This is a genomic window from Desulfamplus magnetovallimortis (genome assembly GCF_900170035.1).
Classification (GTDB): Bacteria; Desulfobacterota; Desulfobacteria; order Desulfobacterales; family Desulfobacteraceae; genus Desulfamplus; species Desulfamplus magnetovallimortis.
Window position 1 is genome coordinate 56,281 of the sequence record NZ_LT828547.1, and the last position, 57,671, is coordinate 113,951.

Annotated in this window: 46 protein-coding genes (1 of these 46 running past the window's edge); 19 read left to right on the top strand and 27 right to left on the bottom strand. The window is 41.0% G+C overall.

The window, feature by feature from the left end:
• Positions 1-193 precede the first annotated feature (193 nt).
• Complete coding sequence (locus MTBBW1_RS14305) at positions 194-1,144, bottom strand: ABC transporter substrate-binding protein (protein ID WP_186441320.1); 951 nt, start codon at positions 1,142-1,144, stop codon at positions 194-196.
• 1,083 nt (positions 1,145-2,227) lie between these two features.
• On the opposite strand from MTBBW1_RS14305, the gene MTBBW1_RS14315 reads away from it, so the two are divergent.
• Positions 2,228-2,884 carry a DUF1638 domain-containing protein gene (locus MTBBW1_RS14315; RefSeq protein WP_080804455.1) on the top strand — a complete coding sequence of 219 codons (657 nt, stop codon included), beginning with the start codon at positions 2,228-2,230 and terminating at the stop codon, positions 2,882-2,884.
• A 153-nt stretch (positions 2,885-3,037) separates the two neighbouring features.
• On the opposite strand, the gene MTBBW1_RS14320 is transcribed toward MTBBW1_RS14315, so the two are convergent.
• The gene (locus MTBBW1_RS14320; protein ID WP_080804456.1) at positions 3,038-4,399 is read right to left on the bottom strand and encodes a class II fumarate hydratase; all 1,362 of its coding nucleotides are present in this window, start codon (positions 4,397-4,399) and stop codon (positions 3,038-3,040) included.
• A gap of 285 nt (positions 4,400-4,684) precedes the next feature.
• Complete coding sequence (locus MTBBW1_RS14325) at positions 4,685-5,800, bottom strand: substrate-binding domain-containing protein (RefSeq protein WP_080804457.1); 1,116 nt, start codon at positions 5,798-5,800, stop codon at positions 4,685-4,687.
• 141 nt (positions 5,801-5,941) lie between these two features.
• Between MTBBW1_RS14325 and modA the strand changes: the two genes are divergently transcribed.
• From modA to modC, 3 genes are all read left to right on the top strand, one after another.
• Positions 5,942-6,745, top strand: a complete 804-nt coding sequence (gene modA / locus MTBBW1_RS14330) for a molybdate ABC transporter substrate-binding protein (RefSeq protein WP_080804458.1) — start codon at positions 5,942-5,944, stop codon at positions 6,743-6,745.
• Positions 6,746-6,927: 182 nt separating this feature from the next.
• Positions 6,928-7,632, top strand: a complete 705-nt coding sequence (gene modB, locus MTBBW1_RS14335; protein ID WP_080804459.1) for a molybdate ABC transporter permease subunit — start codon at positions 6,928-6,930, stop codon at positions 7,630-7,632.
• A 113-nt stretch (positions 7,633-7,745) separates the two neighbouring features.
• A complete protein-coding gene (gene modC / locus MTBBW1_RS14340) occupies positions 7,746-8,513 on the top strand; it encodes a molybdenum ABC transporter ATP-binding protein (RefSeq protein WP_080804588.1) in 768 nt (255 codons plus the stop codon).
• A gap of 258 nt (positions 8,514-8,771) precedes the next feature.
• On the opposite strand, the gene MTBBW1_RS14345 is transcribed toward modC, so the two are convergent.
• The gene (locus tag MTBBW1_RS14345) at positions 8,772-9,293 is read right to left on the bottom strand and encodes a DUF4143 domain-containing protein (protein WP_080804460.1); all 522 of its coding nucleotides are present in this window, start codon (positions 9,291-9,293) and stop codon (positions 8,772-8,774) included.
• A gap of 331 nt (positions 9,294-9,624) precedes the next feature.
• On the opposite strand from MTBBW1_RS14345, the gene MTBBW1_RS14355 reads away from it, so the two are divergent.
• Positions 9,625-9,966 carry a polysaccharide deacetylase family protein gene (locus MTBBW1_RS14355; RefSeq protein WP_139786777.1) on the top strand — a complete coding sequence of 114 codons (342 nt, stop codon included), beginning with the start codon at positions 9,625-9,627 and terminating at the stop codon, positions 9,964-9,966.
• Here the strand turns inward: MTBBW1_RS14355 and typA are convergent.
• From typA to MTBBW1_RS14395, 8 genes are all read right to left on the bottom strand, one after another.
• The gene (typA, locus tag MTBBW1_RS14360; protein ID WP_080804463.1) at positions 9,947-11,773 is read right to left on the bottom strand and encodes a translational GTPase TypA; all 1,827 of its coding nucleotides are present in this window, start codon (positions 11,771-11,773) and stop codon (positions 9,947-9,949) included. The genes MTBBW1_RS14355 and typA overlap by 20 nt on opposite strands.
• Positions 11,774-11,876: 103 nt before the next feature.
• A complete protein-coding gene (locus MTBBW1_RS14365) occupies positions 11,877-12,689 on the bottom strand; it encodes an ABC transporter ATP-binding protein (RefSeq protein WP_245809391.1) in 813 nt (270 codons plus the stop codon).
• A 14-nt stretch (positions 12,690-12,703) separates the two neighbouring features.
• Positions 12,704-13,591 (bottom strand): ABC transporter permease, encoded by an 888-nt coding sequence (locus MTBBW1_RS14370; RefSeq protein ID WP_080804464.1) that lies wholly within the window; start codon positions 13,589-13,591, stop codon positions 12,704-12,706.
• Positions 13,592-13,687: 96 nt separating this feature from the next.
• Positions 13,688-14,716, bottom strand: coding sequence for an ABC transporter substrate-binding protein (locus MTBBW1_RS14375; protein ID WP_245809392.1), 1,029 nt, complete (start codon positions 14,714-14,716; stop codon positions 13,688-13,690).
• Positions 14,717-15,018: 302 nt separating this feature from the next.
• A complete protein-coding gene (locus tag MTBBW1_RS14380; protein ID WP_080804465.1) occupies positions 15,019-15,522 on the bottom strand; it encodes a hypothetical protein in 504 nt (167 codons plus the stop codon).
• Between the two features lie 2 nt (positions 15,523-15,524).
• Complete coding sequence (locus tag MTBBW1_RS14385) at positions 15,525-16,145, bottom strand: anti-sigma factor family protein (protein ID WP_080804466.1); 621 nt, start codon at positions 16,143-16,145, stop codon at positions 15,525-15,527.
• A 22-nt stretch (positions 16,146-16,167) separates the two neighbouring features.
• Positions 16,168-16,749, bottom strand: a complete 582-nt coding sequence (locus tag MTBBW1_RS14390; protein WP_245809393.1) for an RNA polymerase sigma factor — start codon at positions 16,747-16,749, stop codon at positions 16,168-16,170.
• A 110-nt stretch (positions 16,750-16,859) separates the two neighbouring features.
• Positions 16,860-17,288 carry a hypothetical protein gene (locus MTBBW1_RS14395; protein WP_080804467.1) on the bottom strand — a complete coding sequence of 143 codons (429 nt, stop codon included), beginning with the start codon at positions 17,286-17,288 and terminating at the stop codon, positions 16,860-16,862.
• A gap of 1,134 nt (positions 17,289-18,422) precedes the next feature.
• On the opposite strand from MTBBW1_RS14395, the gene MTBBW1_RS14400 reads away from it, so the two are divergent.
• From MTBBW1_RS14400 to MTBBW1_RS14420, 5 genes are all read left to right on the top strand, one after another.
• Positions 18,423-20,069: an ABC transporter substrate-binding protein gene (locus tag MTBBW1_RS14400; protein WP_080804468.1), complete on the top strand. Its 1,647-nt coding sequence runs from the start codon at positions 18,423-18,425 to the stop codon at positions 20,067-20,069.
• A 266-nt stretch (positions 20,070-20,335) separates the two neighbouring features.
• A complete protein-coding gene (locus MTBBW1_RS14405; RefSeq protein WP_245809394.1) occupies positions 20,336-21,916 on the top strand; it encodes an ABC transporter permease subunit in 1,581 nt (526 codons plus the stop codon).
• A gap of 11 nt (positions 21,917-21,927) precedes the next feature.
• Positions 21,928-23,046 (top strand): ABC transporter permease, encoded by a 1,119-nt coding sequence (locus tag MTBBW1_RS14410; RefSeq protein WP_245809395.1) that lies wholly within the window; start codon positions 21,928-21,930, stop codon positions 23,044-23,046.
• Between the two features lie 27 nt (positions 23,047-23,073).
• A complete protein-coding gene (locus MTBBW1_RS14415) occupies positions 23,074-25,287 on the top strand; it encodes a dipeptide ABC transporter ATP-binding protein (RefSeq protein WP_245809396.1) in 2,214 nt (737 codons plus the stop codon).
• 90 nt (positions 25,288-25,377) lie between these two features.
• Positions 25,378-25,641 carry a hypothetical protein gene (locus tag MTBBW1_RS14420; protein WP_080804469.1) on the top strand — a complete coding sequence of 88 codons (264 nt, stop codon included), beginning with the start codon at positions 25,378-25,380 and terminating at the stop codon, positions 25,639-25,641.
• A gap of 262 nt (positions 25,642-25,903) precedes the next feature.
• Here the strand turns inward: MTBBW1_RS14420 and nqrE are convergent, their stop codons facing one another.
• The 8 genes from nqrE to MTBBW1_RS14460 all read right to left on the bottom strand — a co-directional run bounded on the left by nqrE (position 25,904) and on the right by MTBBW1_RS14460 (position 39,220).
• Positions 25,904-26,512: an NADH:ubiquinone reductase (Na(+)-transporting) subunit E gene (gene nqrE, locus MTBBW1_RS14425; protein WP_080804470.1), complete on the bottom strand. Its 609-nt coding sequence runs from the start codon at positions 26,510-26,512 to the stop codon at positions 25,904-25,906.
• A gap of 258 nt (positions 26,513-26,770) precedes the next feature.
• Entirely contained in the window at positions 26,771-31,813 is a 5,043-nt protein-coding gene (locus MTBBW1_RS14430; protein WP_080804471.1) for a diguanylate cyclase domain-containing protein, read from the bottom strand.
• 136 nt (positions 31,814-31,949) lie between these two features.
• On the bottom strand, positions 31,950-32,591 hold the full coding sequence (locus MTBBW1_RS14435) for an NADH:ubiquinone reductase (Na(+)-transporting) subunit D (RefSeq protein WP_080804472.1): 642 nt from the start codon (positions 32,589-32,591) through the stop codon (positions 31,950-31,952).
• A 12-nt stretch (positions 32,592-32,603) separates the two neighbouring features.
• Positions 32,604-33,419, bottom strand: coding sequence for an FMN-binding protein (locus MTBBW1_RS14440; protein WP_080804473.1), 816 nt, complete (start codon positions 33,417-33,419; stop codon positions 32,604-32,606).
• The gene (locus tag MTBBW1_RS14445) at positions 33,412-34,668 is read right to left on the bottom strand and encodes an NADH:ubiquinone reductase (Na(+)-transporting) subunit B (RefSeq protein ID WP_080804474.1); all 1,257 of its coding nucleotides are present in this window, start codon (positions 34,666-34,668) and stop codon (positions 33,412-33,414) included. The genes MTBBW1_RS14440 and MTBBW1_RS14445 overlap by 8 nt, the downstream gene beginning before the upstream one ends.
• 260 nt (positions 34,669-34,928) lie before the next feature.
• A complete protein-coding gene (locus MTBBW1_RS14450; protein ID WP_080804475.1) occupies positions 34,929-35,771 on the bottom strand; it encodes a hypothetical protein in 843 nt (280 codons plus the stop codon).
• A gap of 463 nt (positions 35,772-36,234) precedes the next feature.
• A complete protein-coding gene (locus MTBBW1_RS14455; RefSeq protein WP_080804476.1) occupies positions 36,235-37,392 on the bottom strand; it encodes an alcohol dehydrogenase family protein in 1,158 nt (385 codons plus the stop codon).
• A 265-nt stretch (positions 37,393-37,657) separates the two neighbouring features.
• The gene (locus tag MTBBW1_RS14460; RefSeq protein WP_080804477.1) at positions 37,658-39,220 is read right to left on the bottom strand and encodes a 4Fe-4S dicluster domain-containing protein; all 1,563 of its coding nucleotides are present in this window, start codon (positions 39,218-39,220) and stop codon (positions 37,658-37,660) included.
• A gap of 690 nt (positions 39,221-39,910) precedes the next feature.
• On the opposite strand from MTBBW1_RS14460, the gene MTBBW1_RS14470 reads away from it, so the two are divergent.
• A complete protein-coding gene (locus MTBBW1_RS14470) occupies positions 39,911-40,726 on the top strand; it encodes an MlaE family ABC transporter permease (RefSeq protein ID WP_080804479.1) in 816 nt (271 codons plus the stop codon).
• Positions 40,727-40,877: 151 nt separating this feature from the next.
• Here the strand turns inward: MTBBW1_RS14470 and MTBBW1_RS14475 are convergent, their stop codons facing one another.
• A complete protein-coding gene (locus MTBBW1_RS14475; RefSeq protein ID WP_080804480.1) occupies positions 40,878-41,270 on the bottom strand; it encodes a diacylglycerol kinase in 393 nt (130 codons plus the stop codon).
• A 206-nt stretch (positions 41,271-41,476) separates the two neighbouring features.
• Complete coding sequence (locus MTBBW1_RS14480; protein WP_080804481.1) at positions 41,477-42,766, bottom strand: TerD family protein; 1,290 nt, start codon at positions 42,764-42,766, stop codon at positions 41,477-41,479.
• Between the two features lie 343 nt (positions 42,767-43,109).
• Here MTBBW1_RS14480 and MTBBW1_RS14485 point away from each other — a divergent pair, with 343 nt between their 5' ends.
• From MTBBW1_RS14485 to MTBBW1_RS14495, 3 genes are all read left to right on the top strand, one after another.
• Complete coding sequence (locus MTBBW1_RS14485) at positions 43,110-44,432, top strand: ATP-binding cassette domain-containing protein (protein WP_080804482.1); 1,323 nt, start codon at positions 43,110-43,112, stop codon at positions 44,430-44,432.
• Positions 44,429-44,968 (top strand): outer membrane lipid asymmetry maintenance protein MlaD, encoded by a 540-nt coding sequence (gene mlaD / locus MTBBW1_RS14490; RefSeq protein WP_080804483.1) that lies wholly within the window; start codon positions 44,429-44,431, stop codon positions 44,966-44,968. Before MTBBW1_RS14485 ends, mlaD begins: the two co-directional genes overlap by 4 nt.
• 88 nt (positions 44,969-45,056) lie before the next feature.
• Positions 45,057-45,695 carry an MlaC/ttg2D family ABC transporter substrate-binding protein gene (locus MTBBW1_RS14495; protein ID WP_080804484.1) on the top strand — a complete coding sequence of 213 codons (639 nt, stop codon included), beginning with the start codon at positions 45,057-45,059 and terminating at the stop codon, positions 45,693-45,695.
• 305 nt (positions 45,696-46,000) lie between these two features.
• On the opposite strand, the gene MTBBW1_RS14500 is transcribed toward MTBBW1_RS14495, so the two are convergent.
• From MTBBW1_RS14500 to MTBBW1_RS14520, 5 genes are all read right to left on the bottom strand, one after another.
• Positions 46,001-46,903: a HAMP domain-containing protein gene (locus MTBBW1_RS14500; protein ID WP_222424066.1), complete on the bottom strand. Its 903-nt coding sequence runs from the start codon at positions 46,901-46,903 to the stop codon at positions 46,001-46,003.
• Between the two features lie 111 nt (positions 46,904-47,014).
• On the bottom strand, positions 47,015-47,743 hold the full coding sequence (locus MTBBW1_RS14505; protein ID WP_222424067.1) for a hypothetical protein: 729 nt from the start codon (positions 47,741-47,743) through the stop codon (positions 47,015-47,017).
• A gap of 141 nt (positions 47,744-47,884) precedes the next feature.
• Positions 47,885-48,019 carry a hypothetical protein gene (locus MTBBW1_RS29990; RefSeq protein ID WP_281255645.1) on the bottom strand — a complete coding sequence of 45 codons (135 nt, stop codon included), beginning with the start codon at positions 48,017-48,019 and terminating at the stop codon, positions 47,885-47,887.
• A 321-nt stretch (positions 48,020-48,340) separates the two neighbouring features.
• Positions 48,341-49,168 carry an HDOD domain-containing protein gene (locus tag MTBBW1_RS14515; protein WP_080804486.1) on the bottom strand — a complete coding sequence of 276 codons (828 nt, stop codon included), beginning with the start codon at positions 49,166-49,168 and terminating at the stop codon, positions 48,341-48,343.
• Between the two features lie 24 nt (positions 49,169-49,192).
• Positions 49,193-51,106: a GspE/PulE family protein gene (locus tag MTBBW1_RS14520; protein WP_080804487.1), complete on the bottom strand. Its 1,914-nt coding sequence runs from the start codon at positions 51,104-51,106 to the stop codon at positions 49,193-49,195.
• Between the two features lie 418 nt (positions 51,107-51,524).
• Here MTBBW1_RS14520 and MTBBW1_RS14525 point away from each other — a divergent pair, with 418 nt between their 5' ends.
• The 5 genes from MTBBW1_RS14525 to MTBBW1_RS14550 form a co-directional block, all read left to right on the top strand.
• Positions 51,525-52,145 carry an IMPACT family protein gene (locus MTBBW1_RS14525; RefSeq protein WP_245809397.1) on the top strand — a complete coding sequence of 207 codons (621 nt, stop codon included), beginning with the start codon at positions 51,525-51,527 and terminating at the stop codon, positions 52,143-52,145.
• A gap of 257 nt (positions 52,146-52,402) precedes the next feature.
• On the top strand, positions 52,403-53,185 hold the full coding sequence (gene nadE, locus MTBBW1_RS14530; protein WP_080804489.1) for an NAD(+) synthase: 783 nt from the start codon (positions 52,403-52,405) through the stop codon (positions 53,183-53,185).
• Positions 53,186-53,316: 131 nt separating this feature from the next.
• Positions 53,317-54,153 carry an N-formylglutamate amidohydrolase gene (locus tag MTBBW1_RS14535; RefSeq protein ID WP_080804490.1) on the top strand — a complete coding sequence of 279 codons (837 nt, stop codon included), beginning with the start codon at positions 53,317-53,319 and terminating at the stop codon, positions 54,151-54,153.
• A gap of 259 nt (positions 54,154-54,412) precedes the next feature.
• Entirely contained in the window at positions 54,413-56,857 is a 2,445-nt protein-coding gene (locus MTBBW1_RS14545; RefSeq protein WP_080804492.1) for an Hsp70 family protein, read from the top strand.
• An 8-nt stretch (positions 56,858-56,865) separates the two neighbouring features.
• Positions 56,866-57,671 carry the start of a hypothetical protein gene (locus MTBBW1_RS14550; RefSeq protein ID WP_080804493.1) on the top strand. The gene runs 1,450 nt beyond the window's last position, so only the first 806 of its 2,256 coding nucleotides appear in the window; the start codon lies at positions 56,866-56,868; the stop codon falls past the right edge of the window.

The window sequence follows — 57,671 nt, forward strand, 5'->3', positions numbered from 1 at the left end:
TTATGAAACCGGTCGAAAGGTCGCTGAGGGTTTCAAAGAAAATATGAAAATTGTATTTGATGAAGTCTTACCCGCTTGGAATTACAGGGTTATTCCAAGTGGGCAAGTTATTTAAACCCTGTTCCTTAGCATCCTTCATATCATCTAAAAGAAAGCTATGTTTTGCCATTAATGCTTCGGAACGGTTTCCTGTTTACTCTTCTGTTCTCACAAGTTCAGCGCCTCTGAGGATTTCCGGTCTTGGCTTAATACCCAGAGCTTTCATGACTGTGGCATTGATAATTCTTTTACCTTTGTAATTCTGAGTTATGGGAAGCAAGGAAAGGGGTGTTCCTTTGATTGCCTTTAAAAGCATTCGAGCTGAAGTTTCGCCCTGTTCCTGCCCGGTTCTGACAACTGTACACAATGCTCCATAATTGACGGTATAGCTTTCAGCACCAATCACAGGCTTGTTACCAAAAATATCCAACGCAATTTTGACTCCCTCCTTTTCTGAAACCGGTTTGCCGGATTCATCCAACACCCCTGCCAAAGCTGCCACGAGCAAAGCATCGCTGGTCTCCCGAAGTTCACAGGTCATTGAGACAATTTCTGCCACAGTCCTGGGCATCATGAACCCTGACAGGGTTACAGGATAGCTCCCTGCTTCCCTTTGAATCTGGCTGAAATGTGCCTGTCCTGTTGGGCTATCCTTGATAATGAAGCCAACGTTTTTGATTGAAGGTACAAGCTGCTGGGCAAAGGCAAAGGACTCTCCGAAATGTGGACGTTCCAGAATTCCGGAAACGTTGACAGCAGGGTATCCGTACTTTTCAGGCTCAGCATTAACACCGCAGAACATCACAGGTGTTGCCACTTTATCTTTAAGATAAGGCACCACAAACATGGACTGTGCATTGTCATCCACTGCAATAACGCCATCAGCCTGCAATTTTAGATAGACAGAATATGCCTCTTCTGCTTTTTTGGCACCTCCTGCCAGATCGCTTTTGGTATTCATGTAGAAATAGCGGATCTCACCTGACTGAGACAACACTGCATCAATTCCTTCCCTGACCTCACCGCACCAGGGGAACTCCTCCTCATAGCTCATAACCACCAGCACCTTGAACGGGGCGGCATGGAGTGTATGGGAAGATATCATACAAAACCAAAACACCCATACAGCATAAATGCACCATTTTTTCCTGAAAAACATTTATTTGCCTCCTTTGACCTGAATTGCTGCTGAACTTTATTGTTGCTGAACATCCAATATTGACGGCGGACTTCAATAATGAGTGATGAATTTCAATAATAGGTGATGAACTTCAATAATGGGTGATGGACTTCAATAATGGGTGATGGACTTAACAATGTGATGGTGAACTTGAAAACAGGTGTTAATCATGCACAGAGTTTATTGTTACTGACAAGAGAGTGGGTAGTTTGTTTCGGGAGTAATTATCAAGGATACCATACAGATAATATAACGGACAAGGAAAGAATTCTTATGGATAAAAAACAGGAAGCCTTCATGTTTGAGTTTACACTTAATGAAAAGGAGTAGATGCAGTTGTGACTAAAATTTCATGACAAAATTTAATGCTCACACCCAACACTGAAAATAACGGCCATGGCGACATTACTGCCACAATCGAAGAGATGAAAGTCGTTTTAAAACAGGCTGTTATAGAGACTTTTATATAAATTAAAAGTATTTGCACGGCAAAGAGATTCAATGGGAAGAGGTTGAACAAAAAAGTTTCGGGGCATCTGGCGGCATATTCCAGATGCCCCGAAAGGCAGTAAGATGGTTGGTCAATTTTACTACGGAGGTAAGTAAATATATTGGTTTTCATTATTCACTTGACTGATTGGAATTGCATATTTAATGCCAGACACCCACAGCAATAAAATTTATTTATTTTACCATGAAAACACGGCATCTTTCATTTGCCAGGTTACACTTTCCTGAACACAATACCCGTTTTTCTGGTAGTCTGTTCCGGAAAGTATAAAGTACTTTCTGCATGATAGGGGATGGCCAAAATTCGGCTATAAAACACATAATAACGTTACCATAACGCTATGGTTTCACTTAAGATCATTCAATCAATGTCAAAAAAAAGAGAGGCATGTAAAATGCACTACAAAAACAACAGATCATAATGACAATGATGGCAATCGCTCTTTGAGCGCTTTAAAAAATCCAAACACGATGAATTACAGCAAAGGATTAACAAACATGAACACAACAACATTTTCCAACATTGCAATTGTTTCATGCGGAACCATGAGCCTTGAAATCAACGCACTCAAATCAGAAGGTTTTCTTGATACTGAACATTTGTATTTTACACCACCGGGACTTCATCAGGATATTGTACAGCTTGAAAAGCACCTTGTGCAACAGATTGACAAGGCAAAAAAAACAACAGAAAAGGTTATCGTAGTCTATGGTGGAAAATTCTGTTATGTCAATGCAGATAATCCCACCCGTATGATGAAGGATATTATAAATGAGCAGGGTAGTAATGTGGCAAGAGTGGATGCAACACACTGCATGGGTATGCTTGCAAGTGATGAAGAGATGCACAATATTGCACAGGAGCTTGCAGGAGGAGAGCCTGTGTGGTGGATGACTCCTGGATGGGTAAAGTTCAGGCATCAGGTTTTTAAAGGGTGGGACAAGGGGCTTGCCAACGAGAATTTCCCCCGCCACACAGGTGGGGCAATTGTTCTTGATGGCGTTGGCTACATGGATCAATATATGGAAGAAGATCCCGAAGGATTTCTGGAATATTGCGACTGGATGGGAATACCCATGCAAGCATACAATATTAGCTTAGAAAGGTTCAAAGGACTACTAATAGAACAATTGAAAAAAATAAAAAAACAGTAGTGCTTCTTCAAGTTTAAATTGTCGGGTGATTTGTGAGAGAATTTAAAGGTTAACGTTTTTTCTACACGACAATCAAACCTTGCAAAAACATTAATGTTATTTCAGGGTTTGATTCTATTTTTTTGTAATCCACGGATGTGGCTCACATGGTTGTTACAACAGTTCATTCAAAATATCCAAAGATAGTATTTTCTCCTGTTCTGCCACTTCTCTGATCGTCTGCCCTGAGTTCCAGGCTTTGTAAGCAATTTCAGCAGCCCTGTCATAACCAATGTGGGGAATAAGCCCTGTAACAAGGGCAAGACTCTGCTCAATGAAAGAACGGCACTTCTCTTCATTGGCTGTTATTCCGGATATACATTTTTCTGCAAATACTTCTGATGCAGAAGCAAGCAGATCAATTGACTGCAACAGATTGTGAGCAATAAGGGGCAGCATGACATTAAGTTCAAAATTACCGCCCTGACCACCCAACGTCACCGCAGTATCATTGGCAATAACCTGTGCAGCCACCTGCAGAACCACTTCCGGAATAACTGGATTGACTTTGCCTGGCATTATGGATGAGCCTGGCTGAAGCGAGGGGATGGAGATTTCCCCAAGCCCACATCTTGGACCTGAAGAAAGCCAGCGGATATCATTGGCTATTTTGACAAGGCTTACTGCCACGCATTTGAGCATGGAACTTGCTTCTACAGCAGCATCCTGAGCGGCCTGTGCTTCAAAGTGATTTTCTGCTTCCCGAAAATATAAATTTGTATGTTGAGAAATAAGTTCAATCACCGAAACTGCAAATTCGGGATGTGCATTGAGGCCGCTTCCCACAGCAGTTCCTCCAAGTGCAAGTTCAGACAGATTACTTTCAACACCTTTCAACCGCTTTACACCAAGATGGATCTGACGGGCATAACCTGAAAATTCATCTCCAAGGGTCATTGGTACAGCATCCTGCAGATGTGTTCTGCCGATCTTTTTGATATTCCTGAATTGATGGGATTTTTTAGTCAGTTCCTGTTCAAGTTTTCCAAGTGCAGGAATCAGCTTTTCCTCCATGGCAATGAGTGCAGATATATGAATAGCAGTTGGTATAACGTCGTTGCTTGACTGACCTGCATTAACGTGATCGTTTGGATGCACAGGAGATTTTCCACCTTTCCGGCCGGTGAGAATTTCGTTGGCCCGGGAAGAGAGTACCTCGTTCATATTCATGTTGGTGGATGTACCAGAACCTGTCTGAAAAATATCCACCAAAAACTGATCATCATATTTTCCTGACATAACCTCGTCTGAAGCAGTAACAATTGCCCTGCTAATCTCCGGTGAAATTTTGTCAAGTTTCAGATTAACCACTGCTGCGCAGCGTTTCACAAGTGCCAGAGCATTTATAAAAACCGTAGGAAATCTAATACCGCTTATGGGAAAATTTTCCACAGCTCTACATGTTTGGGCACCATAGTATGCCCCAGACGGTACCTTAACCTCTCCCATGCTGTCCTTTTCAATCCTGAATTCCATTGGTTACCCTCCCTAAACTATTGGGTAGTGTCATAAAAGTGTTGATATTTTTTTGTGAAAGCCCTGCTGAATAAAGGTTTGTGAAGAGCTCATCAACATATTTGGGACACCACCAACTATTGTTCTTTCAAGGTTTGATTATAGGGTAAACGGTCATAGCCGGCATTCAGCCACCCCCGAATATGGAAATTTGTATCTATTTCCACGTTAAAAACACACCTATTCTTTCCATTGCCTGAAAAATCACCCAACAGTTTAAACCTGAAGAAGCACTATTATAGAGTTTTAAATCTTGCCAATGATTTTTCCTGTACATCTTGTCTCATATCCTGCAAGCATTGAAAGCTCTTCACGAAATGCCCTACTCTGCATGATATCAAGAAGAATCTTTACAGTTTGATGTTCAAGGAATGCCTCAGGGATGACCAGATCCGAGCGCACCTCCATTACAGGCACAAAATCAAGCCCGAATGACAAAGCGACAGCCCTCATCCCCAGAGCTGCATCTGCTGTCCTGAAAAGAACCCTTTGCGCTCCTTCAGAATGGCTGGCAACAAGATCCTCGTATCCCCTGACAGCCTTACCGGAAATTCCCTCACCCAACAGACAATCATCAAGAAGAACACGCAAGGCAGCTCCAGATTCTCGATTCACGATACTTATATTCCTATCTGCAAGGTCACAGATACCCCTTATTTTCAAAGGATTTCCAGGAGCTACCATAAGCCCCTCTTCAAATTGTGCAAACCCCACAAGCCGTGCTTTTGTTCCTCCAAGCATTTTCCTGGAAATATCAATGTTGGACTCTCCGGAAGATGTCTCGTGAAGGTGAACTCCTGCAATGTGCGTATATCCCTTTGAAAGCTTTTCCAGCGCCCGACAGGTTGATGCAAAGTGCCAGTTTATCTGTGCATCCCCTCTGGCCATTGATACATGGGCATTTAAAAGGGAAAATGCAGGATCGCAGCCCATAAGCACTATTCTTTTTTCAAGCCATGCCTCGTCATGCAGAAGTTTAACCCCTTTGCCACAGGAAGACAACAGGGCATCTGCCGGTTTTATGCCATGGCTGACAGGAATGTCATTTTCAAGGGGATAGGCAATAAGTTGTTCTTTTACCTTTGCAAGCAATACTCTTGTCCCACTTGCTGTTCTTTGATTATCAACAAATATGGCAGGCCTGTAGTGTTCCGACAATTTTTCTTTAAAAAGCTCTTCAACACTGCATCCAAGCACTCTGGCCATCTTAAGGGCAACACCTGTATTTGGCAGATATTTTCCGCTTTCAATATCATATATTGCCTGGCGTTTCAGACCGACCTCTTCTGCAAGCTCTGCCTGTGTTAATCCCTTTTCTGTACGCACCTGTTTAAGCAGACATATTATAGTGTCATCTTTCATGATATTCACATTTTTTATAATATTTACATTACATTCACATTATTATTACTGACATAACAATTTTATGTCGTTTTCAAAATACATATTGACGTTTATACCATGATTGTTGTAGTAGTTCTAACAAAAAAAGGAGAAATCAAAATGACGCATCATAATAACACTTTAAACAAAATTTATGCTCTGATGTTTTACATGGCACTTGTCCTGTTGACTTTTATATTGCCCTCTGCATATGCAGATGATGGACAGAGTAATAAAGTAAGGATTTTTTCAGCAGGTTCTACCATAAACGCTGTTACTGATATCTGCAATCTGTTCATTGAAAAAAAAATGGGAGAGATAACACCTTCCTTTGCGGCATCTTCAACCCTTGCCAAACAGATTGATCAGGGAGCGCCTGCTGACATATATCTTTCAGCCAATCCCAAATGGATGGATTTTCTGGAAAAAAATAATATGCTTGAACCAGGAACACGTTTTGATCTTCTGGGCAACCGTATTGTGCTGATAGCCCCCCTGAACAGTACCATGACGATTACCATTGATAAAGGCTTTGACCTTGCAGGGGTGCTGGGGGATGAGAAACTTGCAATGGGCGATCCTGACCATGTACCTGCCGGAATTTACGGGAAACAGGCTCTGGAATCCCTGGGGGTGTGGGATAGTGTGACTTTAAAAGTTGCCCGTTCAAAAGATGTGCGTGCAGCTCTTGCACTTGTGGAACGTGCAGAAGCTCCTCTTGGGATTGTCTATTCAACTGATGCAGCCATTTCCAAAAAAGTCAAGGTGGTAGGGGTTTTCCCTGAAGAGTCTCATCCGCCAATCATTTACCCTGTTGCTCTGGTGGCTGGCAATGCAACACCTTCTGCAAGGTCATTCATGGAATTTCTCAAAGGAGAAGATGCAAAGGCAATCTTTGAAAAATATGGGTTCAATGTCAGATAAAAAAGGTTTTCTGATTCTCTTGCCAAAATTGTACGAAAATTAGAAACAAAAATCTAAATATATACTGTTCCAGATAATTAAATTGGCAAGCAGCAATCCCTTGTGGTTGCCCTTCAGAATTGTGAATGCCAAAATATTTTTCTGGAAATCTATAGTATGGATGAGATTTACTTGGATTTAAAATGGATTTTTCAGGATTAACTCCGCTTGAACTTGAGGCACTGCGACTAAGCCTGTGGATATCATGCTGGGCAGTGGCAGGTAGCCTTGGACCTGGGATTCTTGTGGCCTGGATACTTGCCAGAAAAAATTTCCCTGGCAAGACCATTGTTGACGGCCTTGTTCATCTGCCCCTTGTACTGCCCCCCGTGGTTACAGGGTACATGCTTTTGCTCATTATGGGCAGGCGCGGCATGGTTGGAAGCTGGCTTTACGAACTAACAGGATTCACCTTTGCATTTAACTGGAAAGGTGCGGCACTTGCTTCTGCTGTCATGGCATTTCCTTTGCTTGTACGGGCTGTCCGCCTTTCCATTGAAGGGGTTGACCAAGGTCTTGAACAGGCTGCGCGCACTCTCGGTGCAGGGCCGGTTGATCTTTTTTTTACAGTAACTCTTCCTCTTGTCTTTCCAGGTATTTTAACAGGTGTCATACTTGCCTTTGCAAGAAGCCTCAGTGAATTTGGAGCAACAATAACCTTTGTTTCTAACATTCCTGGGGAAACAAGAACCCTTCCCATTGCCCTCTACTCCCTGACCCAGATGCCCGGAGGAGAAGCAGGAGCCATGCGCCTGTGCATTATCTCTGTGGTGGTTGCCCTTATTGCCATTACATCGTCGGAGATTCTGGCAAAACGTATGGAGAGAAAAATAAAAGGAGAAAGATGAAGGGGAGACAAATAAAGGAAGCGGCAGATGAAATCGAAGGCAGATGCAACAGCCCGAAGATGCGGCAGGCCGAAGATGCAGCAGGCCGCAAATGAAAAGAGAGGCAGATGCAAATGACAACCATCAGAGCTGAAAAAAAATGCGTGCCTGGATACGATCATGAAAATCTTCTGGATATTAAACTTGAAAAAGTTCAGGGAAATTTCAGTGTTGAAACAGCTTTTATATCGGGAGGTGCTGGAGTCACGGCTCTTTTTGGCCATTCAGGAGCTGGGAAAACCTCAATCATCAATATGATTGCCGGTCTCAGCCATCCTGATTCCGGCCACATCGTAGTCAATAACCATTGTGTTTTTGACGCTGAAAAGGGAATCAACATCCCTCCGGAAAAACGACGTTTTGGCTATGTCTTTCAGGACGGACGTCTTTTCCCCCATATGTCGGTTCATGCAAATCTCCTCTACGGCATGAAGCGGGTAAAGCCATGTTATCGCTATATTAAATTTGACCAGGTTGTGGAACTACTGGGAATAAACCATCTTCTGCAACGCCACCCGGCAACCCTGTCAGGCGGAGAAAAACAGAGGGTAGCCATTGGCAGATCCCTTTTAACAAGCCCTGTTTTAATGCTTATGGACGAACCCCTGGCCTCTCTGGATGCTGCGCGAAAAAATGAAGTGTTGCCCTTTATTTCCAGATTGGCCGGGGAATTTTCTGTCCCCATTCTTTATGTGACCCATTCCATTGACGAAATCCTTAACCTTGCTGATACAGTTGTTTTTCTATCGGAAGGAAAATCCCTGGCAGTAGGTGGTGTGGAAGAGGTCACTTCCCGAAAGGACTTTCAAAGTCTTGCCTGCTGTAGTTTTCTGACGGAGTAATGATCTTCCAAGGTTTATGTGTCTACAAGCTGTTATGGAATTAAACGGGCGTGATTGATTATATACTCAAAGTCGACACCTATGATCTTGTAAGCCTTGTCAACACTGTCTGAATCAGGATTCCCAAGATTAACAAGATAAGGCAGGATTATCTATCCTGAGCATCCTTTTCATCCTGGTTATCCTGATTCAGACAAATTCAATAACTGCTCAAAAAGCAATAAGGTGTCGATTTTGAGTTAGTAAGTTACTTAATAATCAGTCTAATGAAATATTTAGATTTGCAAGCCAGCTATGAGCAATCCTCACCTCCGCACCATTGGGATATGTCTTTTCCCTCCTTAACTCTTTTGTCACCTGCACCATCTTTACATGTTTAAAAAATTTACCAAATATGTCAAAATTTGAACTAAGATTTTCATCCTTCCATTTTACCTCCACCATCAACTTTGGTATGCCATTAGCAGTGACGCAAAAGTCCACCTCCTTTCTATCCTTATTTCTAAGATGGTACAGCTTTCCTGTTTCTCCAAAACAATCTTCCCTGAAATGAATCTCTTTCTGCAATGCACAGGCAACTGTATTTTCAAGTTTTATTCCGGCATCTCCTGTCACCTGCCCTGTATCATAAAAATAGAATTTGGGGGCTTTTGGGATGGCTCTTGCAATATTTTTATGGAAAGGCGAAACATTGAAAATCACATACATATTTTCAACTCGTGAGTTGTAAGTTCTGTTTTGTGATTTGAAACCAAAACAGAAATAATGTATAATGAGCATATTAATCCAACTTTTCCTGAAACACAATAAAAGGAGGTTAATATGCTTAGCTATCTGTATGAGGCATTAGAAGGTTTTCGTAAAGAATTTACCAGAGAGCGTACCTGGCTTTTGTTTGTAATGGTCATATTGGGCTTCATTGCCAGCAACGAAATGTCGGGAGTAACTTCTTTTTGTCGATTCTGGTTGCTGAATGATAGTGGGTATAACTCCTTTATTAATTTTTTTCGCTCTACTGCCTGGGACTTAGCATCTCTAATGAAACATTGGTTTGTTTTTGTAATGTCTCAGAAATGTACACTCATCTCTCAAGGATACATAGTAACCTTTGGTGACCATACATACGTACCACGAGAAGGACGCCGTATGCCTGGCTAAGCCTTCTGTGCCGGAAAAACTTGGAGATCTCTCTGTTAATGTGGATCTGCACACGCTCAAGGCCAGTGATGCCCCATCGGAGTGGGCCATGCTGATGAGTCAGATAAGGAAGGGTATTGAAGAGGGGTTGTGTGGCGTTATGATTCATCATCAGCGGATGAATGATAACGCCTTTGCATTTCTTGAGCTCTTTTTCCAGATGATCCTGAAGTACCGTTTTGAGATTTGTTCCATGTCTATGCTTTTAAATTCAACAGGATCAGATGACAGAGCTTTTACTTTGAAGGGCGGTTGATATATCTTTTCTGTTTTGAAAGTATCCGTTTTCTTACCCTTATGCTCATGGGAGTAACTTCAACCAGCTCATCGGCATTTACAAAATTGAGAGCTCTTTCAAGTGTAAGGGGTTTTATGGGGGAGCAGATGGTGCTTTCATCCTTTCCGGAAGCTCTCATGTTGGTAAGTTTTTTCTCCTTGCAGGGATTGACATCAAGATCATTGTCCTTGCTGTGTTCCCCTATGATCATTCCTTCATATACAGGGGTTCCTGGTGTGATCATAAGTCGCCCCCTTGGCTCCAGGTTGTAAAGGGCATATGGAACAGCTTTTCCTTTTCTGTCACTTATAAGAGAGCCTGTGCGCCTTGTGGGAAAATCTCCCCTGTATGGTTCATATCCTGCAAAAATCGAGTTCATGATTCCGGTTCCCTTGGTGTCTGTCAAAAATTCATCACGATAGCCTATAAGGGATCTTGAAGGGATTGAGAAGATCATGTTAACCCGTCCGCGTTTGTTGACAAGGTTGATAAGTCTTCCTTTTTTCATGGAAAGCTTCTCTGTGACAACCCCTGTAAAGGCTTCATCGCAGTCAACATAGAGTTTTTCAATGGGCTCTGTTCGCTCTCCGTTCTCTCCTTGTCTGTATATAACTTCCGGTCGTCCCACGCAAAGCTCAAAACCTTCACGGCGCATGGTTTCAACAAGAATCGCCATCTGAAACTCCCCCCGTCCCTGGACAACAAAGGAGTCACGTTCTGCTGTATCCTTAACCGAAATTGCAACATTTGCAAGGGTCTCTTTTTCTAAACGTTCCCTTATTCTGCTTGATTGAACATACTTGCCTTCCAAGCCGGAAAAGGGAGAGTCAGATATGGTAAAGAGCATTGAGACAGTTGGCTCGTCAACTGTTATGCGTGGCAGTGCCTTGGGAAAATCCCTGGTGCATATTGTGTCACCGATCATGAAGGTGTCGGTTCCTGAAACCACTGCAATGTCTCCTGCTTCCACAAGTGTTGCCTGGCAAAGGGATGGGCCTTCATAGGTCTGAAGGCTTGATACTTTTATTCTGGAAGGTTTTCCATCTTTTCCTATTAGTACCAGCTCATCCCGTGAACTTACCTTGCCGTTTGCAATTTTTCCTATTGCAAGGCGGCCGGTGTAGTCCGAATGGCCAAGGTCAGATACAAGCATCTGAAATGGTTCATCAGGATAGAATGATGGAGGTGGAATTTTTGTAAGGATTGTCTTGAACAAAGGCGCAAGATCGCTTGACTCATCTTCTGGTTCATGTTTGGCAATACCATCCCTGCCTATGGCGTAGAGAACAGGAAAATCAATCTGCTCATCTGTTGCATCAAGGTCTATGAAAAGGTCATATATCTCATCTAAAACCTCTTCTGTTCTGGCATCAGATCGATCTATCTTGTTTATTACAACAATTATCCTCAATCCTGCCTGGAGAGCTTTTTTAAGAACAAATCTTGTCTGGGGAAGAGGGCCTTCAGATGCATCCACAAGGAGGATGGCACCATCAACCATGGAAAGAGCACGTTCAACTTCGGCTCCAAAGTCGGCATGACCAGGTGTATCAAGGATATTTATCTTGATTCCGTTAAGAACCACAGAGCAGTTTTTGGCAGAAATGGTAATTCCTCTCTCCCGCTCAAGGTCCATTGAGTCCATGACCCTGTCATCCATCTCCTTGCCCTGCCTGAATACGCCGCTCTGTTTGAACATGGCATCCACAAGTGTTGTTTTGCCATGGTCAACATGGGCAATGATTGCAATATTTCTGATTTTGCTGTTTTCAGCTTTCTGTTTCATTTTTTTGCTTATAGATCCTTAAAAAGTTATATTGTGTGTCTCAATAATTACAAAAAAGTCAATAAGGTGTCGATTTTGAGAATAATAAGTTTTAATTGTAATATTATGCGAGGAGTACTTCATCGTTTTCAAACTCTTTTTTCCTTATTTCGCCAAACATCTCTATCAGGCGTTTTACTGTAAGTTTTGCTTTCTCCTCTTCTCTGATATCAATTATTATTTCACCTCCATCCATCATGACAAGTCTGTTTCCAAACTCAATGGCATGGGTCATGTTATGGGTTACCATAAGTGTGGTAAGGTGCTTTTCCTGTATGAATTTTCTTGTAAGTTCCATGACAATTGCGGCGTTTCGCGGGTCAAGGGCTGCTGTATGTTCATCTAAAAGTAAAATATCCGGATTTGACAACACTGTCATAAGAAGGGTCAGAGCCTGCCTCTGACCTCCTGAAAGGGAGCTTACATTCTCCTGCATCCTTTTTTCAAGCTCCATGTCAAGCTGTCTAATCTCCTCTTTAAATAGATTTTTCATTTTGCGGTTCAGGCTAATGAGAGGCCACTTAAACCCTTTTTTAAAGGTGATCATCATGTTATCTTCAATGGTCATGTTTGAGGCTGTGCCTGCAAGGGGGTCCTGAAAAATACGCCCGATTCTGGAGGCTCTTTTATATTCCGGTTGTTTTGTGACATCCTCTCCACCCAGCAGAATTTTTCCGGATGATGGCATTATATTTCCTGAAATCAGGTTGAAAAGAGTGCTTTTTCCAGCACCGTTGCTTCCAATAACGGTTATGAAATCTCCCTTTTTTACATCAAGGCAGATATCCTTGATCACCTGTTTTTCCGATGGGGTTTCTGGGTTAAAAGTTTTATTTATGTTTTTAAGCTGGATCATCACAATATTTTTATCGGGCACAACAAAGATATGCCCTAATTCCCCTTTGATTTGATTTTTTTAAGGTTGGCAGCGGCAAGGGAGGCAATAATTAGAATGCCTGCAATGAGTTTAAGGTCATTGGGGGTCATATTGATGTAGTATCCATAATATCTGCCAAGGAACATTATGGCTTTAAAAAGAATAGCCCCAAGTACCACCCGAAGGGTAAGAATGGAAATTTTATTGGACTTGAGCATGAATTCCCCCAACATTACAGATGCAAGGCCAGATACCACAATGCCTTGCCCAAGGTTGACATCTGCAAAACCCTGGTATTGAGCCGCAAAAGCTCCTGAAAGTGCAACAAGACCGTTGGAGATGCCAACTCCGATGAGCTTAAGGGTTGCAGGGTTTATTCCCTGTACACGTACCATCTGTTCATTGTTTCCAAGGGCACCAAAAACAAGACCCATGTCTGTAATAAAGAATATGTCTAAGGCTTTTTTTATTAAAAGCACAACAATTACAAAAAAAATAAGGGATGCATATTCAGGGGCAAGAATAGCTTTTGTAAGTTCATGCATTTGTGTAAGCAGAGTATCCACCCTTATAAGTGGAAGATTTGCCCTGTTTGAAAGTATTCGTATATTTACCGAGTAGAGCATGGTCATAGTCAGAATACCGGCAAGAAGATGGGGAACTTTGAGCTTGTTGTGAATTGCGGCAGTGACACATCCTGCTGCCACTCCTCCAGAAAATGAGAGAAAGAGTGCAAAAAAAGGAGAGACGCCCTTGTGAAGCAGAGCTGCCATTATGACAGCTCCCATGGGAAATGAGCCATCCACTGTAAGATCAGGGAAATCAAGCACCCTGAATGTAAAAAATACTCCAAGTGCCATTATGGCATATATCAAGCCTTCAACAAATATACCTTCTATCATTTATTTTTTTACCTTACATGGAAAATGCCCATGCATTTTGAAGCATGTTCCATGTATTTTTGTGGTTTGTTATGGGAGGAGCTTGAAGAAAAAACGCTACTTTGTGGTGAGTTTTCCATTTTCAATGACTTTATTGGCAACAGCCGTGATATCATCAGGAAAGGAGAGGCCAAGTTTTGAAGCAACATCAAGGTTTATAAGAATATCAACATCTGATGGATCTGTCATATAAACGGTTGGAATATCTTCAGGTTTTGCCCCTTTTAGAATGTCAGCAGCAATAACTCCTGTCCGTTTTCCCATCTTGTAGTAATCAAAGCCCCAGGCTGCAAGAACATCATTATCAACAGCCGAGCTTGGATCTGCTGACATTACAGGTATTTTGTGCTTCATGGCAACCGTTGTCACAGCGCTAAGTGCTGAAAATATGGTGTTGTCATTACTCAGGTATATTCCGTCAACCCTTGGTGCAATTGTCTGTACAGCCTGTTTCACTTCAGATGAGTTGGTAACGGTTGTTTCAACAAAATCAATGCCAAGCTCTTTGCAAACATTGCGGGCAATTTCGGCAAGGGTTACGGCATTTGCTTCGTTGCTGCAATAGACATGACCAAGAGTTTTGATGGGTTTTATGCGGTTTAAAAGCTCAATCTGCTCTTTTACAGGTGTCATGTCTGATGTGCCGGTGACGTTTTTTTCTCCTTTTTTCACATCAGCAACAAGGCCTGCCCCCTGGGGATCTGTTACAGCACAAAAAATAACAGGAGAATCCTTGATGACACTTACAAGTGCCTGGGCAGTTGGTGTTGCAATACCCACTGCAATGTCAACATTTTCTGATTTGAACTTTTGGGCAATGGATGCAGCGGTTGATAATTCTCCATTGGCATTCTGAAGATCAAACTTTGCATCAGGAAAACTTTCCCTTACTCCATCTTGAACTCCCTGTTCCAGTGCATCCAGGGCAGGATGTGCAACAATTTTTGATATGCCTATGAATTTGCCTGAGTTGTCTGCCAGGGCAATATTTGCAAATGTTACAGTTAGAAGGCAGGTGAATGTGATAAAAAGTGCATTCATTAATAGATCAGTTCTGTTTTTTTGATTGGTTTTGTTTGTTGTCATAAAATTTTCCTTTACCGTGAAAATGACTATCATTTTTATATTTGGGGGTGATTGATACGTAATCAATCATGCCCGTTTAATGATTTGGTAGATCAATCAGAAGATTGATCATTTTATAATACAGCCGCCATAAATACCTGATCCTGTAATCGTTGGGTATATTGATTCAGGTAGTATTGACAAGGCTTACAAAATCATATGTGTCAACCTTGAGTATATAAAAAACTAATATTTATATATAAATGTGGATTGAAAATCAATATGTTGTAGGAATTTTTCAGAAGAAAGAGAAGATCTTTATGTTATTTTGTCTTGCCTGATATATTGAAGAGGAGGTAGCCATTCTTGAAATCAGGGCCGCCAATGGTAATAGTGCTGTTATTTCTGAGCTGGATCTCTGTGGTAAAAACCTGTTTGTCATTTTTTAGTATTCTGATTGAAAAGCGGATCCTGTTATTTTCCACTCCCTTTGGAATCAACTCAAGTGATCGATCTCCTGGCAGGGAGACTCTTCCTGTGGAGCCTTCAGCCATAGCAAGGGTTCTGGAGCTGATAAGGCGGTATGATGTGTACTTGAAGACAGATTGTAACTCATGCCCCAGATCTTTTAACCCCGGATCCATGAATGGAGTATCTGAAGTTGCATGTATGACCCTTACAGTGCTTGTTATGGCAGCAGCTTCGGCCTCATGGGAGATTACAGACAAAAGTATTATGAACACCATTGAAAAGAGTGCGGAGAGTATCTTTTTATGACGATTTGCAGATTGTCTGAAAGTGGCTGTTTGTTTAAAATAAATTGCCATATTTATACTTCCTGGTACCAGATTATTGTGTGATGGGTATCTTCAGTTTCAAGGATGATAACCGATGAAATATCACCATTGACAGATGTCACGATTGCGCTGGGGCTGCTTTGTGCCATCACAGACTGCATTGGAGCATTGACATCAGTTATGTCTCTTAAAGCTGTTATGCTGAGGATGATTATTGCAGCAAGTGATGCTATCTGCAAGTAAATTTTTGGCAGGCTGAATATGGAGCTTGATGCAAAATCTTTAATGCTGTGAAGTTTTGATCTTATTTTATTTTGGATTCCGTTTAAATCAGCGCCTTTTTTTGCATAAAGATCATGGGTTGCCATAATCCTGTTTTGAAGTATCTTTACATCTTGATCCTTAAAGGATGACGCAATGCCGGAGTTCAGGGCCTTTTCAAATGAAAGGTAGTGATCCACGACTTGCCGGCATACAGGGCAGTTGTCAAGGTGATTTTTAACCTCTTCTGACTCCTCTGGGGAAATTTCACCGTCTATAAAACTGCTTATAGTCATGGTGTCGTAGCAACTTTCTTGATTGCAAAGTGTTCCGGAATCTGTACACAGCAAACTTTCGTTGCTATCTTTTTTTATCCGGTTGGTCTCCTTCATAATTTTGAATCCTTTTTACAATCTACTCATTAAGGGACTCTGCAAGTAATTGCCGTGCATTGTGCAACCTTGACCTTACAGTGCCTGTCTTGATATTCAGAGTTTGTGCAATCTCCTCATATGAGAGATGTTCAACTGTTTTTAAAACAAAAACTGTTCTCATTTTTTCCGGCATCAATGCAATGTTTTTCATGATTTTTTGCTCAAGTTGACGATCTATATATTTGGCTTCAGGTGTTTCATGTTCTCCGCTGTTTTCTGCATCAGGAAGAATCCCGCCATCTTCAGTTTCAATATCATGATGCTTCCATCTGAATCTTCGCAGCCACTTTCGTTTCCAGTTTAAAGAGAGGTTGACCGTAATTATTCTCATCCAGCTCATAAGGCTGGATTCGCCTCTGAAAGTGTGAATATTCTGATGAACCCTCATGAATACATCCTGAACAATTTCAAGGCTCTCTTCACGGTCTAAGGTAATACCACAGGCAATTGAAAGCAGACGGTGCTGATATCGTTTTACAAGGTGTTCAAATGCCAGGCGATTACCTTTTTTAAGTTCCTGTAAAAGCTGCTTTTCATCAAGTTTTACGTGTAGTGTTGTCACACCAAAAAATCCATATGAGTGTACTCTTTTGGGAGTCTTCTCCCCCTCTCCAAGCATAGATATGTGGTGGGGGGAGATGTTGTATATCAACAGTTTTCAAAAAGAAGATTTTACCTTCTGCTGATCCAAATTTTTCTTTCTTCCCAGTGTCCACCACGAACAATTACCATATCATATTGTCCCTTTACCCACCTTCCCCTTTTGTTGTAGTGACCAGGGTTCCATCTTTTGTCATAAACCGGTGGAATCCATATTTTTTCAATTTTCCAGTATCCGTCACAGGGTTTATGATGGTTATGATCTCTATGTTTTCTGTCTCTGTCCCACTTGTGATGATTGTTTCTGTCATGGTTATAATCTCTGCTGTGACTAATTTCACTTACTATTGCAGCACCTATTATGGCAGCTCCTGTTCCTATGATTACCCCTTTTAGAACATCGTCACCCCTTGATCTTCCTGCGTGGGCAGATGAAACAAACAGCGTCTGGGCAACCATTGCTGTAATTGTGATGATTATGATGGAAATACTCTTTTTCATGATAAACCTCCATTAAAATAAATTGATTTTTAATTGTGCAGTATAAAACAGTAACTTTTAAGGGTTGTAATTTCTGCTTTTAATAGTGCAGACACCATGAAAAAGAAAAAGTTCAAAAAAAATAAACTCAAAGGCGACACGTATGAGCTTTTGAGCCTTTCAACAGTGTCTGAATCAGGATGTCCAAGATTAACAGGATAAGTCAAGATTATCTATCTTGGACATCCTTTTTATCCTGGTTATCCTGATTCAGATAAATTCAGTAACGGCAAAAAAGCAATAATATGTCGATTTTTAGTTTGACCCAATACATCAACTCAAATACCCAGTGCATTTCATCCCAGTGCATTTCATAAAAGTTTAGAGCTTCCAAAAATCGGTTTTTTTAGGTTCATCATGTTTCATTTTATTTGTAGATCTCCATAATATACTGATATAAAAAGACTTTCATGTTTCGTTGTGACGCGTCAACAAACATGGATGTATATTAGTAAGCCTCCATAACATGCTGATATGTAAATATTTTTAACTATTATATTGTGGCCGGTATCCGCCATGTATGCTATAAAAATATATGACTTTAAATCAATGATATATCAACTTTTCTTTTTAAGAATATCAATATTGAAATTTACTGTTTTAATTTCATAAATATTTGTTTGATAATTGTCAGGCACTGTGTTATAGAAAACAGCTACAAGCTTGAAAATGTTCATAAAAAATGTAGTAAGGATGCCTCTTGATGGTATCTTTTATGGGTGTTTGCAGCTAACATAAAATTCTTTTATGAGCACAATATTTTCAGCCTGGTTCAAATGTCGGAAATCATCCCCCTGATAATTTTTAATTCTCAATGTCAATGCTCAGATACAATCTTTGAAAAACCTGACAAAAACTTGATTATGAGAATTTTTAAGTCGTACTTTGGGCATCTTTACTTACACCTCTCAAGGTACTTGATACTTTTCGGAACAATAGACCCAAAAAACTGTGTTGCCTATCTGGAAAGTGTAAAGTTAGAAATAAAAGATGCCGTATTTTGTTAAAATTAATAATAACTATTTTGGCATTCCCGACTTTTTTAGACATCAGCAGGATTTTAACTGTCAAAATCATTAAAATGGAGGAAAACGCATGACCGTAAAAATTCATTCCGCAGTAAAAGACTTAAAACAAGATTTTGAAAATGGAAAAATGGACAGACGGGAATTCATACGTCTTACAACACTTCTGGGATTGTCAGCCACTGCAGCGTGCAATCTTTCAGGTCTTGCATTTCCACGCAGCGCATCTGCATCAGAGATAAAAAGGGGTGGAAAAATTCGTATAGCAGCACCTGTTCACAAAGTTACGCATCCCTCACAGTTCTCCTGGATTTCTCCAAGCAATCAGCTCAGGCAGGTTGCAGAGTATCTTACGTATACCGACGAGAACAACATAACCCATCCATATCTTCTGGAGAGCTGGGAAGCAAGTGAAGACCTTAAAACATGGACTCTGAATGTAAGAAAAGGTGTAAAGTTTAATAACGGTGATGATTTTACGGCCGATGATGTTATTTTTACCTTTAATCAATGGCTTGACGACAGTGTCGGCTCTTCCATGAAGGGTATGATAGGCGGATATATAAGTGCAAATGATATTGAAAAAACATCTGACCATCAGGTGAAACTTCATCTGAAAGTTCCTGAGATTGCTGTCCCCGAACATATGTTCCATTATCCTGCCATTGTCATGAATCATCGTACATTTGAGGGTGATTTCATAAAGGCTCCCCACGGTACAGGCCCTTATGTTATAAAAGAGTTTGTGGAGGGAGAACGCTGTGTTTTGACCCGCAGAGATGATTACTGGAAAAAAGGTGCGGATGGAAATCCTCTGCCATATCTTGACACTGTTGAATTTGTGGATATGGGAACAGAAATGGCACCAATGATCTCTGCCATCCAGGGCGGTGAAATTGATATGATTGATTTTGGAGATCTTGGTGCCCCTGAAGCATATCAGGCCTTAAAATCAGATCCCCGTGTCAATGTTTATGCTGCCACCACAAATCAGACAAGGGTAATGAGAATGAGAGTGGATATGAAGCCCTGGTCAGATAACCGTGTTCGTCAGGCACTGAAGCTTTGCCAGCACAGGGAAAAAATCCTTGCCCTTGCATATTTTGGACAGGGAATGGAAGGCCAGGATATGCATGTAAGCCCCAAACATCCTGAATATTGCCCCATTGACACTCCGAAATATGATCCTGCAAAGGCCAAGCAGCTTCTTGCAGAAGCAGGCTATCCAAATGGACTGGATGTAAACCTTGCAGTTGGCAGCGGCTGGAAAGAGATCGTAAGATATGCCGAGATCGTCAAACAGGATGCACTTCCGGCAGGTTTCAGAATCAATATACAGACCATGCCAAATTCCCAGTACTGGGAAAAATGGACAGAGGTGGATCTTGGTATAACTACATGGGCACATCGCCCTGTGGGAACAATGGTTCTCAATCTTGGCTATGTTGCAGATGCAGAAGGGAAACCTGCTCCGTGGAACGAATCCCGCTGGGTGGACAAGGAGTTTTCAGAGCTTTTGACCCAGGCAAATGGTACTCTTGATGTGGAAAAACGCCGTGAAATTTTCTGCAAACTTGAAAAAATTCAGCAGGAGAGAGGCTCTATCGCCAATGCCTTCTGGATCAATGTCTGGACAATTGCTTCAAAGCGTGTTCAGAATGTTGTTTCCCATCCAAGCCTTTATATCAAGGCTGAAGACATGTGGGTGAATGCCTGATCTTTCCAGCTTTATCCTCCTTTTCCCCGGAAGAGAAAGGCCGGTCAAAACACGGCCTCTTTTCCGGTGGACTCGCCACAATTCTTGTAATCAGATAAATTAACCGTGTTCATTGTGGATAGCGAATAATGGATTTTTTTATGTATCTTTATAGGGCTTTAATAGATGCTAATCTTTCTCTTTGAGGATGGCTGCATGGCAGCCATGTTTGTGTAACCTTTTTTCGCAAATCCTTTTTTAATGGACATTTTCTGGGAAGGATATTTATGGCAAAATTTATATTAAGACGTTTTTTTCTTGTTCTCATCACAATGTTTCTTGTCTCACTTGCAGTCTTCATGATCGTTGAATCTTCCCCCGGCAATGTGGCCAAAAATGTTCTTGGTGCATTTATAACGCCGGAACAGGAAGCCTCATTTCTTGCCCAGCAGGGGCTTGACAAGCCTCTGTTTCAGCGCTACTGGTTCTGGCTTATGGGCAGCGACTGGGTAGGAGAGCGTAAAACCGGTTTTGATCTTGTCCAGATTGAAACAAAAAAAGGATTCCTTGAGTGGTGGGCAAGGGGTGATGACAATACCCTGATGAGATGGAGCCTTGAAGGAGAAGATCTTATTCTGCACACAAGACCCTTTAAAACACCTTCAGAGAGTGAATCAGAAAAAAGTTCATCCACTGTTTCAAGTACTTCATCAAAAAAATCTTCAGGGAACTCTTCAGTAACTTCTTCAAGCTCCACTTCAGCAAACTCTTCAATCTCAACTTCAGCAAGCTCTTCAATCTCAACCTCATCAAGCTCTTCAATTTCAACTTCTTCAAGCTCTGCGTCAGGAACCTCTTCACTTAACAATTCAAACACAAATTCTGACAACAATACCTCTAATAACTCTTCAGGCGCTTCATCAGCGAAAGATTCAGAGATTCAAATTGTCACCCAAAAAGATAATGGGCGCTGGCAAGCTTCGGAAGATGGAACTTCCTTTTTCTGGGGAGTGGATCGCAGCAACCATGTTGTTATGTGGAAAAAAGGTGCTGCTACAGAAGTCTGGACATTTGTTGCAGGTTCCGGCTGGATGAAAAGCAGCGGCGGTCCCCAAAGCTATATTCCCCTTAAAAAAGGCTTCTTAAGGGGAGATTTCGGAGAGTCCTTAAGAACCGGAAGACCTGTGGGAAAAAGCCTTTTTATACGACTGAGAAATTCAATGGTGCTTGCAGGCATAGCTTTTGTAATTGTCATGCCCCTTGCTCTGCTTCTTGGCATGATTGCCGGCATCAAGGAAGGATCTTTTAAAGATAGGTTCCTCTCCATTGCCGGCATGATATTTTCCGTAATTCCTGAATTTGCAACCGGTATTTTTCTCATTCTCATCATGTCCCACTGGCTTGAGCTTGTTCCAGGGGCTGCGGTGTTTGGAGAAAAGGCTCCTTGGGAAAGACCTGATATGCTTGTTCTGCCTGTTCTTACCCTTACTCTGATTGAGCTTGGGTATGTGCTTCGGATTACAAGAGCCAGCATGGCTGAGGTTATGCGCTCTCCCTATATCAGAACAGCATTTCTTAAGGGAATTCCCTTCTGGAATGTGATTTTGAAACATGCAGCCAAGAACGCTCTGATTGCACCCATTACAGTTATAATGCTCCATGTCAATTGGCTTATGGGCGGTATTGTTATTGTGGAGGTGGTGTTCGGGTATCCGGGCCTTGGTCAGTATCTGCTTGATTCAGCACTCTATAAGGATGTAAACGCCATAGAAGCAGGCACCATGATCATGGTGCTCATTGCAGTGGGAACCCAGTTGCTTGCCGATATTCTTTATACGTTCCTGAACCCGAGAATAAGGTATTCATGATGGAGAGGCATATGGAAAAAAACAGTAGATCAACTAAGGAATCTGTTGCAGAAAAAACTATTAATCCTGATGAAATAATCAATTCAGACGAAATAATTAATTCAGATGAAACAACTAATTCAGATAAAGCAACTAATTCAGGTGAGGAAATGGATGTTGAGCAATCTGCTGCCTGTGATAAAGAAACTGCTTCTGAAGAAAGCGAAACAGCTTTAGAAGAAGCAGGTCAGAACATTGCAATGCAGAGAAGCAAAATCGCCAGGTTAAAAGATGCATTCATGATTCTTCGCTCATCGGGCACAGCCATGACAGGGCTTGTTATTGTCCTTTTCTGGGTATTTGTTGCCCTGATGGCACCTTATATTACCGCATACGGACCAATGGAACAGGACTGGAAAGCTCCAAACCAGGGCCCATCCATGGAACATCCCCTTGGAACAGATGAACTTGGGCGTGATCTCTGGTCAAGGCTTGCCCATGGTGCAAGGATCGTGCTTATTGTCCTGCCTGTTAACGAGAAGGTCTGGATTCCAGGAGGAACGGCAATATGGGGCGTTTTTGCATCCCTTTTTTGTGGAGCCTGTCTTGGATTGATAAGTGGCTATAAAGGGGGATGGACAGACGAAATAATAATGCGCCTTCTGGATGCCATGATGTCCATTCCTGTTATTCTGCTATATCTTATAATTGTGGCAGCTCTTGGAGCTTCTGCCGTAAATGTTGTTATTGCCATTGCCATTGTGGGAACTCCTGGAGTTGCCCGTCTTGTGAGAAGTCTTACCCTTGATATACGTACCCGTGATTATGTAAGAGCTTCTGAAACCCGTGGAGAGACACTTTTTTATATTCTTTTCATGGAGATTCTTCCAAATGCCAAAGGCCCCATTATAATTGATTCCATGCTCAGGGTGGGGTATGCCATCTTTGCCATGGGCACCCTTGGCTTTCTGGGTCTTGGGATGCCGCCACCGTCACCTGACTGGGGCAGCATGGTGGCCAAGGGAAGAGAGTTTATTCTGGTGGGAAACCCATGGGCATCCCTGTGGCCATCCCTTGCCATTGCCTCTCTTGTTGTTGGGTTGAACCTTCTGGCAGATGGTCTGCGTGAAGAGTCAATGCGCTATCAGTAAAACTTCGGTGGGAAAAGGAAGATATCTATGATGAAAGATTCAGGCGGAATACCGGTACTTGAGGTTAAGGATCTTGCAATATCTTACAAAACAAGAAAGGGATCTGTTCCTGCTGTAAGAGGGGTAAATTTTTCAGTTGGCCAGGGTGAGACAGTGGGACTTGTGGGAGAGTCAGGATGTGGCAAAAGTACCATTGCCTTTGGCATCCTTGATTTTCTCGGAACCAACGGCTATGTGGCAGGAGGCAGTATCAAGTTCATGGGGCAGGAGCTTGTGGGAAAACCAAGGGAGGAGCTGCGAAAGATAAGGGGTAATAATATCTCAATGGTCTATCAGGATCCAATGCAGGCGCTTAACCCTTCTCTTACAATTGGGACCCAGCTTGCAGAGGTGCTGACAACCCACCACAAGGAGATACACCGTGAAGATGCATGGGATAGAAGCATTGCAATGCTGGAGAGGGTCTATATGCCGGATGCCATGAATGTCATGGAGAGATATCCACATATGATTTCCGGAGGCCAGCAGCAGAGGGTTGTAATTGCAATGGGAATGCTTAATAACCCATCTCTTCTTATCATGGATGAGCCAACCACTGCCCTTGATGTAACAGTTGAAGCTGCTGTTCTTGATCTTGTTGATGATCTTAAAAAGGATTTTAATACCGGCATTATCTTTATTACACATAACCTTGGTGTTGTAGCAAGGGTTAGCGACCATCTCTGTGTTATGTATGCAGGTGAGATGGTTGAACGTGCATCCATCCAGACCATTTTTGACAACCCGGCACATCCCTACACAAGGGGGCTTCTTTCATGCATTCCCCGCTTAACCGATGATCTATCTTACAGCAGGCTCTGGTCAATAAGGGGCAGGGTTCCACATCCCTCGGAAAGGGATGCTGTGCGATGTGTTTTCTCTCCACGCTGCGACTGGATGGAAAAGCATAAAATGCACGATAAATGTACCAAAATGCACCCTGAGCTTGTGGATGTAGGAGAATTTCACCAGTCCCGCTGTTTCATGGGGGCAACAACACTTGAATACAGCATGACAGATTATGCAAGGGGTAATAGAAAGATACTTGAAGATGCAGCAGACGAGGCTGACAAGTCAGAAGCTGCATCATCAGATTCAGCTTCTGAAATTGATACTGATGCCACAGGTGCTGATAACTCATCCTCAGACTCTAATATTGCAAAGGTAAAGAGCCTTAAGGTATATTATGAACAGAAAGCAGGTACCCTTAAAGGCCTTTTTGGTATGGAAGAGAAGCAATATGTCAAAGCTGTTGATGATGTCTCCCTTAATGTGCCTAAGGGGGCTGTCCTTGGGGTTGTGGGGGAGTCAGGTTGCGGCAAAAGCTCACTTGTAAAGGGCCTTGTTGGCCTTGAAAAGATCTCCGGAGGTGATGCTGAACTCATGGGGTTTGACATCACTTTGCCCGTTGCCAAAAGAAGCGAACGATTGATCCGTGAGCTTCAGATGGTATTTCAGAATCCCGACTCAACCCTGAACCCGTCCTTTACTGTGGGGCAGCAGATTGCACGCCCAATAAAGCGCTTTAAGACAGTTCCAGACAGGGATATTCCGGCAGAGGTTGAACGTCTTCTTCGGGCAGTAAAACTTGATACATATTACTACAGCCGATATCCACGTCAGCTTTCAGGTGGCGAGAAACAGCGTGTGGGAATTGCAAGGGCACTTGCAAGCCAGCCCAGTATGGTTATCTGTGATGAGCCGGTCTCTGCCCTTGATGTATCGGTACAGGCAGCAGTTTTAAATCTTTTAAACGAGATCAAGGATGAGCTGGGCACAACACTTATCTTTATAGCCCATGATCTGAGTGTGGTAAGATTTATTTCTGATTTCATTGCAGTTATGTATCTTGGGCAGATTGTTGAGTTTGGATCAGTAAGACGCATATATCCTCCGCCTTATCATCCTTATACAGAAGCCCTTTTATCTGCTGTCCCGGTTCCTGATCCTGTGGCATCAAGACGAAAGTTCATAAGGCTTTCAGGGGATGTGCCAAGTGCCATGAATCCGCCATCAGGATGTCGATTCCATACAAGGTGCCCAAGGCGCAGTATGCTGCCGGATAACGGTAAAATCTGTGAAGAGCAGGCACCACCATGGCAGAAGGGAGTGGGAACACACCGTATAATGTGCCATATCCCCATTGATGAACTGGGCAGGATGGAGGCTGTGCTGCCTTTGGGGAAGGGCTATGATATTTAGAAATACCCACGAAATAAGATACCCTGTTAGAATTAACAAGACTCCCAGCTAATTATCTGGAATACTAAAAAAATATTGGAGTGCAAAGATATGATAGCGACAATTCCAAATATAAAAGGCAGTGATTTATCTCCTGATCTGCTCCGCCAAGTTAACATAAATCCTGAGCAGATCATCAGTATAACTATCCAAACCGAAACAGAAGATGTTTTGAAGGCTTCGCAAGACAAAAGAGGGAAACGACGTTTCAATTTTCTCCATACTCCAAAGGTGCCAAACATAAATGGGGCAACCGATATTGCCAAGAACCATGATAAATATCTTTATGATGTAACCCCTAATGAAAAAAACTAATTGTTTTATCGACACAGGCGCCTATTTTCCCAAGATTAACAAAGATAAGGCAGGATTATATATCCTGAACATTCCATCCATCCTGGTTATCCTGATTCAGACAAATGCAATCACTTTTGAAAAAGCAATAAGATGTCGATTTTGAGTTAGAAGGATTTAGTGAGGTTCACATGATTAAACGGGCATGATTGATACGCAATCATGTCAGTTTAATCATGAAAATCATGGTTTAAACAAGTGTAAACTGATAAATGAAATATGTCTAAAGAGTTATACCCGAAAACATCATAAAAGCCATTGCCATAAGCCCTCCAACAATCATTGTTATGCCAAAGCCGTTAAGTCCATCAGGAACATCTGCATAGCGCATCTTTTTTTTTATGGTTGCCATGGACACAATGGCAAGCATCCATCCTGTGCCGGAACCGGCTCCAAAAACAATTGATTCCATAAGTGTATATTCTCTTTCCACCATGAAAAGTGCTGTTCCAAGAATTGCGCAGTTGACAGCAATCAGGGGAAGAAATACACCAAGAGCTGCATAAAGCACAGGAGAGTACTTATCTATTATCATCTCCACTGCCTGAACAATGGCTGCAATAACAGCTATAAAGGTGATGTATTTCAGAAAGCTTAAATCAATATCAGGAAGACCTACCCATGACAGTGCCCCGGGAGCAAGCATATAGTAGTAGATGAACCAGTTTACAGGAGATGTGATGGTCAGGACAAATATCACGGCACATCCAAGACCAAAAGAGGTATTGATGTTGTTGGAGACTGCAATAAAGGAGCACATTCCCAGAAAATAGGATAAAAGAATGTTTCCAATGAATACTGAATTTACAAAAAGGGATATAAGATCTGTCATGTCTTTTTCCAGTCTGTTAAAAAATGCAAGGAATTTCGGGGCATCCTTGATTTGCCGGTTTACACTTTTTGGATTGAAATTCCCGAAAAACGCCCATTATATTCCTTAAAGTGTAAGATGATGAATGAAATATGTCAAAAGATAGGCATGCTTCATTTCCCATTTTACACTTTCCGGAGATAAAACTCTGAGTAGCGGGAATCTCTCACAAAAAAGTGTAAAGTACCTTTGGATTCATATTAAGGATGCCAAAAGATATCAATTTTTCAGGTCAGATGCGGTTATGGCTCTGTTTCTCCCTTGCATTTTGGCGTTATAAAGAGAAATATCAGCAGAATTAAGCCCATCCTGTACCTGTTGTCCAGGCTGTGGAATGGTGTGGATTGCACCAAAACTGAGTGTAACATGAGAACTGACATCAGATTTTTTGTGAAGAATTTTCAGTTCCCGAATATTTTTCTGGATCTTCTTTATAATATGGCGCACTCCTTCGGCACCGGTCTCAGGCAATACCAGTACAAATTCTTCTCCACCATAGCGGGCCACAACATCGCCTGGACGATTGGCAGAGCTGACTATGGAATTGGCAATCCGACGGAGGCATTCATCACCTGCCAGGTGGCCGTAATAATCATTGTACTGTTTAAAATAGTCTATATCACACATTATCAGGGAGATTGGCGTCTGCATGCGCATATGTCTTTTCCACTCTTTTTCAAGGGTATCGTCAAGATATCGCCGATTGAAAACCTGTGTAAGTCCATCAATACTGGATATTTTCTTAAGACTTTTATTTGCTTTTTGTAGTTTCTCATTCAGGTTGACCAGTTCGGAGGTTCGTTGTGATACCATTGTCTCAAGTTCATTATAGAACCCTGCATTTTCTATTGATATGGCGATCTGTGTGGATAACAGTTCCAGTACCTGAAGATGTTTCCTGGTAAAAGCGTCTTCGAGAAGATTATTTTCCAGATACAAAATTCCCTTAAGGCGTCCTGAGTTCATCAATGGAAGGGTAAGAGCCGAATTTATGATCTTCTGTCTGAAATATGAGTCTGCGGTAAAATCCCCGGATTTTGAGGCAGCACCGAGAAGTATGCTTTCCCGTTTTCTGGCGCAGTAATTTATGAGACTGAGAGGAAAAGAGTCATTTTGAGTTGCATCGGCTGTTGCTTGCGGAATCGACACCTCAGCCCAGTCCAGACGGGCTTCGGCCTTGATAACCCAGCGGTCGTCGATTTCAGAGAGAAAAAGTGAACGGCTGGCACCGGCATTTTCCATAACAACTCTCATCATCTTTCCAAGTAGTCTGTTAAGATTTATTTCACTTGCCAGGGTCTGGGATGCCTGAACAATGGAGATCATATCAAAAGATACAACATCGCTGTTTCTATTAAGAGTGTTTAAAAAAGTTGCCTCAGTCAGAGGGAAATTGTATCGGTCAGAGGCGGAGCCCGAGGGTAAATCCAGCATCAGGTCGGCATATCTATTTTCAATATGTTTCACTTTGGCGAAAGCCCCCCATTTTTCATAGGCAAAGCGTGCGTCATTAATATGATATGACGCAGATAAATTCATTTTCTGCTCAAAGAGGAACTCTGCACAGCGCTCATGTGCCAGAGCTTCATTATTTATATAACCTGCATGTTGAGCTTCTGCAATGGCAAGATCGTAATATCTGAGAGCATCCCAGTTGCGGGATTCTGCTCGTGCTCGCTCCGCTTCAACAAGTAAATATTTATGTTTGAAATTGACGGGGCTGTTATCTGCCCAGACTTTCATTTTGTTCTGATACTCTGCAACTGCATCCAGTACCTGATTTAGCCTCTCCTTGTCGAATTTTTCTCGACAGGCAAGTAGGGTTAAAGATGCATAAAAAATCATTTCAGGTACTTTTGCCTGCCCTTGAGCAATTGATGAGACAAAATCAACCTTGTCAATCATCTCCAAAGCGTCATCTATGTAGCCAAACCAGTAAAGGCTGCGAAGTTTTGCGACATAGTAATAAGAGAGCGCCAGGGGATTTTTTTTGTATTTTTTTAGAAAAGTCTCTTCAGTAAAATTATCATCATCAAATGTTTTATCACTTTTAGTTAGCCCTGACAACTGAAGCAGAGGGTTCAGACAAGCCGGTCTGACAAACTCATCAAGAACCACTGGTGCGTTATTTTGCAAAAATGGCAGATAACGTTTGGCTTCAATCAAGAGCTGCTGACAGTTCTGCCCCCATATTGTCGGGTCTGAAATCATGAATTCTGCGCAATACCCGGCATATGTCCAGTCTCCGTTTTCAACCAGAAGAGGAAAGGAGTTCAAACTGTAATCATGGGATGATGCCAGAGGTGCTCTCCAGTGGTTTATGAAGACAGAAAAGAGCAAATAGACCTTGCCGCGCATAAGAAGATCATCAAATTGTTCCGCAAGTTTGATGGCAGTTTTTCCAAAGCGATGTCCGGTTTCATATTGACCCAGTAACGCTATGCAGACAAAGGCATAATTCATGTAGGCATAGGATGTGAGATGATTGTTGCCATATTGGAGAGAAATGGCGGTCATTTTACAGGATGACCAGGCAACAAGTTCGAGACGGGAATCAAGGTAGGCGCTGGTCCACAATTCCATGAGAATATCCATAATGGACGCATGGTGCGCAGAAGTCATCTTTGGGGCATGTTTCAGGCTTTCAATGCTTCGGGAGCCAAGCAGTTTTGAAACCGTTTCCAGTTCGGTTTGCAGCAAAGATGAGATATCCGCCTCTCTGATATCCACGTCAAGAAGGGAAAGTGCCTCTTTTTGAATATCTACAGCACCTGCATAATCTCCCTCCAGATGAGAATGCAACATGCGGATCATGTGAACTGAGACACTATCTTTCCTTGAAGTTGCGTTTTTCAGCAAAGTTTGAAAAACATTTTCAATGTTGCCTGTTTCACCAGCGTAATGGAGACAAAGAGCCAACTCACAGTGGATGGAAAAGGTCACCTTGTAATAGTCCTGCCAGCTTTCCTCCGGCAGGAGCGTAACTGCTGTTTGGAGATAGCGGATTGCAGATGCATATGCTGTGGCTTTTTTAGCCAATTCACCTGCATCCCTGTTGAGTGTTGCAAGGGTTATCCGTTCATTTTGGTCTGTAATCAGGGCAATTGCCGAGTTCAGGTTATTAACAACGTCAAAAATTTTTTCTGCTCCAGATCTGCTTTCATAATTTTTGAGAAGTCGTCTTCCGATACGGTAATGAATCTCTTCAGGGTTCTGAATCAATGTATAACATGCCTGCTGGATTCGATCGTGGGAAAATCGAAAGCTTGCCATATCATGTGGAATAATCAACCCTTCAGCAATGGCCTCACTCAAATCTTCAACAATCTTTTTTTCTTCAACTTGTGAAATAACACTGAGTGTTTCGACATTGAATGCATTACCTGTACAAGCTGCAAATTGGAGAATTGACCGGGTTTCTGGTGACAATGTTTTGATTTTGGCTTCCATAAGTTGCACAACATCTTCTGGAAGCTTCCGGCGATGAATTTTTTCAATGTCCCATTTCCAGCGTGCGGTTCCTGAATCAAAAAAAATGAGCTCTTCAGAGTAAAGTGTTTTTAGAAACTGTGTTACAAAGAAAGGGTTTCCAAGTGTTTTAGTGAAGATGAGTCCAGCCAGGGCTTCAACATCCTGGGAGGTTGTGTGCAGTGAATCCCTGCACATTGCCACTACATCTGCCCACTCAAGATTTCCAACCTTGATTGAGTCAGTGTATATGGCTTTTTTGTTTAATGATTCCAGTAGTAAAATGAGTGGATGGGAAGAAGATATCTCATTGTCTCTGTATGAGCCAATCAAAAAGAGGCTTGATTGCATGGCGTCTGTCAGAAGGGTAGAAAGCAGGTTAAGGGAGCCAGGGTCTGCCCATTGAAGGTCGTCAATGAAAATAACGAGGGGTGAGTCCTCCGTGGCTGCTGAACGGAAAAAATTCCGACAGGTATAATTGAATCGATTTTGCGCTTCAAGTCCTGACAATTCCGGCACATCCGGTTGAGGCCCGATGATAAGTTCCAGAGAGGGAAGCATCTCTATCATTAATTGTCCGGTTTTTCCCAAAGATTCCTTTAGTGACAGGGATATGGAGTCAAGTCGATCCCTGCTTTCGGAAAGCCACAGATTGACCAGTCTGGAAAGTGCCTGTTTAAAGGCATAATAGGGTATGGTGCGTTGATTCTGGTTAAACTTACCTTCTACAAAATAGCCTCTGTTTTGCGTAACGGGTTTCTGTATCTCCTTGACAAGGGATGTTTTGCCAGTGCCGGAATAGCCTGAAACAAGAAGAATGTTGGAGTGATTATTTCTCTTTGAAATAAATTTATTGAATGTGTCGTATAGGAGTGTGCGTTCTTTTTCACGTCCGTAAAGTTTCTGGGGAAGGAAAAAGATGTTGAAGATATCATTACGACCGATTTTAAAAGAAGTAATAGTTCCTTTTTTAATAAGTAATTCACGGCAGGTTTCAAGATCGGATTTCAGCCCGATTGCATTTTGATACCGTTGTTCAGCCGTTTTTTTCATCAGTTTTGACACTATTTCCGAAAGAACTGGCGGGATATCCGGTTTTATTTCAGATATCATCGCTGGCGGAGTTGTCATGTGGGCATATAGCATTTCAAGTGGATTGGTCGCTTTAAATGGGAGACGGCCTGACAGAAGCTCGTACATGGTCACACCGAGAGAGTAGAGATCCGTGCGGTAATCAATCTGGCGATTCATCCGGCCACTCTGTTCAGGGGAGATGTACGCCAAAGTCCCTTCAAGGGTGGAGGATTGACTCAATCCTAAGTTGGTTGGCGATAAAAGCGATGCAATGCTAAAGTCAATCAACTTGCAGACGCCTGTTTTCGGATTATATACGATATTGGAAGGAGTTATATCTTTATGAATTATCCTTTTTTCATGAATTCGACAGAGGGTATCTGCCACAGATATGAAAATGTTCAATAGTTCCAACAATTGAAATTGATGTTGTCCTGCAAGGATTCTCAGTGAATCTCCATCAAAATCTTCGGTAATAAGAATCAGGTTGCTGCCTTGTGCCTTTAATTCATAAGCACCTATCACAGATTCGATGTCAAGAGAGGAAAGATGGCGATATTCATTTCGGTAGCGGGTCAGATCCTTGATATCCGGCCGTTCTTTTCTCAGTTTCTTTAGAACAACGTGTTTGCCATCCTTAACACGTTTCCCACGAAAAACTATAGATGTGGCACTTTCGTAGATTTTTTTTTCCTGAATGTAGTCATTGTTTTCATTCATTATCGTGTATTTCCTGAAATGGGCATGTTATCTACACAGCACTACTGCTTCTTCAAGTTTAAAATGTCGGGGCTTTTTGAGGCAACTTAAGGGGTTTTGAGAGTTTTTACCCGACAATCAACCTTGAAGAAGAAGACTATTGGCCGGTTTTCTCCTCATGGGAAGCACCAGGAAGGCTGTTTTTAAGCCAGACCAGAAGCCCGATTACAAAAAATGCACCAGGGGCAAGAACCATCAAACCCATGTTGCTGTAACCTGCATCAGTGAGCCACTGGGGAATTACAGGGATACCGATTATTTTGCCTGAGCCAAGAAGTTCTCTTATAAACGCCACAATGACAAGAATCAGGCCATAGCCTGCTCCGTTTCCAAGGCCATCCATAAGGGAGGGCAGGGGAGGGTTTGCAAGAGCAAAGGCTTCAGCCCGTCCAAGTACAATGCAGTTGGTTATGATAAGGCCCACAAAAACCGAAAGCTGTTTGCTTATATCATAGAAAAAAGCTTTTAATATCTGATCTGTTACAATAACAAGGGAGGCTATAACTGTAAGTTCCACAATGATTCTTATGGTTGAGGGGATTTTACTTCTCATTATGGATATGATTAAGTTTGAGATGCCTGTTATAAGGGTCAATGCAATGCCCATGACAAGGGCTGTGTGCATCTGGACAGTTACGGCAAGTGCAGAGCAGATTCCAAGTACCTGATAGGCCACAGGGTTCTCTTTCCATATTCCCTTTGTAAAGGTTTGCCATAGTTCTGATTTTGCAGAAGTCATTGCTGTTTATCCTTAAAAGCTGTTCTGTCGGAATTTTACCGATACTGTTTCGTAGCGCTCAAGATTTTCACGAAGTCCCTCGGATAGATACTTGCCGGTGAGGGTTGCTCCGCTAATTCCATCTACATAATGTTCCTTTTTTTCGGCTGGCAGATCATCTGAATCTCCTTTTGCAATTGTCACGGATACAAAATCTCCGGAATCATTGATGATCTTTTTTCCAATAAAGTTATTGCCAAACCAGTTTTTTTCAATCTCTCCGCCAAGACCGGGAGTTTCCGAGTGGCTGTAAACCGTAAAACCGGCAATGGTCATGCCATCGTTTTTCACTGCAAGATAGCCCTTGATTTTCCCCCAGAGTCCCCGAGATTCAATAGGTATTATATATGCCATGATTTTACTGGTGCCGGGCTTTTTATAAAGATAGAGAGATAGCTTTTCTTCCACTACCTCTTCAATGTTTTTCTGATAAATTGCCTTGATTTTATCTTTTGACATATTTGCATCGGACTTTAAGATGGCAGCAGCTTTGAGTATATTTTTCTGGCGGTCGATTTCCATGTTTTCAAGCTGCAATGGTTTAAGTCCAACAGATGCACCTGTCAGAAGGATTGAACATACAAGGCAGAGAATAGCTGCAAATTTTAATGCATAAATTCGTTTTTCTATAGCTTGTTGTCCTTTATTAGCAGCTTTGGTATTAGCTGCATCGGTATCATCAGCTTCGGTATTAACAGCTTTGGTACTAACAGTGACTTCACCATTAAGAGCAGTTGCTCTATTGTCTGTCAATTCAGTTTTATCAGCAGTTTCTTTTTTATCAGCCATTGGGGATCCTTTTTGCCACAGCAATTTTTATGGTGATGTGGTCAAGCAATGGAGAGAAAACGTTCATGAAAAGTATGGAAAGCATCACGCCTTCAACATAAGCAGGATTTACAGCTCGGATAAGAACTGTGAAAAAACCTATAAGAAAACCGTATATCCAGCGTCCTGCATCTGTACCAGGAGCTGAAACAGGATCTGTTGCCATGTAAGAAATACCAAGGGCAAAGCCGCCGGAAAAGAGATGATAAAGAGGCCCTGCAGAAAACCATGTCCCCTGGGGGCCTGGAAGGAGCTTGAAGATCATTGATGTAATAACAACTCCTGCAATGCCGCCGATGATTATCCTGTAGCTTGCAATGCGTATAACCATCAGGAAAATTGCCCCTGCAAAGCAGAGAAGTGCGGAGGTCTCTCCTATACTTCCCGGGTGAAGTCCTGTCAGCAAGGTTTTAAGGTCAAATCCTGCCTGATGCAACGTGGCTTCAATATATCCGGTGCTGCCACCAAGGGAAAGTGGCGTTGCTCCACTTAAAGCATCAACAAGCACCTGATCAATCTGATTTTTGACAATCGGTATGGCCTGTGAAATTCCGGTGATTCCATTCTGTATTGAAGCACCTGCTTCTGTTATTTTTTCAGGGATCACACGCCACACAGCATTGCCTGACATGCTTGCAGGGTAGGAAAAAAAGATAAACGCCCTTGCAGTAAGTGCAGGGTTTAAAAGATTTCGTCCTGTTCCTCCAAACACCTCTTTTCCAATGACAATTCCAAAGCTCATACCAACTGCCACCTGCCAGAGGGGGATGGTTGGCGGAAGTGTCAATGGAAAGAGAAGACCTGTTACCAGAAGCCCCTCTGTCACCTCATGTCCCCTGATTGTGGCAAAGAGGATCTCCCAGAAAAAACCAACTGTATATGAGACAATGATAATCGGTACCACATGGAGGGCACCAGTTGTGAATGTCTTGAAGAAACCGATCTGTTCAGGCAAAGATGCAGCAAGATAGTATTGATATCCCGCATTATACATGCCGAAAAGGGTTACAGGCAGAAGTGCAAGAATAACAAAGCTCATGAATCTTTTGAGATCCAGATGATCCCTTATGTGCGGTGCGCATCTGTTTACCGGAGATGGCAGAAAGAAAAAGGTTCTGGTTGCCTGATATATGCCAAAAAAACGGCTCATACTGCCACCGGGTTTAAAATAGGGGTCGATTTTTTCAAACAGGTATTTTAATTGTTTCATGGCTTTTCACTAAATGTGGTTAAGGAATTGATTTTTAATAACTTGCCCATTCATCTCACCCCCAGCCACCTCTTACAGGCTTGCCATGGGGAGCTTGGGAAAGTTAATTAAACCCAATTACTAAGGAATTGATTTTTAATAACTTCTCCATTCACCTTGCCCCCAGCCAAATTTTACAGACTTGCGAGGGGAAGTTTTGGAAAGTTAATTAAACCCAATTACTAAGTTGTTTTTTTGTTATTTGTTGTACTCGTCAGTCATTAGTAATCACTGATCTGTCCGGCTACGAAAGTTCCTATATAAATCATCCATAAGATAAGAAAAATATGCAAAACATCATTTTCAGAGAACCAGATTCCCTTTGTCCACAATTTTTTTGTAATGCCCTTTTTATTATAAATATAATAGGCCATCATTGTACAAAAAAGCAAAAACCATGCACCGAGAAGCGCCAAATCCATGGAATAGTTGAATTTGTAGTAGCGCAAGATATTCAATAAACAGAAAAAAATGAAAGCCGGAGTTGAAATCCACACCATAAGTTCAAAGGTGATGAGGGATTTCACCGGTAATATTCCTCCGATAATCACTAAAATTGCATATATGGCTGAACTCAGTATGGCATACACAAACAGCACCTGCTGTAGCGTTCCTTCTGTACAGGATAGTGCTATTGCAACCACCATCGCATTTATACTGATTTGCTGGAATATAAGGTAGATAAGTTCCCACCAGCTTGTCCATGAGCATGTTTTTTTCCCGGCACATTTGATTTCGTAGCCAAATGCCTGGTAGCTTGTCCCTGCAAGAAGTGCCCCGATGCCCCACAACAAAAGTGAAATGCCCCACCATAAACGTGACTCTTCTCCATTGTTACTCTGGAAAAAAAACAGAGCTGTTCCAATGGTTAAAAAGCCCAGAAAAAAGACCCAGAAAGTTGAAAGTGGCTGACTTATAACAATTTGCTTAGAGGCGATTCTGATTACCATGCAGGGTTGTTTCATACACCACTTTTCTGGTGTCAGCTCAGGATCTTCATGTGGAATTGAATCCAGTCGATTGACAACAGATAACAATTTTTTTGAAAGTTTTTGTAGGAACATATGTATAGTAATCTTATTTTAGGCAAATAGTGTTTTTAAGTATAGTATTCCATATAACGTACATGGCTGATGACCGCCACAATCGAAGATATGAAAGTCGTTTTAAAAACAGGATGTTACCGAGACTTTCATATAAAACTCAAAACTGACACCTATGATCTTTTAAGCCTTGTCAACACTGTCTGAATCAGGATACCCAGGATTAACAGGATAAGGCAGGATTATCTATCCTGAACATCCTATCCATCTTGGTTATCCTGATTCAGACAAATTCAATAGCTAACGAAAAAGCCATCAAGGTGTCGATTTTGAGTATAAAATTGAATTGGCAAGCATAATGTAGGGGCAACCCTATGTGGCTGTCCTTCAAAGTTGAGATTAAAAAATATTTTTCTGGAAGTCTATAGGTGAACATAAATTTTTTCCCATTATTTCTTGAGGCTTAACCGGAAGAAATATTTGTCTATGCACTTACATCATCAACTGGAGGAGGAATCAGGACGAATTTTCCCACATGCATTTTTTTTGTGAATTCCTGTTGTGCCTGGACAATGTTTTCAAGTGGAAATGTTTTTGCCAACAGGGGCTTTATTTCACCTTTTTCGATATAGGAGACAAGGTTAGGGAAAACAGGTTTATCCCACGCAGTACATCCTATAAGTGTCAAATCTTTTAAATAGAAGTCACGCATATCAAGATTTACAATGGGTCCGGCAATAGCACCTGAAGATACAAAGCGTCCTCCTCTTTTCAAGACCTTGAGCATTCCTCCAAAGGCTTCTCCTGCAACATTGTCAATAACAACATCCACAGATTTTTCCCCTAAAATGTCCACAATATCTTTTTCACGATCAATTACCTGATCCACACCTATTCTCTGTACTTTTTCAAGTTTAGCTTTGCCTGCCAAAGCTGTTACAACTGCTCCGCGTCGTTTTGCAAGTTGTACAGCAGCAGAGCCTACACCTCCTGAAGCTCCAGCTATCAAGACGTGCTCACCTTTAGCCACCTCTGCTCGGTGAATCATATTTTCGGCTGTACCATAGGCACATGGGATGGTTCCAAGCTCGGCATCAGTCCAATCACACTTCACAGGAAAGATTTCTGTTTCAGGCACTTTGACAAACTGTGCAAATGCGCCGTCAAAATCAGAAGCCATCCAGATATTTTCCAATGAATCCCATCCTTGACTTCGCATACAGGAACGAACCAGTACCCGTAAGCCCAGGATACTCTCATTGCCCCCTGGTGCAACAGCAACCACTCGTCCGCAGCAATCTGTGCCCTGAATAAATGGAAATGGGGTTGCCTCGTTCCAGCCGCCATCTCCCTGTTGTTTGGCATCCAGCTTCTCTTTTTCAGCAGTTGTAAGAGATTCTGTTCCTGTCGTGACTTTTGAAGAGTACCACCCAAGGCGGGTATTGATTTCAGTATTATTTATTCCAGCAGCCAGGACATTCAAAAGAACTTCGTTTGGTGCAAGTTCCGGAATCGGAACATCTCGGTAATCAAGTTTTTCATAACCACCATTGCCTGTTGTGACAACTGCTTTCATTGTTTTTTTGCAATCTCTGATATCAAAGCGATCTTTTGCGTTATTACTCCTGCTATTTGTTTTCATAAAGGAATCCCGTTTTTACCTAAAGTTGGTAATTTTGCTTTTGTTGGATTATAATCTTTGATCTGTATCTTATGATGTCTTTATTTTATACTCAAAATCGACATCTTATTGCTTTTTCAGAAGTTATTGCATTTATCTGAATCAGGACAACCAGGATGGATAGGATGTTCAGGATAGAAAGGATGTTCAGGATAGCTATAATCCTGCCTTATCTTTGTTAATCCTGGGAATCCTGATTCAGACAGTGTTGACAAGGCTTACAAGATCAATAGGTGTCAACTTTGAGTTTATAGTATTGTTCCTTTGTTCTCTGCATGATAGCGGAAAGATCAATTTTTGATGGACAGACACAACTGCAAAGCCCGCACAATGTGCAGTCCAGAAGACCCATCTGGATAACCTCTTCCATCTCCTCTGCATGGGCAGCTTTCATTATGAACTGAGGGAGTAGATCCACTGGGCACTTCTTGTCACATATGCCGCAGTTGATGCAGGCACGCTCTTCTCCATGCAGATTTATGTCGGCATTGACTGCCGTAGGTGAAAGAGCCGACAGAAAGGTTCTTGATTCACTCATGCTTCCAGTGCCTGGAGTGAGAAACCCAAAAAAATGCTCGGTTTGAGAGCAATCAAGAACAATGGCACTGTATTCACCTGCTGCCATGTGGCCTCTGTAATCATCATCCTGAGTGAGGTCGTCTCTGTGCTTTCCGGCTTTTATATTTTCCCTTTTTCTGGCATGACGACCGGAAAAGATTCCGCCTGTAATAACACTTTTGCCATCAGGAACCTTTTTGGTCAGTTGAGTAACAGGTGTGCCGAGAATCGACCTCATATGACATGGTTTTTCAACAGTGCCTCCTCCTGTGGTGAATACTCTTTGTACATCATATATACCTCTTCCAAAAAGAGCACCAATTGCAAGGAGATCCTGGGGATTAATGGTTACGCTTCTGTTCCAGGAGCTATCAGGTTTTATCTTGTACAAAATGACACCTGGATCTCCTGCTGGCCATTCACTATCTGTAAGATGGGTTATGTGTTCTTCAATCTTTACAAGATTTTTGATCTGATCTTGAGGTGCGGCTACCACAATATCAGCAGCAAGTTTTTTAATTGCGGCAATTCCCGTTATAAAGTCAGCTTCCCGATCCTTTAAAATGGTTGATGCACATGGAGAGAAACTATCCCCTGGTTGCAATGAGACAATAAGTGCCGGAAAACCATATTGTTCAGATGCTTTGTTTGATTCCTCTTCTCCACTGGATGATGGATTAGTGGTTGTTATTTTAGTGTTTTTTGTTTCTGCTATATCCATAAAAGGAAATTGGAGGAGCATCTGCCACATACCTGCCTGTTTAAGGATTATTTCAATATTTGCGGCGGAAAAGGAGTCTGACAATTGCGGTAATAAATTGTGGGGCAAGGATTTTAAGCCATTAGAATGTTTTTCCTCAGAAACAGGGCTGGCATTTGAAATAAGGGTGCTGATATTTGATAAAACCTGTGATAATGTTTCATCCATGATATCTTTATTATCAAGACGGATTACAATCTCTTCAATTACCCGTCTTGGACCAAAATGGATATTGATAATCTCACCAGAAACGGGTGAAAGATATTTGATTTCTGGATTGCGTTTATCTTCAAAAATAGCAGTTCCCTTGTGCACTTTATCATTTGGCTTTACAAGCAGTCTTGGTTTAATATGGGGAACAAGGGATGGCATAAGAGCTACAGTATCCGGAGGTTCAAGGTTAATTACTCTTGTTGCCGGTGTATTTATGAGCAGTGAGTTAAATTTTTTGCCGGATTTAATATATTTCATAGATTAACCGTGAAAATACCTTTTGATTTTGTATTTAGGGTGAGTTTCGTGCGGTCTTTAGTAATACAATAGTGGAAACTCATGTGTCCTATACTGTTCCAGATAATTAAATTGGCAAGCAGTGTATGGGCAATCCCTTGTGGTTGCCCTTCAGAATTGAGAATGCCAAAATATTTTTCTGGAAATCTATACTTGTTCAGGGGCAGAGAAAAAACCGGAAAATTGGACATCCTTCATATCAACTCAAAATTAGTTTACACTTTTCGAAAAGTTCTGAGCCATGATTAAAGGATTAACACGATTAAACGGTCATGGCCGGCATTCAGCCACCCCCCGAATATAGAAATTTGTATCTATTTCCACGGTAAACGGTCATGGCTGCCATCCAGCCTCCCCCGAATATGGAAATTTGTATCCATTCCCACGGTAAAAATCAAGGTAATCCCTTAATTCTGAAAATCATGGTTCAAAAAAAGTGTAAACCGACAAATGAAAGATGCCGCAAATTGATGATGTTTACCCTGAAATGTTTAATTAAATCATTTTCCAAAGTCAAGGAATAAAGCAGATGGGTTTGCCATGGCCGTTATCGAAAAAAGGTACAATCAGCCCTTTTTTTGTCCTTGATTTAATGGTAAACAGAAATTTTTGAAACAATAACATATCAGCTTTGCAAGGAACCGTTGACTTATGTCAATTTATAAATCCATTACCCTGAAATTTATAATGATGCCGTTGAACAGCATTGGAAAAAGTGCACTTAATCAGATAGCTTTATTGGGAAAGATATTGATGTTTCTGGCGGCATCACTTGCGGGCATTCCCGGAAAACGGCAGTTTTCCAATACTATGAAGCATGTTTATTCAATAGGAGTGCGTTCCACACTGATCGTTATGCTTGTCGGACTTTTCACAGGAATGGTTCTGGGGCTTCAACTCTATTATACCCTTGTGAAATTCGGTTCACAGGGTGTTCTTGGATCAGCGCTTGGGTTAACACTTGTCAGGGAGCTTGGGCCTGTGCTTACAGCTATTATGATAACGGCACGTGCAGGCTCTGCAATGACAACCGAGATCGGCATTCAGCGTATTACAGAGCAGATTGACGCACTTTTTACCATGGGTGTTGATCCTTTAAGATATCTTGTCAGCCCAAGGATTGCAGCGTCCATAATAACTTTTCCCATATTGACGGCACTTTTTGACATAATAGGATTCCTGGGCGGATATATAACAGGGGTTGTGCTTCTCGGCCTTGATTCAGGAGCTTACTTTTACAGGATTCATTACAGTATCTCTTTTGCAGATATAAATGGCGGATCAATAAAAGCAATAGTTTTTGCTCTTATTGTCTCTACAGCCTGCTCTTTTAATGGATATTACACACACCTCAGATCGGACAGTTTCGGAGCAAGGGCAGTGGGACTTTCAACAACATCAGCAGTGGTTGTATCTTCTGTTTTGATTCTGGTTGCAGATTATGTTGTAACTTCGTTTCTGCTTTAGATTTTTCGGCATGCTTCATTTACCGTTTTATACTCTCCAGGGAAGCAACCTTAAGTTTAAGGATTCTTTCTCAAAAAAGTGTAAAGTACTTTTGATGTGACATGAAGGACGCCGATTTTTCTTCCTGAATTTCGTGTTGTCACCATGGCTGTTATAAAACAATGAAAATCCGCATGACTCGTAATGACTCAATAACTACAACAATAAACCAGACCAATATGCTTATGCCTGCTGCCCCTGCTGAGATATCCTTTATAATTCCTATTTTTTGATTTTCATTGGATTCTATGAAATCACAGAGAGCCTCAATTGTGGTGTTAAAGATTTCTGAGACAAGCATTAAACCAGTTGAGACTACAACAAGACCAAAGTCAAGCCATTGGCGGTAGTAAAAACAGGCTGCCAGGATAAAAAAAGATAGTACTAATTTGTATGTAACAGCGAGATCAAATAATACTGCATAACGTACCCCACGCAAAGCTACACGTATTTTGCGCAGTGGATAAAAACCTTGATAACCAGTTCCAAGAAATTTGTTTCTCATCCTTTAACCTCGGATAAGCCCATAAGTGTTAACTTGACAGTATAGAAATTTCCATTTTTTACTTGCCAAAACAAGTATTTATGAAAAAGTCCGCTCGAGGGGCGCTAAGTTCATTTAATGATGTGAAACTATGTTATGTTTACAATTTTTTATATTTATAAATTATAATCTTATATATTTTTTTTGAGCATAAGTTAATATTTTGACTATTGCAATATCTCTTCGACAACTTCCTGAATTGCTTCATTACTTAGATTGCATCCAGTATCTTTTTTGATAACTAACCGAATTTTATTAATAACATCCTCTGTGAGAATAGCTCTTGTTATGCTTTCATGGCTACGTGCTTTTATTTCATTCCAGGTATTTTCTAGCAATCCTTTACGAGTCATTCCGTATCTGGAGATAAGAACAAATTTTTTAGCATCATCTCTACTTAATTCTGGAAGTAAATCAATAGAAAAGAGCAAATTGGCTTCAACTTTTTCTTGAGTTGATATGCGATATAGTTGCCAAGTTACAAGATTAGTTAATAAAGCCCATTTTATTCCGGAATAAGCCCCATAAGAAGTCGCTTGAAAAATATGTTTTTCTCTCAGAGACATCCCTGCTTTTTTAGCCTCTACCACCATGATATCTGTATCATTAAGTGATAGCACATAGTCTGCCTTTCTACCTTGTATCTTTTGCTCTGCTTTTACTTCTTCAATTCTATAATCCAGTACTTCCATCAAAATTTTATCTAAAACCATGCGAGTGTTGCTTTCATTTTGTTTTTTCTCTACTGCGGTATTAATTTGTGGAATAAACTGCTTTATTTGCTCAATTATTTGTTCAGTATGTTGTTCTAATTTTTTTTTAGGCGAACGTTTTGTTTTTCTGGATAGATTTGGTGATTGAGTTGTTTTGAATTCTGAATCGTTACTAATTTTATTCTGATCTGATTCAACTTTCACACCATAAGCAGAAGTAATAACTTCTAATCCACCATTATATCCTTGCCCTACTGCTCTAAATTTCCATTTTTCTTGGTACTGATATATTTCGCCTATTATCAAAGCAACTTCATTATTAATTTCTTCAATATCAAATCTGATTATTTCGTAATCATTATCTTTTTGCATTATCCTAATATAAGCATTTTCTATCATGCTAAAATTAATATCTCTATTTTCTTCACTAACAATAGTTGCAACAAATTGAATCTTATTTATATCTTTTGGAATTTTAGATAAATTAAGAGTAAAACAACACATGTCATCATCAGAATTTGCATCTTCATATAACACTATACAACAATTTGGGCCTTCTGGTTGATTGTAAAAAATAAAATCCTTATCATTTCTGACATAACCGTCTTCATTAAGCATGAATGCACTAATATCAACATCAAAATCATTATTTTTAGACCAGCCTAATCCGACAGTAATTTCATCAAGATTTTGATTTTTGTACATTAATAATGAATTTGCCCCTTTTTGTAATCTAACTGTCATCTTATTTCTCCTAATATAATGTCAATATCTGACTGTCAAAAGCAGATTTTTTCATAAAAAAGGCACTTCTTATTTGCAATTTTCTATATATATGCCTGAAAATCAGTAAGAGCTCAATTTAACAAAACGTTAACTCGATAATATTGTGACAAAAAAATTACAAATTCCATATCAAAATGACTTATCTGTGTCAACCAAATCATCTCTGCAACGGTAACCCAAAATTAAATTTTTCATTAACAAACAATTGCTTTTTAACTTATAATTCAATATGAAACTCTAATATGTCAGAAACAGAGAATATAAAAAACAAGGCAAGGATAATGAAGATATCAGGAATCCAATGAAAAAAGTTACACATGATAGCACGGGCAATGTATATCATAACGCTGGAGTATCGCTTTCCGGAGAGCATCCCCTTATTGAGTTCAGGAATATAACAAAATCATTTGGGGAAAAGAGAGTTCTGAACAGGGTAAACCTCAGCATATATAAAGGAGAGATAACAACAATTATCGGAAAAAGCGGCACAGGAAAAAGTGTGCTGTTAAAGCATATGATAGGCTTGATGGAGCCTGACATGGGAGATGTCTGCTTTAATGGAAAAAATGTGGCAAAACTAAAGGGTAGAGAGCGTCTTGCCCACATAAGACAGATGAGCTATATGTTTCAGAACAATGCTCTTTTTGATTCGATGACAGTTTTTGACAATGTGGCATTTCCCCTTCGTCAAACAACATCCTTAAGTGAAACAATAATCAGAAACAAGGTTATGGATATACTTGAAAAGACAGACCTCCAGGGTTTTGCAGACAAGTTTCCTTCAGAACTTTCAGGTGGTATGCAAAAACGGGTGGCTTTCAGCCGTGCACTTGTGACAGACCCTTCCATAGTTTTATTTGATGAGCCAACTACAGGCCAGGATCTGATTCGCCGGAATGCAATATTGAGCATGATTTCAGAATATAAAAACAGGTTTGGCTTTACAGCCGTTATCATAAGTCATGACATTCCTGATGTGCTTTTTATCTCAAACCGCATACTGGTGCTCCATGAAGGCGAGATTGTGTTTCAGGGCACTCCAGGGGAATTTGATTCCTTTGATCATCCATATGTTGATGAATTTGTCCACAGCCTTGAAACCTTCAGGGATCACATGCCAGGGCTTTATTCAAGACGTAATTTTCAGTTGAGGTACAACAGTGTTTTGGGCAGAAAAAGTGACCAGGATGCCTATGTTGTTGCAATCTTTTCAATTTCAGGATTTAGGGAATTGTGTGAAAAAATAGGTCATGCAACAGCCCATGAACTTGTAAAGGAGCTTGGCGCAATTATAAGCCGCCATTTTGATGCAGTGGGTGGATTTTCAACGCGCCAGAGAAGAAGCCGTTTTATGACAGTGCTTCCTTTTTCAAATATTGAGGAGTCACGTCAGATGCTGGATGATTTTGCAAATGAGCTTCGTGAAAAAGGATTTGAATATGTGAAACTTAAAAACAGGGAGGCAGAAGGCACAAGAGGTGAATTTTATAAAATAACGGTGATTGCTGGTATGGCTGAAGGGCAATCTACAACAGAAGGTATAAACGATGTGCTGAAAAAAGCACGTCAAAACCTTTTTGAAATCGGAAGATTTCAGTGCATAGAAGGAAAATGCAGTTTATGAATAAAAACAGTTACACTCTACATGAAATTATTGCAGGGCTATTTGTACTAGCAGGAATTGCTGTTATTGCCATTATGACAGTGAGGCTTGGAGATGTCTCTTTTTGGGGAAATGATGGAATTTTTCTGACTGCAAGGTTTTCAACAGTATCTGGATTGAGAGTTGGAAATCCGGTGGAAATGCACGGCATTGAGGTGGGAAAGGTTGAATCCCTTGAAATTGATCAAAAGCTTCAGATGGCAGTTGCAACCTTTGCATTGGGAAGAGATATTGAAATATATTCAGATGCCATAGCATCCATAAAGACAGCCGGTTTGATAGGAGACAAGTTCGTAAATATTGATCCTGGAGGCTCTGGTGATTTGTTAAAAAATAGTGATACTATAATCAATACGGAGTCACCGGTTGATCTTGGAGAACTTATCGGAAAATATGCATTTGGATCAGTGGATAGTGGTACAGCTTCAAGCCCTTCAGAATCAGGGCATTCATCGGATGAGTTACCTGATGGGTTCAACCTTAATTTGGATGAGTAGCACCTTAATATGGGGATGAGTAGCAGCTTAATGGGGATGAGTAGCAGCTTAATATGGAAGAGTAGCCAGCAGGAGAAAGGGTAATTAAATGAAAATAACTGGTAAAACTGATAAATTTAATGTTGTTATACTGTTTGTTTTAATGCTGTCTCTTTTGGAAGTACTTCTTTTAAGTCTCCCTCATGATTCAGAAGCTTCAACAGCTATGAATACAATGGAGAATACAGTAAATGAAGTTCTGGGAGTTTTAAAAGATCCTGACCTGAAAGGAGATGGAAATCGTGATATAAAAAAAGAGAAAATATGGGTTATAATTGACAAGGCTTTTAATTATGATCTGCTCGCTCGTCAGGCATTAGGAAAAATATGGAAGACGATATCAAATGAACAGCAACATGAGTTCACAAAGCTTTACAGTAAACTTCTGGGAAATACATATATTGACCGGATTCTTTCATATGGAGATGAAAGTGTGGATATTGAAAGGGAGATTCCCCTTGCTGATAAAATTGCAGAGGTTCAAACTGTAATTAGTTATCAGGAACGCAAGATTCCTGTTTTCTATCGCCTGAATTTTGAAAATGGCACATGGAAGGTGTTTGATGTGGTGATTGAAGGGGTCAGTATGACAAAAAACTACAGAAGTCAGTTTAAGGATTTTCTATCCAAAAAATCAATGGATGATCTTCTGAATGTTTTGAATAAAAAGAGTCAGGCAGGAAATTAAAATAAATTACTCAGAGCCGACACATATGATCTTTTGAGCCTTGTTAATATTGTCTGAATCAGGATGCCCGGGATAAATAGTGTTTCTTCAAGTTATAGTTGTCGGTTATTAACTCAAAATCGACACCTATGATCTTATAAGCCTTGTCAACACTGTCTGAATCAGGATTCCCAAGATTAACAGGATAAGGCAGGATTACCTATCCTGAGCATCCTACCCATCCTGGTTATCCTGATTCAGACAAATGCAATAAATGCCAACAAGATGTCGATCTTGAGATATTAATATCCTGCCTGAAATTTTTATTATTTTTTTCGCAGTCGTTTCATGGCTGTGACAATGCTGAACCTCAGTCGTTCCAGCACATCGGCAAGCTGCCCTGTCTCATCAATGCTTTTTGTTGTTATCGGTTCATCAAGCTTTTGACCGTCTGCAAGGTCAGATGCTCTCTGGATGAGGGTTCGCAAAGGTTTAATGGATGTGTTAACCGTAAGCATTATGAGGACATGGGAGATAATAAAGATAATGGCCATAACAATAATAAGTGATATGCTCTGTTTTGTTTTGGCCTCATTGATTTTGTCAAGGGAAAATCCTATCCTGAATCCTCCCCAGTGTTTCCCTTTTACATATATGGGCGAAGAAAAATCGTACATAACTTCGCCTGTATCTCTTTTGTATTTCTGCTTAAAGCCTTTTTGTGTATTTTTTGCCGCTGCAATACCAGTTTCATCGTCAAAAATACGCTTTGTCCTGTTTAAGAGAAGATCCTTTTCCTTATCCCCGGTAGGAGGCTGGTTGTAGCGGGTGTTATGGGTTGGCAGGTATCCGTTAATGTCAACAGCAACGGCAAATATAACACTTTCATCAATTAAGAATTCATCTTCGAGAGCCAGAATTGCCTTGTCAAGATAGCTGTCATATTTTGTATGATATTTGGGCGGATCAAATCCTGGAATAGGGGTGTACTCTCTGTCAAAGGCATCCTGTACGGAGAAAACTCCATTATCAATTGCCTCTTCGAAAACCTGGCTCATCATTTTTGCACCAACAATTGATTCGATTTTTCCCCTTTCTATGAGTTGCTCTTCCAGACCTTTATTCTGTTGTATAATAAGAAACCAGGTGCCGGCAGCCATGATAATCAACAGGAATGCATTTACAAGAATAGCAACTTTTAAGGCGATTTTTTTTCTGATAAAATCCATTAAATTCTCCTTTTAAAATGATGAATGATGAGTATTAAATGACAAATGACAAACAATAAATGGCAAATTTAAAAGAGTTTTTGGGTGGGTGATATTATGAAAAAAGGCAGGTTATTTCATGTAACCTATGCGAACTGCCCCCCAATGCTCTTCTTTAAAAAAAACCGGAATGGAAAGATCAAACAACTCTTCTCCGGTATCACGGCTGTATTTTTGAAGAAGATATGGCTCTTTGTTCTGGGCGGCTGTAAGGCCGGTTCTGTCATTGAATATTCTTTTTGTACGGTTGTTGAGAGCATCTGTTTCACGTTCTCCTGTAAGGGGCTGGGAAAAAATGCTGTTGTGGGTGGGAAGATAACCGTTACGATCAACGGCAATTACAAAAAGAATCCTTTTATCTTTGCTTTGGTATTTATCAATAATATCCTGGATGGTGTTGTCAAATATTTTATCATATTGTGTATGGTATTTCTGTGGGTAGGTATTGGGAATAGGGATATAGAATGTGTCAAAAAGTTGCATTTTATTGAGCATTTGTGAAGAAATCATCTGTTCAAACTTGATGTTGAGTTCTTCTCTGCACTCTTCAGCCCACTGCTTAACCTGAAGGTCAAATTCGGTAAGATCATCGGCAGACACAGGAGTTGTCATTACAATTCCCATGCACAGCACAATTAAGGTTTTGAGTAAATATCTGCAAATAGAAGATGAGCCTTTTAAATTGAATAACATTGAAGATTTTGCCTGGTGGATACTGCTCTCCTTCAGGATATTTCCGATCACAGGAGGTTGTATAGGGCAGTAACTTCTTGTGGTGTTCTGGTAGCATTGCATTTTCATTGTAGAGGCTCCTTTTAACTGTTGATGTTTATTAATAAACTTGTCTGAAAATCAGAAGCATTATGGCTGATGGGTTAGAAACGTCATCTAAGTATCTTAACAGAGATAATCATAATAAATCGTCTAAGAAAATTAGCTGATTTATTTTACTAAATTTGATTCATTGCGCACAGATACTGAATAGATGGGGGTAAAAATGCTGAGGTCGGCTTTGGGAATTTTAACCGGCATCTCTTTGCCAAGGCTGTCATCGTATGTTTTATTAATTTCCATCATTTTAATGAAACTGTCAACCAATGTTAGACAAAATGCATTGAAATATTTGGTCGGGTGTATGAAATATAAGCTTGATTCATGAAATATAAGGCCGGATATTGGCATCCTTCATATCTGCTTAAAATTAGTTTACACTTTCTTTAATTGTCTGAATCACGGATTGCCACAGATTACGCTGATTACACAGATTGTTTTCAATCAGTGTAATCTTTTAATCCGTTTAATCCGTGATTCAGACAAAAGAATAAGCCTCAAAAAGTGTAAACCGATAAATAAAAGATGCTCGGATATTCTGAAATTTCAGAGCAGATGCATGAAATGTCAGACCAGATGCATGGAATCTTCCATTTTAATTTCAAGCTGGGCTATTGCAACCTCGTTGATATCAAGTATGGATGCCTCTTCACAGGAATAAACATCTGTGTTTTGGATTTCGCCTATACCTATACCGAGATGCTGGCACAGTTTGTCTGCAAAACGGATTATTACCAGAAGAATGTTGGTATCATCAAATTCATAGTCATGGTGATCTTTTGCTATGGTGCAATACTGTTCCGGAAGGTTCCATATTTTAAGAAGCATGTTGCCATATTTAGGATGCATTTTCAGAACAATATCCTCCATCAGTTTTTTTGGAAAAGTTGCATTCTTTGCTTTTATCTGATCCATGACAGAGAGCAGCATGAAAGCGCCAACGTCGTGCAGAAGGCCTGATAAAAAAGCCTCGTTGAGGTTGGGATACTGGGATTGTTTTGCAATCCACTGTGCCCCTACCGCACAACCCACAGAGTGTATCCATAGCTGTTTCATGAACTCCTGGATAGCCTTGTCCCTGGATTGAAATGTGCTTTTTTGGGATGTCAGAAGCACGATGTTGGTAACCTCGACTATTCCAAGGCGTACTACAGCTTCCTGTACTGTTTTAACAGGTTCAAGCCCCTTGTAAAAGGAAGAGTTGGAAAGTCTCAACACTTCTGCTGCAAGTGAGACATCTCTTTTGATAAGATTTATGATGTGATCAAGGTCGGGATCTTTTTTACTGATCTCCTTTTGAACCTGTAAGCTGTTCTGGTTCATAACCGGCAGTTTTACTTTGCCGGACTGTATGTGTGTGTCAATTATTTCGATCAGCGATCGTTTTTTTTCCATTAAATTCTTTCCTGTTTTTATAGTCTATGCGCCAACCAGTCGTCTGATTTCATTAAGTGGCCTTGGAAACAGGAGACGCGGAGCACTGTGAAGAACCTCTTCAATTGATGTAATACCGGCAGCCGCCTTTACTATGCCCTCTTCAAGAAGAGTGACAAGACCTGCTGTTTCAATACTTGTTCGGCGGATTTCATGGCTGGTCTTTTTTTCAAGAATAGCATTTCTTACATATTCATCAAGAACCAGAAGCTCAAAACATGCTATACGTCCTTTGTAACCTGTGTGCCGGCAGTGGGAGCAGCCCCTTCCTTTTTTGAAATTTGCTCCGTGTATATCCTTTGCACTGTATCGCAAGCGCCTTAAATCCTGAATTGAAGGTTTGTAATCTTCTGCACACTCTGTACATACTTTCCGCATCAGACGTTGTGCCAGAACACTTACCACTGTTGATGATATCATAAATGCCTCTATATTCATGTTGAGAAGCCGGACAAGTCCCCCTATACTGTCCTCGGTGTGGAATGTGGTAACGACCTTGTGGCCTGTCAAGGCAGCCTGAACGGCAATTTCTGCTGAGTATGTGTCCCTTATTTCTCCTATTACAATTACATCGGGATCCTGTCTTACCATTGCACGTAGTGTTTCATTAAAGGTCAGGTTGATTTTTGGATCAATGCTGCACTGCCCAATGCCTGGAATTACATACTCAACAGGCTCTTCAGCAGTTATTATGCTTGTCTGTGGGGTGTTAAGGTAGTCGATGCAACTGTAAACCGTTGTTGTCTTGCCGGATCCTGTGGGGCCTGTGACCAGAATTACTCCACTTGGCAGGTCAAGTGCATCATTGTTGAAACGTTGCAGCATTTTGGGATACATGCCCAGATCCTCAAGTTTGACCATCTCCCGTTTGCGGTTCAAAAGCCGCATTACAATTTTTTCTCCAAAGACAGTTGCAAAAAAAGAGATCCGAAGATCCAACTTGTGACCTGCATGGTCAAAAACCATTCTTGCATCTTGATGCCTTCTTTTTTCGGTGATGTCAGCTCCGCACATAACCTTGATGCGGCTTGTCAATGTGGGGATAATCTCAAGTCCAAGTTCTCTGTAAATATCAAGCACTCCATCCCGCCTGAAGCGGATTCTGAGGCGGTCAGGCAGAGGTTCAATGTGTATGTCGCTTATATCTTCTTTAAGGGCATCTATGATAAGTTTATTGACAATGCCAACCGCTGAATCAGCCGATACTTTGGTGCGGTCATTCTCCTGTCTGCTTATTACTTTTTGTATAGCTTCCTTGATGGAGTTTTTAAGCGCAAAACATGGAACTATTTCAATGTTAAGGATTTTTTTTATTTTTGACAGGTCCTCTTTATCAGTGGGATCTACAAAGGCAACCTGCGCTGCATCCTCTTCGATTTTTATTGGTATGAAAGTGGCACTGTCATACATACGGAAGGGGATACGGTTGAACAGTCTCATATCAATATCTATGAATTCCGGCTCAACAAAGGGAAATCCCAGTTGTAAAGAGAGCACTTCAATCATTTTGCGCTCATCAACAAATCTGTGTGCCACAAGCACTTCACCTATTTTGCGCTTGGGAGTCTCTTCCGCCTGTATCTGAAACGCCTTCTCAAGCTCCTCGGCTGTAAGGATTCCAAGTTCCACAAGAAGACTGCCAATTTTCAGGGAGACATGGTGTTTACGGATGGTTGACCAAAGTGCTTCATCAGTGACATATTTAAGCTCCTTTAAAATATTTATTGTGGGACGGGGGTTGGGAAGCTTTGATTGAATCCTCTGCACATACTCAATCTGTTTTATGGTTAGTATGCCCTCTTTCACAAGAAGAGAGAGAATTTCACCGTATTGATTAGAGTTGGCATTCTGTTTATTTTGATGGTTATCCTGCTTCCCTTGAGCTGGAGCTTGCAACATGTTATTATCCCTTTTGATGAATAATGCCGGATTTTTCAATTGTATAACGTACATGGCGGCTCACAGCTACAACGAAGGATGAAAGCCCTGTGAACCTTAAATGGATGGGAATTTCTTACAAAAAGTTGAGAGACACCCTAAACATTAATTTACTATTTTACACTTTCCGGAGAAACAACCTTAATTTTGATGCCCCTGTAAAAAGTCGAAATCCGCAAAATCGCTATTAATGATTTCAGGATGTTATAACTGAAAAAATGCTGAAATCGGACTTTTTACGAGGTCATCAATTTTAGGTTTTTTCTTAAAAAAGTGTAAACTACTTTTGTGTTCATATGAAAGATGTCGATTTATTAATGTAATCCTTACTATATGTCAAGAACACGTACACCGCTCCATGCAAGGATGGAACAAAATAATGAATTGTTTTTATTCAATTAAGGATGAACGCAGAGTGGAGATCAAGATCAGGAGATCCACTTTTATATGCAGCATGAAATATGTGGAAAACGTTGACGAGGCAAAGGCTTTTATATCTTCTGTCTCCAGCGAACATAAAAATGCCAACCATAACTGCTGGGCATATATTGTGGGTGATAAAGCTGAAATGTTTCACTCCTCGGATCAGGGGGAGCCTGCCGGAACCGCAGGAAAGCCAATGTTAAATGCTCTTCAGAGCTATTCCATGACTTCTATTGCTGCTGTTGTTACGCGCTATTTCGGGGGGGTAAAGCTTGGTGTCAGGGGACTTATTGAAGCCTATGGAGAGGCTGTAAAAAATGCAATCGGGATGGAAAAGCTCAGAAAGCTTGTGAAAACAAAAGAGTACACCATAAATCTGCCATATGCGTTTCACGACAGTTTCATTCACCAGTTAAAGAATTTTCCCGGGGAGGTGACAGATACCCGTTATTTTGATATTGTTTCACTTGATTTTGCGGCAGAAGACCATGCTGCATCAGAACTTGAAAAAATGCTTGATTCATGCCAAAGTGCTGGAAAATTGACATTTATTCAAAGAGAAATGGAAGATAAGTAATTAATTTACAATGAAAATACGCTTGTTAGGAGATGAGCAGCAAATAATCTCCCCGGTTATAATTTTAAAACAACTGACCTGTAAAAATCTCATGTTTTGAACCGGGCACGTTATTTAAGATTGATGAACTCGTAAAAAGTCCGATTTCAGCATTTTTCAGGCTGTAACATGTTGAAATAATTAATAGTGATTTTGGAGACTGTGGCTTTTTACAGGGGTATCAAGATTCACTCCTTAGCTTGTGAAAAGAGGGATATATGAAAGAGATTGCCCTTTATATTGAAAAATGGCTTTCCGATTACTGCCGTGAAGCCGGTTTGAAGGGGTTTGTAGTGGGCGTTTCCGGTGGAATTGATTCTGCTGTAACATCCACTTTATGTGCACGCACCGGACTTGATGTTATCCTGCTTAATATGCCTATCTATCAGGCACCAGAGCAGATATCCCTTGCTTCTGCTCATATTGACCGGCTTGTGGAAAGCTTTGGGAATGTCAGGGGGGAGACCATTGACCTGACCCCTGTATTCCAGCAGATGGAAAAGAGTCTGCCTTCAAAGATTCAGGATGCTCTTACAATGGCAAATACAAGATCAAGGCTTCGTATGGTCACACTTTACGCCCAGGCCACCCATCACCGGATGCTTGTTGCAGGAACAGGAAACAGGGTTGAGGATTTTGGTGTGGGGTTCTATACTAAATATGGTGATGGTGGTGTGGATATATCTCCCATTGCCGACCTGATGAAGACAGAAGTTTTTGCCATGGGACGCTATCTTGGCATCCATGAAGATATACTCAATGCACCGCCCACAGATGGCTTGTGGGAAGATGGCAGAACTGATGAATCACAGATAGGTGCCACCTATCCAGAACTTGAATGGGCAATGTGCTTTGAAGAAGCCCCAAAAGACATGTCACTGCTCTCCATACCCCAGCAGAAGGTACTTGCGATCTACAGAAAATTTAACCGTATGAACCGACACAAGATGGAGCCGATTCCTGTGTGTAAAATCCCTGATGATTTGAGGTTGAACGAATGATTTCTACCATTAAGGGTTTTATGTAAAGGTTTTATGTAAATGTTTAAGTAACTGGTTGTTTTTATAAGGACTTTCAATACTTAGGTTGCGGCGTGAATCCGCCTTGTACGTTATATGAGGTTACGTAAAATATGACAATTCCCCATGATGAAGAGCTGCTTGAAGAGTTCAGACAAAAAGGTTTTTCTGAAAAAAGAGACAGGCGTGAAGGATTTGCATGGAGCCTTGATTTTTCATCTCCTTATATTGCAACTGCCATACATGCAGGTCACAATGTTTCAGGATCAATGTTGCCGTTCATGAATATGACACCGGCAAGGCGGCTTTTTGAAGAGGATTGTGCCACAGATATCATGATTCATGGCCTTTCAAACTGCGTCTGGGGACTTGAGTCAAGAGCTGTCTATGATCTTAACCGTTCACCGGAACTTGCATTGCCCCTTACACCTGAAAAATTTTGGGGAGCAACGGTTTACAAAGAGATGCCGCTTCCGGAGCTTAATCGCCGTAACATTTCAGCTTACGAAGAGTTTTACCGATTTGTTGGCACATGCATCACATTTATTCTGGAAAAATTTGACTTCTGTATTATATATGATATCCACTCCTACAACACAATACGTCAACTGGAAAAGAGAATCTTTAATCCACCTATCTTTAATCTTGGTACAGCCCTTGTTGACAGACAAAAATGGACTCCTCAGATTGACCTGTGGCTTGAGCTTCTTTCTAAGATTGCTCTGCCCGGCATGGAGACAACGGTTGCCGAAAACCATGTTTTTAAAGGAGAAGGTGAGTTTTGCCGTTGCCTGACTGGATGGGATTCAAGGATTCTTGTGCTGCCAACGGAAGTTTCAAAAATCTATATGGACGAGATGGATGGCAGGTTATATACAGATGTGGTGATTGCTCTTCAAAAGGGAATCGGGGATGCTGTAAAGGCTCATCAGGCCGGTTTGGCTTTCTGAAACTGGCATTTTTCATTCTCGTAAAGGCTCATCAGGCTGGTTTGCTTTTCTGAAGTTGGCATTTTTCATTATAGTAAAGGCTCATCAGGCTGGTTTGGTTTTTTGAAATTGGCATTTTTCATTCTCCCACAAAAGATAGTTTGCTCTTTTTTTGTGGTAAATCCCTGGAAAACAGGGCTTTTTTCAGAAAGATTGAAATCAGTGTGAAAGATGCCTTGAATATTTTTTATTTTACAATTTTTTAGATAAGGAAAAACAGATGTCGAAATCAATTGGTATTGACCTCGGTACCACAAATTCCGTGGCTGCCATAAAGAGAGTGCATACAGAAATTATAAAAAATAGTGAAGGTGACGATTTAACCCCTTCATGTGTCACCCTTAAGAGCAAAAAGGGTGTAATGAAATATATAGCAAAGGAAAGTTTTGTTGTGGGACGCCATGCCCTGGAGTGGATGAAACAGGATCCTGCAAATACCGTTACTGCTGTTAAGCGACTCATGGGCAGAAGCATCAATGACCCAGATGTCAAAAAAATTATTGCAGACAGGCGACACCTGAACACCATAACAACACATTCCCGTGGTACTGAAAACAGCCTTGCAATTCTTCTTGGTAAAAATGAGTACACTCCGGAACAGATATCTGCAAAGATTCTGGAAAAGATTCACACAGATTCAGAAAAAGCTCTTGGTGACACCATTGAATATGCTGTTATAACTGTCCCTGCATATTTTAATGACAAGCAGAAACACGCCACCCGCAATGCTGCTGCCATTGCCGGAATGAAGGTGCAGCGCCTGCTTCCTGAACCCACGGCTGCCGCCATATCCTTTGGCGTTGACAGTGTGGGAGTCGATGATGCAAAGACCGTTCTTGTTTTTGATTTTGGAGGTGGAACCTTTGATCTTTCGGTTCTTACAATAAGTGGAGGTCAATTCATTGAGCAGGGCAAGGGCGGTAACATGTGGATGGGCGGTGAGGATATTGACCAAAAAATCATTGATCATGTACTTCATGAGACAGCAGAAGAGTATGATATAGATGATATCCAGGCATTTATTGATGGCCAGTCAATATCAGACAAAAATCGTTTTTCCGCAGAGCTTAAAAATGCAGTGGAGCAGGCTAAAATAGCTTTAAGTGAAAAAGATGAGACAGCCATTGAACTGCTTGGTATTCTAAAAGACAGTGACGGAGATCTCATTGATATTGATGTTGAATTGACACGGAATGAGTTTGAAACCATCATTTCCCCCATTGTTGCAGGAGCAATGGAACTTGTAAAAAATCTTCTTGAACAGATTCATTTTACGCCTGATCTCATTGACAATGTTCTTCTTGTAGGGGGTAGCTCCAAAATTCCATGTGTGATAAAAGCTGTTAAGGAGCTTTTTGGTGAAGAGAAGGTTCTTCTGCATGATCGTCCCATGCTTGCCATAGCCGAAGGGGCAGCAATTTTAAGCCATCGCCTTTCTGATTCATATGAATGTCCGGGGTGCGGACGTGAAGTTTTACAGTCAGACAAAACATGCCCTGGTTGCCAGTTTGACCTTGATGCCCATGTTGCATCACACAGTGTTTACGATATTATACATTCTGCTGCCCATGACTATTACATTGTCCTTGAAAATGGTGAAAAATATCTTTTGATAGAGAAAAATACACCTCTTCCATGTGAACAGAAAGAGATGTTCAACCTTGTTCATCATGAACAGCGCCTTGTTCATATGAAGTTTGTGAATGTTGTCAATGACATTGAAGAGAGTATCGGGGATTTGTGGCTTGGCATTGACGATGAGATGCAGGAGTCACTGTACAGAAAAAAGTATGAAAATGAAAATATGAAGCTCAATGCCTCAGATGGAGATGAAAATGGAGACAGTGAAAAAAAAGAAACTGAAGAGGATGTAAAGAGCGATGAAGGCGTTGATCCTGAAAAACCTTTGACAATTGAGGTTAGCCTGAAAATTGATGAAAACAACATTGTTGAAGTTGGTGCATCAATTGTGGAAATTCCTGAAGCTGAAATTTCTAAAAATCTTTCACGAGGCAAGGCAGATGAAAAGCTTTTTGTGGAGCTTGAAAATCTCATCAATGAAACCAATACCTCGGATGCAGATGATTATGTTGCTCTTGAGGTTACAAGTCGTACAATAGGAATTATCAAGGATATCAACAAGGTTATTGATGAAAAAACAGGTGGGGTAATTGAGCCTGTATATGATCTTGCATTTCAAAAAATTGATAATACCCGAAAATTGTCACAAGATGGCCTCACATGTCAATCTTTGATCTACTATTGTGAAAATGTTATAAGCAGTTTTGGCAATATTCTGCCGCCTGGAGATATTGTGAAGTTGAAGAAGCGTACAAAACACCTTGAAGAGATGATGGAACGGGGATCTTATAAAGAAAATGTGGATGCCTATAATGCTCTTGATAATGCCCTTGACAAGATGCCTATGGTCACTGCGCTTATGACAATTAAAAAAGCGGGTGGCCTATGTTTGGAGCATGAACCTGCAAAGGCACCTCTTTTTCTATCCGCCATTCAGGGGCTTCTCTCCCTTGACGAGGGAGCAAGCGAAGATAGAATACAAGCAGGATTTGACAAAATTATTAGTACATTGCCCCTGGCACATAATATTATTGAAAAGTATGACTATCAGAAAACAACTATTTACAAGGGGATTACAAAATAGTTAAGCCGTTGGAAATAGAGTGCCCTGTATGTGGCCTTGAGAATATTAATGCAGATCAGGATACCTGCCCCCAGTGTGATTCTGATCTATCATGTTTCAAGGTGCTTGATTCCTTTTACGATGTCATGGACAACAGACTGAACGGCGGGGAAGCTGCCGCCTCAATGACTCCTCCCCATGAACCACAAAGTGGTAAAGCATTTAAGTCTTTATACAGTGATTCTGATAAGTCTTTATACAGTGATTCTGATAAGCCTTTATACAGTGATTCTGATAAAAAACATGAAGAGTCGTTATCCAATGTAGTGGATGACGATTCTTTTGATTCTCATGATGAATCACTGTCAGAAGAAACGGATAAAGACTTTTTTGATTTTCCTGAAAAATCACAATCAGAAAAAATGGATAGGGACTCTTTTGATTCTAATGATGAGTCATCATTAGAAGAAATGGATAATGAATCTTTTGATTATTTTGATGAATCATTATCTGATGAAATTGAGGATGATTTATCTGAAGAGCTTAGTGACGAAATAATGAGTTATCTTTCAGGTGAAATCTCATCTGATGAAGAGTTAGAGTCTGCAACAGATGGATTTGAAGATCAGTTTTCAGATGACGCTGAAGATAAATTTTTCGATGAAACTAAAGATATTTTTTCTAATGACTCTGAAGGTGGCTTTTCTAATGAATCTGAAGATGATTTTTCTGATGACTCTGAAGGTGGCTTTTCTAATGACTTTGAAGATGATTTTTCTGATGACTCTGAAGATGGTTTTTCTGATGACTCTGAAGATAGATTGTCTGATGAAGT

Excerpts from the sequence above, each read along its gene's own strand:
- MTBBW1_RS14305 (WP_186441320.1), bottom strand. The coding sequence starts at position 1,144 with ATGATATCTTCCCATACACTCCATGCCGCCCCGTTCAAGGTGCTGGTG.
- MTBBW1_RS14315 (WP_080804455.1), top strand. The coding sequence starts at position 2,228 with ATGAACACAACAACATTTTCCAACATTGCAATTGTTTCATGCGGAACC.
- MTBBW1_RS14320 (WP_080804456.1), bottom strand. The coding sequence starts at position 4,399 with ATGGAATTCAGGATTGAAAAGGACAGCATGGGAGAGGTTAAGGTACCG.
- MTBBW1_RS14325 (WP_080804457.1), bottom strand. The coding sequence starts at position 5,800 with ATGAAAGATGACACTATAATATGTCTGCTTAAACAGGTGCGTACAGAA.
- modA (WP_080804458.1), top strand. The coding sequence starts at position 5,942 with ATGACGCATCATAATAACACTTTAAACAAAATTTATGCTCTGATGTTT.
- modB (WP_080804459.1), top strand. The coding sequence starts at position 6,928 with ATGGATTTTTCAGGATTAACTCCGCTTGAACTTGAGGCACTGCGACTA.
- modC (WP_080804588.1), top strand. The coding sequence starts at position 7,746 with ATGACAACCATCAGAGCTGAAAAAAAATGCGTGCCTGGATACGATCAT.
- MTBBW1_RS14345 (WP_080804460.1), bottom strand. The coding sequence starts at position 9,293 with ATGCTCATTATACATTATTTCTGTTTTGGTTTCAAATCACAAAACAGA.
- typA (WP_080804463.1), bottom strand. The coding sequence starts at position 11,773 with ATGAAACAGAAAGCTGAAAACAGCAAAATCAGAAATATTGCAATCATT.
- MTBBW1_RS14370 (WP_080804464.1), bottom strand. The coding sequence starts at position 13,591 with ATGATAGAAGGTATATTTGTTGAAGGCTTGATATATGCCATAATGGCA.
- MTBBW1_RS14375 (WP_245809392.1), bottom strand. The coding sequence starts at position 14,716 with ATGACAACAAACAAAACCAATCAAAAAAACAGAACTGATCTATTAATG.
- MTBBW1_RS14380 (WP_080804465.1), bottom strand. The coding sequence starts at position 15,522 with ATGGCAATTTATTTTAAACAAACAGCCACTTTCAGACAATCTGCAAAT.
- MTBBW1_RS14385 (WP_080804466.1), bottom strand. The coding sequence starts at position 16,145 with ATGAAGGAGACCAACCGGATAAAAAAAGATAGCAACGAAAGTTTGCTG.
- MTBBW1_RS14395 (WP_080804467.1), bottom strand. The coding sequence starts at position 17,288 with ATGAAAAAGAGTATTTCCATCATAATCATCACAATTACAGCAATGGTT.
- MTBBW1_RS14400 (WP_080804468.1), top strand. The coding sequence starts at position 18,423 with ATGACCGTAAAAATTCATTCCGCAGTAAAAGACTTAAAACAAGATTTT.
- MTBBW1_RS14405 (WP_245809394.1), top strand. The coding sequence starts at position 20,336 with ATGGCAAAATTTATATTAAGACGTTTTTTTCTTGTTCTCATCACAATG.
- MTBBW1_RS14410 (WP_245809395.1), top strand. The coding sequence starts at position 21,928 with ATGGAAAAAAACAGTAGATCAACTAAGGAATCTGTTGCAGAAAAAACT.
- MTBBW1_RS14415 (WP_245809396.1), top strand. The coding sequence starts at position 23,074 with ATGATGAAAGATTCAGGCGGAATACCGGTACTTGAGGTTAAGGATCTT.
- MTBBW1_RS14420 (WP_080804469.1), top strand. The coding sequence starts at position 25,378 with ATGATAGCGACAATTCCAAATATAAAAGGCAGTGATTTATCTCCTGAT.
- nqrE (WP_080804470.1), bottom strand. The coding sequence starts at position 26,512 with ATGACAGATCTTATATCCCTTTTTGTAAATTCAGTATTCATTGGAAAC.
- MTBBW1_RS14430 (WP_080804471.1), bottom strand. The coding sequence starts at position 31,813 with ATGAATGAAAACAATGACTACATTCAGGAAAAAAAAATCTACGAAAGT.
- MTBBW1_RS14435 (WP_080804472.1), bottom strand. The coding sequence starts at position 32,591 with ATGACTTCTGCAAAATCAGAACTATGGCAAACCTTTACAAAGGGAATA.
- MTBBW1_RS14440 (WP_080804473.1), bottom strand. The coding sequence starts at position 33,419 with ATGGCTGATAAAAAAGAAACTGCTGATAAAACTGAATTGACAGACAAT.
- MTBBW1_RS14445 (WP_080804474.1), bottom strand. The coding sequence starts at position 34,668 with ATGAAACAATTAAAATACCTGTTTGAAAAAATCGACCCCTATTTTAAA.
- MTBBW1_RS14450 (WP_080804475.1), bottom strand. The coding sequence starts at position 35,771 with ATGTTCCTACAAAAACTTTCAAAAAAATTGTTATCTGTTGTCAATCGA.
- MTBBW1_RS14455 (WP_080804476.1), bottom strand. The coding sequence starts at position 37,392 with ATGAAAACAAATAGCAGGAGTAATAACGCAAAAGATCGCTTTGATATC.
- MTBBW1_RS14460 (WP_080804477.1), bottom strand. The coding sequence starts at position 39,220 with ATGAAATATATTAAATCCGGCAAAAAATTTAACTCACTGCTCATAAAT.
- MTBBW1_RS14470 (WP_080804479.1), top strand. The coding sequence starts at position 39,911 with ATGTCAATTTATAAATCCATTACCCTGAAATTTATAATGATGCCGTTG.
- MTBBW1_RS14475 (WP_080804480.1), bottom strand. The coding sequence starts at position 41,270 with ATGAGAAACAAATTTCTTGGAACTGGTTATCAAGGTTTTTATCCACTG.
- MTBBW1_RS14480 (WP_080804481.1), bottom strand. The coding sequence starts at position 42,766 with ATGACAGTTAGATTACAAAAAGGGGCAAATTCATTATTAATGTACAAA.
- MTBBW1_RS14485 (WP_080804482.1), top strand. The coding sequence starts at position 43,110 with ATGAAAAAAGTTACACATGATAGCACGGGCAATGTATATCATAACGCT.
- mlaD (WP_080804483.1), top strand. The coding sequence starts at position 44,429 with ATGAATAAAAACAGTTACACTCTACATGAAATTATTGCAGGGCTATTT.
- MTBBW1_RS14495 (WP_080804484.1), top strand. The coding sequence starts at position 45,057 with ATGAAAATAACTGGTAAAACTGATAAATTTAATGTTGTTATACTGTTT.
- MTBBW1_RS14500 (WP_222424066.1), bottom strand. The coding sequence starts at position 46,903 with ATGGATTTTATCAGAAAAAAAATCGCCTTAAAAGTTGCTATTCTTGTA.
- MTBBW1_RS14505 (WP_222424067.1), bottom strand. The coding sequence starts at position 47,743 with ATGAAAATGCAATGCTACCAGAACACCACAAGAAGTTACTGCCCTATA.
- MTBBW1_RS29990 (WP_281255645.1), bottom strand. The coding sequence starts at position 48,019 with ATGATGGAAATTAATAAAACATACGATGACAGCCTTGGCAAAGAGATG.
- MTBBW1_RS14515 (WP_080804486.1), bottom strand. The coding sequence starts at position 49,168 with ATGGAAAAAAAACGATCGCTGATCGAAATAATTGACACACACATACAG.
- MTBBW1_RS14520 (WP_080804487.1), bottom strand. The coding sequence starts at position 51,106 with ATGTTGCAAGCTCCAGCTCAAGGGAAGCAGGATAACCATCAAAATAAA.
- MTBBW1_RS14525 (WP_245809397.1), top strand. The coding sequence starts at position 51,525 with ATGAATTGTTTTTATTCAATTAAGGATGAACGCAGAGTGGAGATCAAG.
- nadE (WP_080804489.1), top strand. The coding sequence starts at position 52,403 with ATGAAAGAGATTGCCCTTTATATTGAAAAATGGCTTTCCGATTACTGC.
- MTBBW1_RS14535 (WP_080804490.1), top strand. The coding sequence starts at position 53,317 with ATGACAATTCCCCATGATGAAGAGCTGCTTGAAGAGTTCAGACAAAAA.
- MTBBW1_RS14545 (WP_080804492.1), top strand. The coding sequence starts at position 54,413 with ATGTCGAAATCAATTGGTATTGACCTCGGTACCACAAATTCCGTGGCT.